The 57,671-nt window shown below is 49.6% G+C and carries 47 protein-coding genes (1 of these 47 only partly in view); 25 read left to right on the top strand and 22 right to left on the bottom strand.

What is annotated here, in order from left to right:
• Positions 1 to 71: 71 nt before the first annotated feature.
• Entirely contained in the window at positions 72 to 776 is a 705-nt protein-coding gene (locus ACAW87_RS11340) for an SDR family NAD(P)-dependent oxidoreductase (RefSeq protein WP_370723510.1), read from the top strand.
• A 91-nt stretch (positions 777 to 867) separates the two neighbouring features.
• Here ACAW87_RS11340 and ACAW87_RS11335 read toward each other — a convergent pair whose 3' ends face one another.
• From ACAW87_RS11335 to ACAW87_RS11300, 8 genes are all read right to left on the bottom strand, one after another.
• Complete coding sequence (locus ACAW87_RS11335; RefSeq protein ID WP_370723509.1) at positions 868 to 5,091, bottom strand: cellulose binding domain-containing protein; 4,224 nt, start codon at positions 5,089 to 5,091, stop codon at positions 868 to 870.
• Between the two features lie 687 nt (positions 5,092 to 5,778).
• Positions 5,779 to 6,453, bottom strand: coding sequence for an SCO family protein (locus ACAW87_RS11330; RefSeq protein ID WP_370723508.1), 675 nt, complete (start codon positions 6,451 to 6,453; stop codon positions 5,779 to 5,781).
• Positions 6,422 to 7,021, bottom strand: coding sequence for a toxin-antitoxin system YwqK family antitoxin (locus ACAW87_RS11325; protein WP_370723507.1), 600 nt, complete (start codon positions 7,019 to 7,021; stop codon positions 6,422 to 6,424). Before ACAW87_RS11325 ends, ACAW87_RS11330 begins: the two co-directional genes overlap by 32 nt.
• On the bottom strand, positions 6,993 to 7,790 hold the full coding sequence (locus tag ACAW87_RS11320; protein WP_370723506.1) for a YHYH protein: 798 nt from the start codon (positions 7,788 to 7,790) through the stop codon (positions 6,993 to 6,995). The genes ACAW87_RS11325 and ACAW87_RS11320 overlap by 29 nt, the downstream gene beginning before the upstream one ends.
• Positions 7,791 to 7,833: 43 nt before the next feature.
• Positions 7,834 to 8,391, bottom strand: coding sequence for a periplasmic heavy metal sensor (locus ACAW87_RS11315; RefSeq protein ID WP_370723505.1), 558 nt, complete (start codon positions 8,389 to 8,391; stop codon positions 7,834 to 7,836).
• Positions 8,370 to 8,693 (bottom strand): hypothetical protein, encoded by a 324-nt coding sequence (locus ACAW87_RS11310; RefSeq protein ID WP_370723504.1) that lies wholly within the window; start codon positions 8,691 to 8,693, stop codon positions 8,370 to 8,372. The genes ACAW87_RS11315 and ACAW87_RS11310 overlap by 22 nt, the downstream gene beginning before the upstream one ends.
• A 30-nt stretch (positions 8,694 to 8,723) precedes the next feature.
• Entirely contained in the window at positions 8,724 to 9,308 is a 585-nt protein-coding gene (locus ACAW87_RS11305) for an RNA polymerase sigma factor (protein ID WP_370723503.1), read from the bottom strand.
• 141 nt (positions 9,309 to 9,449) lie between these two features.
• Positions 9,450 to 10,397 (bottom strand): threonine ammonia-lyase, encoded by a 948-nt coding sequence (locus ACAW87_RS11300; RefSeq protein ID WP_370723502.1) that lies wholly within the window; start codon positions 10,395 to 10,397, stop codon positions 9,450 to 9,452.
• Between the two features lie 110 nt (positions 10,398 to 10,507).
• Here ACAW87_RS11300 and zwf point away from each other — a divergent pair, with 110 nt between their 5' ends.
• Positions 10,508 to 12,016 carry a glucose-6-phosphate dehydrogenase gene (gene zwf, locus ACAW87_RS11295; RefSeq protein ID WP_370723501.1) on the top strand — a complete coding sequence of 503 codons (1,509 nt, stop codon included), beginning with the start codon at positions 10,508 to 10,510 and terminating at the stop codon, positions 12,014 to 12,016.
• 59 nt (positions 12,017 to 12,075) lie between these two features.
• On the top strand, positions 12,076 to 12,795 hold the full coding sequence (pgl, locus tag ACAW87_RS11290; RefSeq protein ID WP_370723500.1) for a 6-phosphogluconolactonase: 720 nt from the start codon (positions 12,076 to 12,078) through the stop codon (positions 12,793 to 12,795).
• A 166-nt stretch (positions 12,796 to 12,961) separates the two neighbouring features.
• Here the strand turns inward: pgl and ACAW87_RS11285 are convergent, their stop codons facing one another.
• The 6 genes from ACAW87_RS11285 to ACAW87_RS11260 all read right to left on the bottom strand — a co-directional run bounded on the left by ACAW87_RS11285 (position 12,962) and on the right by ACAW87_RS11260 (position 23,832).
• Positions 12,962 to 14,575 (bottom strand): family 16 glycosylhydrolase, encoded by a 1,614-nt coding sequence (locus ACAW87_RS11285; protein WP_370723499.1) that lies wholly within the window; start codon positions 14,573 to 14,575, stop codon positions 12,962 to 12,964.
• A 17-nt stretch (positions 14,576 to 14,592) separates the two neighbouring features.
• Entirely contained in the window at positions 14,593 to 16,662 is a 2,070-nt protein-coding gene (locus tag ACAW87_RS11280) for a hypothetical protein (protein ID WP_370723498.1), read from the bottom strand.
• Positions 16,663 to 16,687: 25 nt separating this feature from the next.
• The gene (locus tag ACAW87_RS11275) at positions 16,688 to 18,187 is read right to left on the bottom strand and encodes a RagB/SusD family nutrient uptake outer membrane protein (protein ID WP_370723497.1); all 1,500 of its coding nucleotides are present in this window, start codon (positions 18,185 to 18,187) and stop codon (positions 16,688 to 16,690) included.
• 30 nt (positions 18,188 to 18,217) lie between these two features.
• On the bottom strand, positions 18,218 to 21,607 hold the full coding sequence (locus tag ACAW87_RS11270) for a SusC/RagA family TonB-linked outer membrane protein (protein WP_370723496.1): 3,390 nt from the start codon (positions 21,605 to 21,607) through the stop codon (positions 18,218 to 18,220).
• A gap of 94 nt (positions 21,608 to 21,701) precedes the next feature.
• Positions 21,702 to 22,808 (bottom strand): FecR family protein, encoded by a 1,107-nt coding sequence (locus tag ACAW87_RS11265; protein ID WP_370723495.1) that lies wholly within the window; start codon positions 22,806 to 22,808, stop codon positions 21,702 to 21,704.
• A gap of 355 nt (positions 22,809 to 23,163) precedes the next feature.
• A complete protein-coding gene (locus ACAW87_RS11260; protein ID WP_370723494.1) occupies positions 23,164 to 23,832 on the bottom strand; it encodes an RNA polymerase sigma factor in 669 nt (222 codons plus the stop codon).
• Between the two features lie 129 nt (positions 23,833 to 23,961).
• Here ACAW87_RS11260 and ACAW87_RS11255 point away from each other — a divergent pair, with 129 nt between their 5' ends.
• The 3 genes from ACAW87_RS11255 to ACAW87_RS11245 all read left to right on the top strand — a co-directional run bounded on the left by ACAW87_RS11255 (position 23,962) and on the right by ACAW87_RS11245 (position 26,019).
• Positions 23,962 to 25,326, top strand: a complete 1,365-nt coding sequence (locus ACAW87_RS11255) for a M24 family metallopeptidase (RefSeq protein ID WP_370723493.1) — start codon at positions 23,962 to 23,964, stop codon at positions 25,324 to 25,326.
• Between the two features lie 62 nt (positions 25,327 to 25,388).
• Positions 25,389 to 25,616 carry a hypothetical protein gene (locus ACAW87_RS11250; RefSeq protein WP_370723492.1) on the top strand — a complete coding sequence of 76 codons (228 nt, stop codon included), beginning with the start codon at positions 25,389 to 25,391 and terminating at the stop codon, positions 25,614 to 25,616.
• The gene (locus tag ACAW87_RS11245) at positions 25,594 to 26,019 is read left to right on the top strand and encodes a putative toxin-antitoxin system toxin component, PIN family (RefSeq protein ID WP_370723491.1); all 426 of its coding nucleotides are present in this window, start codon (positions 25,594 to 25,596) and stop codon (positions 26,017 to 26,019) included. The genes ACAW87_RS11250 and ACAW87_RS11245 overlap by 23 nt, the downstream gene beginning before the upstream one ends.
• 53 nt (positions 26,020 to 26,072) lie before the next feature.
• On the opposite strand, the gene ACAW87_RS11240 is transcribed toward ACAW87_RS11245, so the two are convergent.
• Positions 26,073 to 26,420 carry an antitoxin Xre/MbcA/ParS toxin-binding domain-containing protein gene (locus ACAW87_RS11240; RefSeq protein ID WP_370723490.1) on the bottom strand — a complete coding sequence of 116 codons (348 nt, stop codon included), beginning with the start codon at positions 26,418 to 26,420 and terminating at the stop codon, positions 26,073 to 26,075.
• 21 nt (positions 26,421 to 26,441) lie between these two features.
• Between ACAW87_RS11240 and fumC the strand changes: the two genes are divergently transcribed.
• Both fumC and ACAW87_RS11230 read left to right on the top strand, forming a co-directional pair.
• Positions 26,442 to 27,842, top strand: coding sequence for a class II fumarate hydratase (fumC, locus tag ACAW87_RS11235; protein ID WP_370723489.1), 1,401 nt, complete (start codon positions 26,442 to 26,444; stop codon positions 27,840 to 27,842).
• A gap of 74 nt (positions 27,843 to 27,916) precedes the next feature.
• The gene (locus ACAW87_RS11230; protein ID WP_370723907.1) at positions 27,917 to 28,000 is read left to right on the top strand and encodes a hypothetical protein; all 84 of its coding nucleotides are present in this window, start codon (positions 27,917 to 27,919) and stop codon (positions 27,998 to 28,000) included.
• Positions 28,001 to 28,735: 735 nt separating this feature from the next.
• On the opposite strand, the gene ACAW87_RS11225 is transcribed toward ACAW87_RS11230, so the two are convergent.
• From ACAW87_RS11225 to ACAW87_RS11205, 5 genes are all read right to left on the bottom strand, one after another.
• Positions 28,736 to 29,236 carry a hypothetical protein gene (locus tag ACAW87_RS11225; protein ID WP_370723488.1) on the bottom strand — a complete coding sequence of 167 codons (501 nt, stop codon included), beginning with the start codon at positions 29,234 to 29,236 and terminating at the stop codon, positions 28,736 to 28,738.
• 86 nt (positions 29,237 to 29,322) lie between these two features.
• Positions 29,323 to 31,713 (bottom strand): hypothetical protein, encoded by a 2,391-nt coding sequence (locus ACAW87_RS11220; protein ID WP_370723487.1) that lies wholly within the window; start codon positions 31,711 to 31,713, stop codon positions 29,323 to 29,325.
• 2 nt (positions 31,714 to 31,715) lie between these two features.
• On the bottom strand, positions 31,716 to 32,873 hold the full coding sequence (locus ACAW87_RS11215) for a DUF4249 domain-containing protein (RefSeq protein WP_370723486.1): 1,158 nt from the start codon (positions 32,871 to 32,873) through the stop codon (positions 31,716 to 31,718).
• A 4-nt stretch (positions 32,874 to 32,877) separates the two neighbouring features.
• Complete coding sequence (locus ACAW87_RS11210; protein ID WP_370723485.1) at positions 32,878 to 35,643, bottom strand: TonB-dependent receptor; 2,766 nt, start codon at positions 35,641 to 35,643, stop codon at positions 32,878 to 32,880.
• Between the two features lie 165 nt (positions 35,644 to 35,808).
• The gene (locus tag ACAW87_RS11205) at positions 35,809 to 36,543 is read right to left on the bottom strand and encodes a hypothetical protein (protein ID WP_370723484.1); all 735 of its coding nucleotides are present in this window, start codon (positions 36,541 to 36,543) and stop codon (positions 35,809 to 35,811) included.
• A gap of 181 nt (positions 36,544 to 36,724) precedes the next feature.
• Between ACAW87_RS11205 and ACAW87_RS11200 the strand changes: the two genes are divergently transcribed.
• Together ACAW87_RS11200 and ACAW87_RS11195 are read left to right on the top strand one after the other, a co-directional pair.
• The gene (locus tag ACAW87_RS11200; RefSeq protein ID WP_370723483.1) at positions 36,725 to 36,862 is read left to right on the top strand and encodes a hypothetical protein; all 138 of its coding nucleotides are present in this window, start codon (positions 36,725 to 36,727) and stop codon (positions 36,860 to 36,862) included.
• Between the two features lie 68 nt (positions 36,863 to 36,930).
• The gene (locus tag ACAW87_RS11195; protein ID WP_370723482.1) at positions 36,931 to 38,106 is read left to right on the top strand and encodes a helix-turn-helix domain-containing protein; all 1,176 of its coding nucleotides are present in this window, start codon (positions 36,931 to 36,933) and stop codon (positions 38,104 to 38,106) included.
• 203 nt (positions 38,107 to 38,309) lie between these two features.
• On the opposite strand, the gene ACAW87_RS11190 is transcribed toward ACAW87_RS11195, so the two are convergent.
• Positions 38,310 to 38,930 carry a DJ-1/PfpI family protein gene (locus ACAW87_RS11190; RefSeq protein ID WP_370723481.1) on the bottom strand — a complete coding sequence of 207 codons (621 nt, stop codon included), beginning with the start codon at positions 38,928 to 38,930 and terminating at the stop codon, positions 38,310 to 38,312.
• Positions 38,931 to 38,935: 5 nt separating this feature from the next.
• On the opposite strand from ACAW87_RS11190, the gene ACAW87_RS11185 reads away from it, so the two are divergent.
• Positions 38,936 to 39,079, top strand: a complete 144-nt coding sequence (locus tag ACAW87_RS11185) for a hypothetical protein (protein WP_370723480.1) — start codon at positions 38,936 to 38,938, stop codon at positions 39,077 to 39,079.
• Positions 39,080 to 39,245: 166 nt separating this feature from the next.
• On the opposite strand, the gene ACAW87_RS11180 is transcribed toward ACAW87_RS11185, so the two are convergent.
• Positions 39,246 to 39,908 carry a thiamine diphosphokinase gene (locus tag ACAW87_RS11180; protein ID WP_370723479.1) on the bottom strand — a complete coding sequence of 221 codons (663 nt, stop codon included), beginning with the start codon at positions 39,906 to 39,908 and terminating at the stop codon, positions 39,246 to 39,248.
• Between the two features lie 288 nt (positions 39,909 to 40,196).
• On the opposite strand from ACAW87_RS11180, the gene ACAW87_RS11175 reads away from it, so the two are divergent.
• From ACAW87_RS11175 to ACAW87_RS11110, 14 genes are all read left to right on the top strand, one after another.
• Positions 40,197 to 40,664 carry an FKBP-type peptidyl-prolyl cis-trans isomerase gene (locus ACAW87_RS11175; RefSeq protein WP_370723478.1) on the top strand — a complete coding sequence of 156 codons (468 nt, stop codon included), beginning with the start codon at positions 40,197 to 40,199 and terminating at the stop codon, positions 40,662 to 40,664.
• A 1,156-nt stretch (positions 40,665 to 41,820) separates the two neighbouring features.
• Positions 41,821 to 42,876, top strand: coding sequence for a hypothetical protein (locus tag ACAW87_RS11170; protein ID WP_370723477.1), 1,056 nt, complete (start codon positions 41,821 to 41,823; stop codon positions 42,874 to 42,876).
• A 54-nt stretch (positions 42,877 to 42,930) separates the two neighbouring features.
• On the top strand, positions 42,931 to 43,650 hold the full coding sequence (locus ACAW87_RS11165) for a hypothetical protein (protein WP_370723476.1): 720 nt from the start codon (positions 42,931 to 42,933) through the stop codon (positions 43,648 to 43,650).
• Between the two features lie 94 nt (positions 43,651 to 43,744).
• Positions 43,745 to 45,649, top strand: coding sequence for a YjbH domain-containing protein (locus ACAW87_RS11160; RefSeq protein WP_370723475.1), 1,905 nt, complete (start codon positions 43,745 to 43,747; stop codon positions 45,647 to 45,649).
• A 17-nt stretch (positions 45,650 to 45,666) separates the two neighbouring features.
• Positions 45,667 to 46,467, top strand: a complete 801-nt coding sequence (locus ACAW87_RS11155) for a polysaccharide biosynthesis/export family protein (RefSeq protein ID WP_370723474.1) — start codon at positions 45,667 to 45,669, stop codon at positions 46,465 to 46,467.
• Between the two features lie 12 nt (positions 46,468 to 46,479).
• Positions 46,480 to 48,813 carry a GumC family protein gene (locus tag ACAW87_RS11150; RefSeq protein WP_370723473.1) on the top strand — a complete coding sequence of 778 codons (2,334 nt, stop codon included), beginning with the start codon at positions 46,480 to 46,482 and terminating at the stop codon, positions 48,811 to 48,813.
• Between the two features lie 65 nt (positions 48,814 to 48,878).
• Positions 48,879 to 49,550, top strand: a complete 672-nt coding sequence (locus ACAW87_RS11145) for a sugar transferase (protein ID WP_370723472.1) — start codon at positions 48,879 to 48,881, stop codon at positions 49,548 to 49,550.
• Positions 49,551 to 49,591: 41 nt separating this feature from the next.
• Positions 49,592 to 50,482, top strand: a complete 891-nt coding sequence (locus ACAW87_RS11140; protein ID WP_370723471.1) for a glycosyltransferase family protein — start codon at positions 49,592 to 49,594, stop codon at positions 50,480 to 50,482.
• Positions 50,483 to 50,552: 70 nt separating this feature from the next.
• Positions 50,553 to 51,827: a glycosyltransferase family 4 protein gene (locus ACAW87_RS11135; RefSeq protein ID WP_370723470.1), complete on the top strand. Its 1,275-nt coding sequence runs from the start codon at positions 50,553 to 50,555 to the stop codon at positions 51,825 to 51,827.
• Positions 51,828 to 51,830: 3 nt separating this feature from the next.
• Complete coding sequence (locus ACAW87_RS11130; RefSeq protein WP_370723922.1) at positions 51,831 to 53,378, top strand: MATE family efflux transporter; 1,548 nt, start codon at positions 51,831 to 51,833, stop codon at positions 53,376 to 53,378.
• Between the two features lie 29 nt (positions 53,379 to 53,407).
• Positions 53,408 to 55,072 (top strand): hypothetical protein, encoded by a 1,665-nt coding sequence (locus ACAW87_RS11125; protein ID WP_370723469.1) that lies wholly within the window; start codon positions 53,408 to 53,410, stop codon positions 55,070 to 55,072.
• 18 nt (positions 55,073 to 55,090) lie between these two features.
• Entirely contained in the window at positions 55,091 to 56,131 is a 1,041-nt protein-coding gene (locus ACAW87_RS11120) for a CgeB family protein (protein WP_370723468.1), read from the top strand.
• 134 nt (positions 56,132 to 56,265) lie between these two features.
• Positions 56,266 to 57,405 (top strand): glycosyltransferase, encoded by a 1,140-nt coding sequence (locus tag ACAW87_RS11115; protein WP_370723467.1) that lies wholly within the window; start codon positions 56,266 to 56,268, stop codon positions 57,403 to 57,405.
• Between the two features lie 49 nt (positions 57,406 to 57,454).
• A protein-coding gene (locus tag ACAW87_RS11110) for an XrtY-associated glycosyltransferase XYAG1 (protein WP_370723466.1) crosses the window boundary here: on the top strand, positions 57,455 to 57,671 show its 5' portion. It continues 923 nt past the right edge of the window; only the first 217 of its 1,140 coding nucleotides appear in the window; the start codon lies at positions 57,455 to 57,457; its stop codon lies off the right edge, out of view.

Below are 57,671 nucleotides of genomic sequence, written 5' to 3'. Positions count from 1 at the left end.
CCACTGGTTTGGTGGGCAGCGCCACATTGGACCTTAGACATTGAACCTTGAACCTAACAAAAACGCACTTTATGCAAGGCAAGAATATTTTGATCATCGGAGCCAGTTCGGGCATAGGCCATGCACTGGCTCTTTCATTACAGGCTCAGGGAGCCACGCTGTTTACGGCTGGCCGTCGGCAACCCGAAGGCATCACCTGTACGCACATGGAGTGGGATGTAAACAACCCTGCTGCCGATGCACTCAACCAATTACCCGAAGAGTTACACGGGCTGGTTTATGCGCCCGGCACCATCAATCTGAAGCCGTTTCAGCGATTACAGCCTGCTGACTATCAGGCTGATTTGCAAGTGAACGTGCTGGGTGCTATCTCGGCAATTCATGCCACCCTGGCTTCGCTCAAAAAGTCGAAAGGGGCCAGTATCGTGCTGTTTAGTACGGTAGCTGCCAAACTGGGCATGGGTTTGCATTCATCAGTTTCGGTGGCTAAATCAGCCGTAGAGGGATTGACTAAATCACTGGCAGCTGAGTTTGCCCCGTTTAACATTCGGGTCAACGCCGTGGCACCTTCGCTGACCGATACACCGCTGGCCGAATCGAAAGGGTTGCTGGGTACGCCCGAAAAACGCGAAGCAGCTGATAAGCGTCACCCTCTTAACCGGGTAGGTACACCGGAAGATATTGCCGGTATGGCAGCGTACCTGCTGGGCGATCAGGCATCGTGGATCACCGGTCAGATTATTGGTATCGACGGTGGTATGGGTAGCTTGAAATAGTTTCTTCGGGAAGCTTCACACGTCAAGTCAAGTCACACAAAAAAGGGGCAACCGGATATCCGGTTGCCCCTTTTTTGTACGTGTTGATTAATTAAGGCCGAACCACTTTTACGGTTTTGACCTGCGTTGGCGTGCTCACGCGAAGCAGTAATACACCGGCTGGCTGACCGCTCAACGAGAATGTTTGCCGATCTGTAGCCGTCGCCTGGTCAATCTGGCGATTTGTAATTACGCGGCCATTCAGATCGGTCAAGACATACCGGAGGGGTTGACCCAGTGCACCGGTTACCTCTACCTGGGCGTCGCCTTGAACGGGGTTACCCAGCAGTTGAACCGTCAGTTCAGGCATTGGCTCGGCCTCAACCGCGCGGCGGGCAGCACCGGTTGCCGGCTCTGTACCCCAAACTCGCTCGTTGCCTACATACACGACTACCCGACCGTTTTCGCTTAAGCTTTCCGGGCGTTCCTGATAAGAATGATCATTGGTTTGGTTGAAACGACCGCCATTTGGTTTGGTGATGCGATATCTGATGAGCCCCGTGTTGCTCAGCGGCGATAGTTGACCCAGGTTGGTAAAGCTCAATTCCAGGTACGTATCGGCATTGACAAGCGGATTAGGCAGACTAACCAATTGAGCCTTTACATTGCCCGCACCCAACGTGGTGAAGTCCAGCTCAAATTTCAGGGGCTGTGGACCGTCGGCAGTGAAATAGTAGCGGATTTTTACGTCGCTGTAGTTCACTGGCAGGTTCCCCTCGTTGCGTACGGTCAGGTATGTGCTGATCTGGGTTGCCGATGGGCCGTTCTTACTCTCGGTAAGTGCCCGTAGCTGACGTACCGGCGTTACCAGTGCTGGCTCCTGACCGGCGATTAGCACACCGTCATAGTAGGCCGTGATGCGTGGATTGGCTACCAGTCGGTCGCGTACGGTGGCGTACGAGTAATCGTCGAGTTCGTTGAGGCCGGAGTAGTCTGCCTTGGCAATGTAACTCTGAATGGCACCTGTGTTAGCACCCGGAGCCAGACTGCCTGCGGCGGGCGTAAAGCTGTACTCAACGTACCCAAACGCACCCTGGCGAGGTTGTTCCAGTGGAACATAAAGCAGTCTGACGTTAGACGCACCTAACTGCGCATAGCGTACCGAGAGATTAGTCAGGGGAGAGGCGTCTTCCACCGTCAGGTAATAACGCAATGTTAGCGGAGCCAGCGGAATGGCTTCTGTGCCTTGGTTAACGAGTTGCAACACAGGCTGTATGGCGTTGTTGTTGGCGTAATTGTCAACATCACGGTGTAGCACTTGTAGCTGAAGAGCGGTTACTGTAACACTCACGGTCGTTGAGGTGGTCTGGCTGCGTGGTGCTGTTGCATCACCCGCGATAACGGTAAACGTTTGCACACCGGCCGGTATCCCTGAAACCGTAGCTGTGTTGCCGTTGGGCGTAATGGTACCCGGTCCAACAAAGGTGAAGCTGTACGGCGTGGTACCTCCCGATACCGTCGCCGATAACGTGGTTGTACCCGTTGTAAGTAGCTGCGAAGGCGTGGCTGTGGCCGAGAGTACGATGGGTGTAGCGATATTGAAGCGGGCTACGCTTGGATCGTGATCGCTGTCTGGATCGATGAACTCGGCGTTGATATGCACCACGTCGTACTGATCCAGCTTGCTCAGCAGGTTGTTGCTCACCAGAATGTGGTCGATGGCCTGTGAGTTGCCTTCAAAAATATATGTGTAACGTTCATTGGCGGGCAACGTTTCGATCAACACATTCAGCGGAGCTGCCTTCAGAATGTTCAGCGGACCCGAAAACTCAAAGTCATTTAAGTCGCCCAGTACGATCACGTTGGCGTTGGCATCAACGGCCAGAATGCTCTGTACAAAGTTGCGGACAACCGTGGCCTGCTCGCGGCGTTGTGGCTCGCTTAGCAGTCGGGCGGGTTGGTTAACACCGAACAACTCTTCGTCAGGAATTTTCGAGCTAAAGTGATTGCCAATGATGAATACCGGCTGACCGTTGAACATGAACTCAGCTACCAGTGGTTTGCGGCTGTTACTGGCCGGGCCTGAACCATCATTATTGATGAAGGCAGGGTTGGTTGGATCAACGCGGCCGGGGTTGAGGGATAGTTGCGGAACACCATTTACGTTGTTAACCGTGGTAGCGGCCGTTGCTGTACCACCCGGACGATCGACAAACGATACCCGGTTAGCATTGAACAGGAAGCCCACGCGGATATTACCTCCAGCCTGACCGCCATCCTGGTTATTTTCCGGGTCGATCTGGCGGAACTGGTAGGTTGGCCCACCGGCATTGGTGATGGCTGAGATCAGCAGGTTGTAGGTCGTGGTGGCATCTACCACGCCGTTATTCGTTGCGCCGTTGTTGTCCTGAATTTCTTCCAGCAACAGAATATCGGGCGCTTTCAGGTTGGTGACGATCCGGCTGGCCAGGTTGTTAAACTTGGTCGCGTTGTCATTTGGCGACAGGTTCTCCACGTTAAATGTCGATACCGTCAACTGACTGGCGGTTCCTGCCAGCGTAGTAATTTCTTTGGTAAGACCGTTTGAAATAACCGTTGGAGCTGAGGTAACCAGTACTTCGTAGTTACCGGCCACCCAGTTTACAATACCCGTGATCGTGCTCAGTTGCGCACCCGTGTTGACGGTTGGCGTTGAATAGCCACCGCTTGGAGGATTCAGCATCGTATCATCGATCTGGATGCGTTCGGGGTTGTAGTCATTGGCGCTTATGATGACGCCGCCACGTGCAGACTTGATGGTTGCGTTGGCACCGTTGTCGGCAACTACCCAGATTTCACCGGCACCAGCGCCCGATCGTACGGTTGGGCTTGTAGCCACGGGATTATTAACCTGCACCAGCATGGCTTCCAGGCTTTCGTAGAAATCGATACCGTCGGTTGCCGGATCAAATGCCAGGTTACCCGTCTCCACGTTGCCCGTCTCATCTTCGATGATTGTGTTCGGAATCGTGCGACCGCCATTGCCGAGTACTGTGGCGGCGGGCAGTGCATTGCCGGTTGATACGGTGACTACGGTTGGCGTCTGAATCTGGGTAATTGTCAGGTTGTTGGTGCCAGCGTTACCTCCCGTGCGAAATTCAGCGATTGAACCACTTACCAGTACTGACGTACCCACCGCCACGGCAGGGGCAGAGCTGGTGAAGACGAAGATGCCTTCTGAGGTGCGGTCATCGTTGTCGGGGTTCGGATCCTGCATGTAGAATCCGTTGGTGCGTAATCCCGTAACAATGCCAGGTACGTTGTTCACTACCTGTCCAAGTAAAGGCGAAATGTGGGCTGCTCCCTGAATATCGTGAATGCGTTGACTGGGCGTGATCTCGTCGTCGGCGATGATAGCCGTGGCCGTTGCTGAACCGATGGTATAGGCTGCGTCGGTCGAAACGGTCAGACTAATCGTTTCGTTGGCATCAATAACCGCATCATCTACCGGTGTGAGGGTAAGCGTAACCGACGATTGACCGATCGGAATGATAGCCACGCCGCTCAGGGCGGGGGTGTAGTCGGTGCCATTGGTGGCTGTGCCGCCTACGGCATAGTTCACGGTAAGGGCTGCGTCGGTACTGCCACTGCGTGAGAGGGTGAACACGATGGGGTCCGTGCCCGCTTCAGCGCCATTGGCATCCGTAGCCACGATAGACACAGAGGGGAGCGTTGGTGTGCCACCCCCGCCACAAGAGATTGTGTGGCTGCCAAACCCGTCGAATGTATTCACCGCGAAACCATCCCATTCTATAGCCGGGTCAAAGGCATCAGCCGGGTTGATGTCGCCCGAGCAGAAGGCAGCTTTTCGGCGAAGCGTGTTATCAGAGGTCGATGTTAGGCCCGTTCCCCATTCGCTACCAGGATCGACGCCAATCTGACCGATAGCGTCGATGATAGTGCCCGACGTGCCGCCTTTTCGCAGAATAATCGCATCGTCGCCGTTGAAGTTAATAACATTGCTATTAAGCTGATTAGCTACAGCCGTAATGCTTACCGCCGCCGACGGATGGGCAACCACATAGGTGCCTCCTGAGGCAATGGTGCCTGTCAGGCTAAGTGACGAACTAGTCAAAGCACCGTTGAAATAGGTCTGAATCACATACTGACCGGTGCTTAGATCAATAGCGGAGCCGGTGCCATTGTAGATTTCAAGGGCTTTATTGAAGCTGGTTCCCTCAGTGTATTCGGAGAAAAACAGATCGGTTGGGGACTGTGCCCGTACCCAGTTCGGCGTCATGCAAAGCATGAGTAGCCCGAGCCAGGCGTAAAAAACGCGCTGTAGAGATGAAGTCATGAAAATGTTGGTATAAGTTTTACAGCAGCAAAGCTACTACGTCTATTAGATACATAGTGTTAGTTGATTGTTAACTTATGCCTTTCGACTTCTTTATGGTAAAAGATTGGTTGTATGAACAGACCGAGGTGTTTAGCCGGTAGACCTTTCACAGAGAAAAGTCGGTAGTTATGGCAAGCGATGATTTCAACAGCAGTCCGACGTTTTGAATTTGTCTTTGTGTGGGTTTTAATCCTTCCCATAACGCATGCTTCGCCCCGCTGGGGCTCGTGTTCTCTTTGCGCATATTGGGTACTACCGATGCTTCGCCCCGCTGGGGCTGCTCGTTATTTCTGCAATGGCATCTGCTACCGATGCTTCGCCCCGCTGGAGCTGCTCTTTATTTCTGCAATGGCATTTGCGACCGACGCACGTCCCGCTAGGGCTACTAGTTGTTTCTGCAATGACGTCTTGCTACTAATGCTTCGCCCTGCTGAGGCTGCTCGTTATTTCTGAATGGCGTTTGCTAACGATGTGCGCTCCGCTGGGGTTGCAAACTCAACCGTAGACAAAGCGGGTGACGCTCACTTATCAGGCCCAGCGGGCCGAAGCATCGGTAGCACCAAGATGCTACGTCCGCCGAGTTAGCCCCAGAGGGGCGTAGCATGCGTTTTGTGGCGGCTCCCGATGCGGTCACTGTTAATCCTGTCAAGAACCAGTACCCAGCAAAGCGCGGATGTCAACGATCAGTTTGTCGATCTCCAGCGGTTGGGTGCCGTTGTATACGCCGCGAATCCGGCGATTCTGGTCGACGAGGATGAGGTGTTCGGTATGAAGAAACTCGGTTGAGTCGCGGGTAAAGCCGATGGCTTCTTCGGCGAAATACGACTTACGCGCCAGGTCATAAATCTGTCCGCGTGGCCCGGTCAGCAGATGCCATTTACCCGGAATGACGCCTTTTGTGGCGGCATACCGGGCAAGGCGGGGAACCGAATCGAGCCAGGGAGTAACGCTAAAAGACAAGAGCGCTACGTCGCGGTTGGTCTGGAACGTGTCCTGCACGGTTTTGAGCAGGTTCGTCATTTTCGGACAAACTGTTGGGCACGATGTAAAGAAGAAATTAGCGACGTAGACTTTACCCGCTACTGTTTTGGGCGAAATCAGTTCGTTGACCTGATTTCGAAATGAAAAATCGGCGATCCGGTGTGTGATCTGCTTGTCAATTTCGGTTGCACTGTTGAGCCAAACCGGCGTAAAGTCGGGTGTGTTGTAATACGGAACCGACTCAGCGGCTGACGTACCCGGTTTTTCCTGACAGGCATTTAGCACGGCCAGTGAGGCAATGAGCAGACTATAGCGCAACAGTGACTGAATCCCAGACATTGACGCAGTTTTTAACTCCGGTGAATCCATACGTGCGACCCTCGCGAACGGTGTAATTGGCTTTCAACGTGCCATCGTCAAACCATTGTTTCTGTGGTCCGTTTTCGTGGCCATCGTGGTAGGTTCCATCCAGGGCAGACTGTCCGTTGGCGTACCATTCTTTCCTACTGCCTTCATAGACGTCGTTCTGGAAGTGGGTAACAAACAAAGGCTTACCCGATTCATGCCAGCCGCGTTGTTCACCTTCCTGCCAACCGTTTCGGTAATGCCTGACCTCTTTCAATTGCCTGTTTGGGTACCAATGCTGATGAATCCCTTCGGCCTTTCCGGTCAGGTACGAACCAGTGAAAAGGGTATCGCCTGAGCGGCTGCATTGATACTGCCACCCACTGAACGGTTCGTTGTTCAACCACAGCTTTCCCTCGCGCTGTTGCCAGCCGGGGCTATCTGCCGAGACGTGCCTGTTGGGAATAGCTGACCCTGATTCTGGCCTAGACTGGCAGCAGAACAGGACCAGCATAAGCCCAAACAAACCCCATTTACTGCGTAACTGTACCCGATTTGCCATAAAAGCCACTGCCATTAATGTACGGATCTTCGGCCGTGATGTGGTAATGATAAATCCCGTTCGGATAATCGGCCGTTGCGCCGGTATGTCCGTGATACTTGTCGAGGTCGGCGTTGGTGATGGTTTTACCATTTTCCTTGGGGCCGTATACCGGGAAACCATCAAGGAGGAAGCCGAGCAGGGCCTCTTTCCCTTTGGCGGCCGTCAGGTACGTTGGTTCGACGTGGTAGTGGTATTGTCCCTGCTGCTGAGGATGGCCCTCATACTGATCAAATCCATTGATTTCGTTGGTGAGGGGTGCTCCCATAGCCGCGTATTGGTTATAGAAGGCAACGCCATTTAGCGACACGCCAATGGCCCCCATCGGCGTGGCCGAATGAGCCGCATCGACAGCCGGGTTCATGGGAATTTTAAACGTCAGGTTCACTTCTTTAATCCGGTTCGGGTTAACCGAGAACCGGGTGTTACTGCCGTCATAGGCGGCGTACAGGGTGCTTTCCCACTGCGTTCCCTGGTAATACGGACTCTTATGATCGGGCCGGCCTTTGGTTTTAATGACAATGTTGGCTCCTTCCACGTAAATTTCGGTGGCTCCGTATAGCTTTTTGTACACATCGGGAACGCCCGTGCCAATCGTCGTGGTCGTGCTCGTTGTACCCGACGTATCGGGGGTGACAGTGTCTGTTGTGGTTTTGCAGGCAACAAAAGTCAGGAACCCGGCAACGAGTGTTAGGCCGCTGACGGCAGATATCATCTGGAAGTGCTTCATCGGATTGGTAGTTTCTTACTTAGACGATAGTGCCCGCGAATTCCTACGGGTGTGCTGGCAAATTTTTAGGCACGTTACCTAAATCATGATTGGGCGGTCCTTCAGGAGGGCCATCATGTGGTGGGTGGTGCGGTCGTTGCTGCTTGCCAAAAAGTTGACTCAGTTCGCTGACCAGTTTCCTGAAATTAGCCTGTTGTTCGGGGCGGCAAAGCGCTTTTATGTCGTCGAAATGACTGAAATTCAGCTGCGCCTGTGCCTGCTGATTTTGCCCAATCTGCCGGCTTAACGAAGTGGCCTGTTCACTGTCGGGCTTTTCTGCGTCAAGCAGACTGTAGTAGGCCTGATGAAGCAAAATCGACTGTTGTGTCAGTACACGTGTTTGTTGCTGATGTGCCCTGATGAGGTGTCGGTATTGCTCCTGTTGACCGGCATCGAATTGGAGTCGCTCGATGATGATACGGGATGGGCCCTCACCCGGGCGAGAGTCACCCAGACCATCACGACGCAGTATGCCGGGCCGAAATACCAGAAACCCGATGGTGATCAGGTTTAATAACAACAAGCCAATGACGGCGATCGTCAGTAATTTTGTTCGTTCCATACGTCATACAATTGGTTGCCTGCCGGATATAATTGCATCTCGGAAATGACGGTATTTAACTCGCCGTTGGTCGTATTGCGCTGCCCGGAAAAACCGGTAATGAGTTGCCAGTTCAGTAAAGCCAGTACGGCAAACGAAGCGGTCACCACCCAAACAAGCCGGGTGGGTACGTAGGCCGGGGAAGGTTCGACAGTTAATCGACTACGAATTTTGGCGAACAAAAAAGGGTTCGGTTCTGTCCTGTTCAGTCCGTCGAGACTACTCATTACATCATTGATCCAGTTATCTTTTTCAGATTCCATAATAGATTAGACGATAGTTCGGTTGTGTTCCTACGGCCGGGCAGATTTATACCAGCCAGCCAGTTGTTTTTTTAGATTTTCGGTAGCCCGTTGTAGCAACGATTCAACAGCCCCAACGCTTACTTCCATAACGGCGGCGGCTTCTACGTTGCTCAATCCTTCAATTCGGGTCAGGATGTAGGCAGTTTTTTGCTTGTCGGCGAGTTTATCGATCGCCTTGAAAAGAATAGCTGCGTTCTCCTGTTGTTCAAGTAACACACCGGGATGCACACTAGTGGCCGGTTCGTAGTCAACCGCGCCCGTTTCCCCATTGAACAGACTTGTCAGGAAAGCGAATCGTTTCTGGCGCTGCCGGTGTTTCAGAAAGTCGAGCGATTTGTTGACCGTGATTCGGTACAGCCAGGTAGTGACACTTGCTTCCCGACCGAACGTACCCAGCGACCGAAAGGCTTCGACATACACATCCTGCGTAATTTCTTCGGCCTCTTCCCGATTCCGAACGTACCCAAGTGCCGTATTGTACACCCGCCCTTTTGTTAAGTCATACAGCTGCCTGAACGCGACGTCATCGCCCTGCCCAATAGCATCCAGTAAGCTCAACAAGTCAGGCGGCATAGGGAAGGCAGTTATCAGTAATCAGTGAACAGTTATCAGCGCTGCTTATCAATACACGTCTATGTTTGTCAGCACATGGTTCCTCAGCGGAGCCACTGATAACTGATAACTGATAACTGATAACTGATAACTGATAACTGATCATTGAAAATACTTGCCCAAATCTACGTTGCCGCCTGTTAGAATAATACTGATCACTTGATTTTGAAAATCTGATTTATACTTAAGTACTACGGCGAGCGGTACGGCACAGGATGGTTCGATGATGATCTTCATCCGTTCCCAGACCAATCGTTGCGCCGCCCGGATTTCGGTATCATTCACTAAACGAATGTCGCTGACGTGCTGACGAATAATAGCCAGAGTGCGTTCGCTAAGGTTGGTGAGCAGACCGTCGGCAATGGTGTTGATGTAGGGAGCCTGTTCAACGTGGCCGCTTTTGAACGACAGAACGGCGTCGGCAGCTCCTTCGGGTTCACCGGCGACAACGCGGGTTTCGGGCGACAGATAGTGAACGGCCACCGCCGTGCCGCTGAGCAGTCCGCCACCGCCCACGGGGGCCAACACCACATCGAACGGTTTGCCGGTGGGGTTATCTTCCAGTAGTTCAATAGCGGCGGTGCCTTGGCCGGCAATAACCCGATCATCGTCGAAGGGGTGGATGAGCGTAGCCTGGGTACGTTGCATCACCTCGATTACGCCGGTTTCGCGGGCGGCTAGTGTTGGTTCGCACTCAATGACTTCGGCTCCGTATCCGCGAACCGCGTCTTTTTTCACTTGAGGGGCTGTTCGCGGCATCACAATGTAGGCGGGCATGTTTAACTGACGGGCGGCATAGGCCAATGCCTGCGCGTGATTGCCCGACGAGTGAGTAGTTACGCCATAATTGCGTTCCTCGGCCGTGAGTTGTAGGGCCGCATTGAGGCCGCCACGGGCTTTAAAAGCCCCTATTTTCTGAAAATTCTCGCATTTAAATACGATCGTTGCCCCCGCCATCTGATCGATGGTTTGGTTGGTCAAACAGGGTGTACGGTGAATGTAGGGACGGATGCGATCGTGGGCATCGAGCAGGGTTTGCAGACTCAGCATGGGGCAGTAGGTTGTGTTTCCGGCCCAAATCTAACAAATTGCCCCCCCGTTCGCGTTTTAGCTTAATAACTGTCTTCCGGGAAAAGGGCTTGCCCCCATTCGATACAACCATGACATCTAGTGTAACACCCACGCAGCTACCTGCCACCTTATTATTCATCTTCGGCGGCAGCGGCGACCTCAACTACCGCAAGCTTACGCCTGCCCTTTATAACCTGTTTCTCGATGGTTACACTCCCGACAAGTTCGAGGTAGTTGGCATTGGTCGCAGTGCCTACACCGACGAAGCGTTCAGAGAGCGTCTGCTGGAAGGTGTTCAGGAGTTTTCGAGACGCAAAAACGGTCCCGACGACCTTTGGGCTACCTTCTCGCCACGCCTGAGTTATTTCAAACTCGACGGCGGCGATGCGTCGGCTTACCATCTCATCGGTGATCGGGTGCGTGAGCGCGAAGCTGAATGGGGCGTACAGGCCAACATCATTTTCTATATGTCGGTAGCCCCCCAACTGGTGCCGGGTATCGCTACGAACCTGAGTCAGCTGGATTTTTGCGGTGATAAGAGTCGGGTACGCATCGTGGTGGAAAAGCCATTCGGTCATGATCTCGACAGTGCCCGCGAACTGAACGCGCTGTTGCTGAGTCACTTTGCCGAAGAACAGATTTACCGGATCGACCATTACCTGGGTAAAGAAACGGTACAGAACCTGTTGGCCCTGCGGTTTGCCAACACCCTGTTCGAACCGCTCTGGAACCATAACTATGTTGAGTATATCCAGCTTACCGCCGCCGAAACGGTTGGTCTGGAAGGGCGTGGTGGCTACTACGAAAGCTCGGGTGCCCTGCGCGACATGATTCAGAATCACCTGTTGCAACTGCTGTGCATGGTGGCCATGGAACCACCCACGTCGTTTAAAGCCGACGAAATCAGGAACAAAAAAGTAGATGTGCTGCGGGCAATGCGCCGTATTTCACCCGATCAGGTAGATCAGGTAGCCGTTCGTGCACAGTATGGGGCGGGTGAAAAAGACGGTGAAAAAACGCCTTCATACAGGGAGGAGGAAGGTGTGAAGCCCGAATCGATGACCGAAACCTACGCCGCCGTCACGTTTTTCTGCGACAACTGGCGGTGGGAGGGAACCCCCTTCTATGTGCGGACGGGTAAACACCTCGCCGAAAAATCATCGGTCATTACGGTGCAGTTTCGCCCCGCTCCACATTACGCGTTTCCGGCCGAAGCGACCAAAGAGTGGCAACACAACTGCCTCATCATCAGCATTCAGCCGGACATGAATATCCGATTGAGGTTCCAGGCAAAGCGGCCTGGTCAGCAGTTGTCGATCGATCCGGTGGAGATGGAGTTCAATTACAACACGTCGTTTACCGAGCAACAGCCCGAAGCGTACGAAACCCTGCTGCTCGACGTGATGGCCGGCGACACCACCCTGTTTATGCGCGCCGATCAGGTCGACGAAGCCTGGCAGATCGTGATGCCTATCCTCGACAAATGGGCGGCTGACTCTAACCAGGCCACCATGCCAACTTACGCGCCCGGCTCGTGGGGCCCCGACGAAGCCACTGCCATGATCGAAAAAGCTGGCTTTAGCTGGTTGAATGAATAGACTAAGTCTTGAGAGTCATTATTGAAAAGTAGTCCTGAGTCTCAAGACTACAAGACCTTATGAAAATCACCATCACCGAAAACCCCGCCAACCTGGCGCAACAGGCTGCGGAGTGGATTGCCGATTACGCCGAATCCGTTTTGCAGCAACGCGAGCGGTTTACCATTGCCCTGTCGGGTGGCAGTACGCCAAAGGCGTTACATGAATTGCTGGCCAAGCCTCCGCTCCGCGATCGAATTGATTGGTCGCGGGTGCATGTGTTCTGGGGCGATGAGCGGTTTGTGCCGTTGACCGACGAGAAAAACAACGCTCGTATGGCCTTTGATACACTGCTCGATCACGTACCTGTACCCAAATCGCAGATTCACGTGATGCAGACCGATCTACAGCCCGAGGCATCAATGACTGCGTACGAAGAGGTTCTGCATACGTATTTCGATAACCATGCCCACACGTTTGATCTGGTGTTGCTTGGCATGGGCGACGATGGGCATACCCTTTCGCTCTTTCCCGGAACGGAGGTAGTGAACGAGGAACGTACCTGGACAAAAGCTTTTTTCCTGACACAACAGGATATGTACCGGCTTACGCTGACCGCCCCCGTGGTGAACAAGGCGGCGGCGGTATTATTTCTGGTGGCTGGAGCCAACAAAGCTGATGCCCTATACGAAGTGCTACACGGCACCTATCAGCCTGACAAATACCCCTCACAGCGCATAAAACCCGACACCAATGAGTTTGTGTGGTTTGTAGACAAGGCCGCAGCGGCGAAGTTGTAAAAAGAAGTTGCACAAAAGGTTTCAACACAGAGCCACGGAGGCCACAGAGTTTTGACAAATGAAACTCTGTGGCCTCCGTGGCTCTGTGTTGAAACCTTTTGTAAGTAGGTACCCAAGTCGTTTCCCCAATACTCCTTACATGGGCTTCATAGGTAGACTAGCAGGCTTACTGATAAACCCTGATGTAGTCGACATCCATGCTCGATGATACGAAACCAGGGTCTATGGTTCCGCCAAAGGTGCCGCCCATGGCCACGTTCAGGATCAGGAAGAAATCTTTGTTGAAGGGCAATGTGCTGTTATTAGGAAACGTCTGAAAGAGATTTCCGTCTATGTACATTTTGATGGATGTAGCCGACCAGTCGACTGAATAAATATGAAACTCAGTCGATGCATTGCTAATCGTGGTTGAACCTGTGTCGGCATTGCCCCCCGAACGGCCGGGGTAATGTAATGTGCCGTGGATTTTGTTCGGCTCGTTCCCTTTTGCTTCCATCATGTCGATTTCCCCACAGGCAGGCCATCCTGCTGTAGCAAAATTGCTTCCCAGCATCCAAAGGGCTGGCCACGTACCACCACCGGTTGGCAGCTTGGCCCGGATATCGACGCGGCCGTAGGTGAAGGCAAATTTATTGGCCGTTTGTAGCCGGGCCGACGTATAACCAAAGCCGTTTAACGTTTCTTTTTTGGCCGTAATTGTCAAGATGCCGTCTTTAACGACTACATTATCAGGGCGATTTGTGTAGTATTGTTTTTCGGCATTTCCCCATCCGTTGTCGCCATTGCCCAGGTCATAGCCCCAAACGGCGGTGTTGGGTGCGCCATCCTTATCAAATTCCTCTGACCAGATCAGTTTTCGTTCTGGCTGCTGACCGGTGGCTCCCTTAGGCTTCAGTTTCGTGTACCAGGCATTACCATCGGCGCCGATGCTACGTAAACTGATGCTGCTGGCCGAAAGAGCCAGAATTTCGTACGTATTGCCCCCCGTGCCGAAGTTTACGATGCCATTGCCCGGTACTGTAAACTGAATTCTGGTTGAATTGCTGGTGGTCGATGCCGAGGTTGCGCCCATGAACGTAATGGGTTTGGCACCTCCGGTGGCCAGCGCATAGCAATTGTCACCGCCGTTGAGGCCGTAATAGGCTGTTGCTGCCCCGATCAGAGATGATTGCCCCTTATTGTCAACGGTGAGCGTAACTGAATTGCCGGCCGCTTTGGTAAAGGTGATCTCGTCGTCATACAGGCAGGCGGGCCGGGTGTTGGGCTCGGCAGAATACCAGATTGGTGAAAAACTGTCTGTTGGTCCAACACCTACGTGGCCCGGCGCGTCTTTGTCGGAAACCCACACCTGCGACGAATTATTGGTCAACAAGGCCAGAATGTCGGATGGTACTTCAAAAGCCACGAACACCTTTACCTTTTTACTCATCGTCGACATGGCACCGCCTGTGCCAATTGCGCTGACGGTGATGGTGTAATCCATTGTGCCGGGGTTGGCGTATCGGTACGTGATTTTGCCTGACGGAACAACCTGTGGTGTGTTGCCATCGCCAAAATCGATCTTGTAGGTGAGTGCATTATTGGCGGTGGTATTGATGATAACGCTACCCGTACCGTTGCCATTCGGATTCTGGGCATCGACACCTACTACCGATGTCGTCAGACTGAGATTCATCGGGGCTTCAATAGCACCGAAATTGTATTCAGGTTGCTTACACCCACTGAACGTGAGCAGTCCAACCAGAAGAAGGCGGGGAAAAACGCTTATATACTTAATCATGAGTGTCGGTATTTAGATCAATTCAGTGTGATATCGTCGAAATAGAACGTGAAATTCGCCGAGCCATTTCCGGGCGTACCATTGTCGAAGATCAGGACTATTTTTTGGTACGATTTAGTCTTGTCGATAGCACTATAATCAACACTTAGCTCTTCCCAGGCATTGGCTTTTGTGGTGACCACTTCTTTCTCGAAACTGACTCCCCCGTCGGTGGCATTCTCTACTTTAACCAATACTTTGGCCCCTACTCTGGGTGAAAACACTTTCAGCGAAACCGTTTTTTTGCCGGTAAAATCAATGGGTTTGTCCAGCGCAATAAAGCTGCCACCCCAGGGCTGACCCGCATTTTTGACCATTTTCGCCACCGTCGCCGACGTGTTGATGCCACCCGACTGCGGATTCGGAACCACCGTCACGGTGCCGCCATCGAAGTTGGTGAAATTGTATTTCAGGGTCGTGGATTCAAAACCCAGGGGTAACGCAAGGGTCGTATTTACCACGGGTGCCGCCAGTTTGACATCGTCCCAATAGAATACCTTGCCCGTACCCGCGGTACCGAAATCAAAGAATATAGACGCTTTATCGTAGGTAGTAGCCGAATTTAGAGCCGGTGTGCCTGCTGCAGGTTTGCTAAAATCGAAGATCAACTCTTCCCATCCTTTGGCTACCGTGGTCGTGGCTTCTGTTTCTACCGATTTGCTTCCGTTGGTGTGGTCTTCCAGCTTCAGACGTACCTGGATACCCGCTGCCGGGGCATACACCCGCACCGACATTCGGGGCGACGAGGCCACTAAGTTGATGGGCGACGCAAAGCCGTTGGCGAGTCCAATAGTGGTACCGGCCCAGGTTTCGGCTCCAGTGGGTTTGGTCGTGATCTTTACTTTGTTGGCGCTGTTGGTGGGGTCAACACCATCTACCGTGTTGTTGTTACCAAAATCAGTTACGCTATAATCCACGCCGGCTTCGTCGAACGTAACAGGTAGGTTAATGGGCTTCACGGCGCTGACCAGCTTGATATCATCGAAGTAGAACGTGAAGTTAGCCGAGCCATTTCCGGGCGTCCCATTGTCAAAAATCAAGACAATATTCTGGTACGTTTTTGTCGTGTTAATGGCGCTGTAATCGAACAGCAATTCTTCCCATGCATTCGCCTTCGTCGTGACTACTTCCTTCTCGAAATTGACACTTCCGTCGCCTTTGTTTTCTACTTTCAACAACACTTTGGCACCCACTCTTGGCGAAAATACCTTCATCGAGACTGTTTTGTTGGTCGAAAAGTCGATCGAGCCACCCAGGGTAATCAGGCTTCCGCCCCAGGGCTGACCAGCCCCTTTGATCATTCTGCCTACTTTGGCAGAGGTATTAATTCCCCCACTTTTCGGGTTGTCGATCACGCTTGTGTTACCGCCGTCGAAGTTGGCGAAGGTGTAAGTTTGTCCAGGGGTTTCAAAATCAAGGGGCAGCAGAACCGGGTTTACGATACTGACCGTTTTCGAGACTTCGGTGGTTGCTTTTCCACCGCTCAGGGCCACCACTTTTACCGCGTAGTCGCCAACTTTGGTGTAGGTGTGGCTGACGGTTTCCCCTTCCAGAAAGCTTTGCGGAACTTCATTGGGTACGTCGCCAAAGTAGACTTTAAACAAGGTTTCGTAAGTGCCTTTCGCTGTCACATTCACCTTGAACACGTTGGCCGGGTCAATGGTGGCAGTCATTTCTACGTTTTCAGGCGCTTTGAACGAGACCGTCAGGGGATGGGTGCTTTCCGTCTTTTTCCCAGTCACGCTGATGCCGGTGATCTTGACGTTGTAGGTCCCTTCGGCGTATTTGTGGCGCGCGTTTCCGCCGGCAATCACCGTGGGAGGATTGGCGGTACCGTCGCCATAGTCGACCACAAAAGAGGCCGCTCCTTCCCCATTGGGCGTAATAGTTACCATGCCGGTATTGTCCTGCGTGATGTCGAACAGGGCAGCTAATTTATCCGGGGGGGCAGCATTGCCGATAAACGACGTATCGGTGAAGAGTTCATCCCGGCAGGCAGTCACCGTTACCAATGCAACGATGAGCAGTATATAACTTACAAATTTCATATAAACCAAGGTTAGCGGTGAGTGATTAATAACCAGTGTTTTGCACCAAGCCAGAAACGTCTATTTCGGCTTGCGGAATAGGGAAGACCTCGTTTTTGCCAGCAACAAATCCTTTGAGTTTTGTGGCGGCCTGCCCTGTTCTGACCAGATCAAAAAAGCGGTCACCTTCCATACCTAATTCCAGGCGGCGTTCGGCCCAAATGGCTTCTTTCAGGGTATTGCCTGTAGCCGTGATGCCGTGGTTGTTATCGCCGAAGGCACGGGCACGTACTCGGTTGAGGTACAGTTGGGCCGTGACATCATCAGGGCTGCTTTTGCGATTGTTCGCTTCGGCATACATCAGATACACATCGGCCAAGCGGATGATCCGCTGATTATTCAGGTAGTTCAGCTCGATCTGTCCGCTGGTCTCACCTTTGCGGGGCAGGTATTTCTGGTTGTACAGGCCCGTGTTTTTGTAGGGCGCTACCTGATAGGTAATTCGCAGAGCGGGATTGGCTGTTTTATAGGCTTCGATATCCAGGCAGGTTACGTCTCGGCGGGTATCGCCGGTTTGGTAGGCTTTGGCCAGGTCCTGCGTGGGCAGGTTGGTGCTCCAGCCGGCCGCGTACGGGCTGTCGCCGGTAAGTCCCCGGATACCATTCTGCTGCACCGAAAAATTCCCCTGTCCACGGGTGGTTCCGCCCCAGTTGTAATAGGGAGTCGTGTTTGAGTACTGAACCTCGAAGACTGATTCCGGCCCGTTTTCGCCCGTCTGCAAAAAGATGCTCCCGAAATTGGGTACCAGGCTGTACGGGCCATCAAGCACACTTTTGAGCACGGTGGCGGCCGCGTCGAACTTGTTCTGATAGAGATACACTTTCCCCAGCAGCGCCTGGGCTGCAAATTTGGTGACGCGGCCGGTTTTAGGGTCCGTAGCGGGCAGTGCAGCAATGGCGCTGGTCAGGTCTTTCTCAATCTGTGCGTACACCTCTGTTTTGGGCGATTGTTTCAGCGTTCTCGAATCGGCAATACCCAATCGCCGATCGGTGAACAGGGGTACGTTGCCAAACATCCTAACCAGCGTGAAATAGTAGTACGCTCGTAAAAAGGCTACCTCACCGTACATACTTTCTTTCTCGGCAAAAGTGACTACCTCGCCCGCCGGGTTTTTGTCCTTAAACTGGTATAAGTAGTTGGCGCGGTTGATGCCCTCGTAGCTTGCTTTCCAGATTTCGACCAGCGTACCATTCTGGGCGTTGAGCGTGAAATCATCCATATTCTGTAAATCCAGCACATCTGACGCATTTTCGCCACCCGCCACTGAATTGTCCGACGCAATGTCGCCAACGGGCACGACCTGGTTGAGCCACTGCATGGGGGTATACACGCTGGTGCCCATGCTCTGGTAATCGGAAGCTGATTTCAGGAAATCCTGATCGGTCACGCGGTAGTCGTCTTTCGGACTGTAATCGACCCATTCGGTACAACTGCTTGTCACAAGGGCAAGCAGGATAGCGCCAATAAAGTAGCTTATGTTTTTCATGGTATTCTTTAAGACTAAGAGATGAAGCGATTAAAATTTCAGGTCAACACCAGCCGACCATGTTCTGGCCTGTGGGTACGCCCCCCGATCGACGCCGGTGTCTAGCACGCCGCCCGAAATCTCAGGATCGAAGCCCGTGTATTTAGTGAAGGTGAAGGCGTTTTTCACCTGGGCGTAGATACGTACCCGGCTGAACACGCCCGATTTTGGCAGCGTATAACCTAGCTGTACGTTTTTGATCTTCACGAAAGAACCATCCTCAACGTACCTGTCCGACACCCGGATGTTACTGTTGGCGTCGACGAAGCTGAACCGGGGATTGTTGGCGTTGTTGGTCGTACCCTCGCCGGTCCATCTGCCCAATACCGATCTGAATTTGTTCGAGTAGATGGCATTTCGCTCGTAAGCCCTGTAAATATCGTTACCTACCGAAGCGTAAGTAAACATATTGAAATCGAAGCTTTTGAGCGTCAGCCCCAGATTCCAGCCCATCGTGAAGTCGGGGAACGGATCACCAATGGCGGTTTTGTCCAGATCAGAGATCAGGCCATCGCCATTGACGTCCACAAAGCGGATATCGCCCGGAACGGCTCCCGTTTGGGTGGGTGCTCCGGCAATTTGCTCCACGTTCTGGAATAAGCCCGCCGTTTGGAAACCGTAGAAATAACCCGGCGAGAAGCCCTGCTGGAACCGCGTGGCACTCTGCGACTGCCCGTTGAAGTAGTAACCACCCGGAATGATGGCCGTACCGTCGGAGTTGGTGGCCGTTACCAGGTTTTTAGCCGTTGTGAACGTGACGTTGGTGTTAAGTTTCAGGTCCCGGCCAATGGTACTGTTGTAGCCAAGATTCAAATCCACTCCGCTGCTTTTCGTAGAACCGATATTGGCCGTTGGGGCACCGGCTGCGCCCAGATATAGGGAAATAGACGGCGTAAACAAAAGCCCGTCGACCGCTTTATTGAAGTAATCGGCCGATAAAGTCCATTTGTTCTGGCCGAAACGCACATCGAAACCGACGTTGCTTTGCAGTTGCTTTTCCCAGCGCAGGGTGGTGTTGGCATACGAACTAACCGTTGAACCCGAAACGAAGCTGTTACCAAACGTGTAGCCGTTGCTGTTGGCATCACCCGCATAACTTGGACCACCGGTGATGATACTGACATACTGAGGGCTTACGTTTTCGTTACCGATCGAGCCGTAACTCCCCCTGATTTTCAGGTAATCGACGATACCCGTGGGGAAGAATTTTGCGTTTGAAATAACCCAACCCAGTGATCCCGCGTAGAAATTGGCGAATTTATTATCGGCACCAAACGCATACGATCCGTCGCGTCGGGCCGAGAACGAAACCAGGTACGTATCCTGGTAATCATAGTTGATCCGACCGAAATACGACTGGTTTTTCCGAAAATACTGGCCGTTGCCCAACCCGATCGCATTGGTGTTGGTGGCCGTATTATTGCCCGTAGCGCTGGTCAGGTCGGCAAATTCCCACGAGTTAAACGGCACATCCTGCCGGGAACCGTTGATTTCGTCGCCGGAAATTTTGGCCAGTGAGAAGCCCAGTACGGTCTCAAAATGATGGTCGGCGTTGATGTTGAAGTTATACGTGCCAAAGGTTTCAAACGTGTACGTATTGTCCGTCCGTTTCGACTCATACACGCTGTTGTGTCTGCCTGCCACGGTTGATCCGTCGGCATTCATCGTATTTTCTACGTTCGACGGGCCGTAAAAAACCAGCGGCGTAAACGATTTAAACGTGTTGTTGTAATTGGTATAGCCATACCGGGAAGCTAGCGTCAACCCTTTGATGACTTCATACTGTAGTTCCAGTTTTCCGTACAGCTTGTTGCCATTGCTCTCGTTGTAATTGTTATCGAGTTTGGTGAGCGGGTTGAAAATCTCGGATAACAACAGATTACTGAAGCCATATTTGCCAACGGTGTTCTCCACCGTGTTCAGGACCGGAACAGTTGGATCGAAATTCAGGGCGCTGCCGATAACCGAGTTGAACGAATTTTCCTGAACGCCTACGCTTTTGATGTTGGCGTAACTGGTGTTGGCCAGGAACTTTACTTTGGGCGAAATCTGAAAAGTCAGGTTGGCCGTGCCGTTTAACCGGTTAAAGTTGGAGTAATCGCCACCGCCTACAATGCCGTCCTGCCCCGTATATGCGCCCGACAGAAAGTACTGCACCTTATCGCTACCACCCCTGACCGACAAATTATGCGATTGCAGCGGAGCCCTTTTAAAGATCTCATTTTGCCAGTTGGTACCCACGCCCAGCGTAGATAAATCCTTGAAAATGAGTCCACCACCCGCTACAGTGCTGCCTTCGTTCAGGATCGCGCCGTATTCGCTGGCATTCAGCACGCCAATGGTATTGATCACTTCCTGCACACCATAATTGCTGCCCAGTGCTATTTCTGCTTTCTGGTTTCTACTGCCGCTTTTCGTGGTAACCACAATCACACCGTTGCCGCCTTTCACCCCATAAATAGCGGTAGTAGCGGCATCCTTCAGCACGTTCATCGATTCAATATCGGAGGCGTTGATGGCGTTGAAATCGTTGAGCGTTTGCGGCACACCATCGATGATCACCACCGGGTCGGTACCAGAAAAAGACGGAATACCCCGAATCAGCACGGTTGGTTTAGAACCCGGCGATCCATTGGCAATAACGGTCACGCCCGACGCTCTGCCCTGAAGCGCATCTTCTGGCCGTACCGGCTTAAGGCGTTCGATGTCGGCTCCTTTTACGGTAGAGATCGCCCCGGAAACGTTGGTAATCTTTTGGGTACCATACCCTACTACCACTACTTCGCCCAGGTTCTTGGTGTCGGGGTCGAGGCCGATGTTGACCGTAAACCGATTGCCCACGGTTACTTCAGCCCGGGTGTATCCTACAGAAGTGATCACCAATATAGCCTTTTCGTCGGGTACAGCCAGGGTGTAATTTCCACTTCCGTCTGATACCGTTCCTTTCAGCGTTCCCTTAATTACGATACTTGCTCCGGGAATGGCTTCACCGCTTTCTGCATCGGTAATTTTTCCCGTAATGGTTTGTTCAACAGCCTGAGCACTTCCCCCAGAGGTAGTTGTTGCTCTATTAAGTAAAATCTTGTTGTCAATAACTTCATAATTGATCTTAAGTGGCCGAAGAAGCTCGTCTAACAAGGATGAAAGCTTCTCTTTTTTGACGGAAATGCTTGTTTTTCTGGTGGCCAGAATTAATTGAGGGCTGTACATGAACTTAACATCCGCTGTACGCTCAATTTGATCGAGAATCTGTTCAATATTTTGATTCGTAATGGTCAGGCTTATTTTGCGATCAAGAATTTCCTGAGCGTTGACATGCGCTGCATTGGCAAACGAAATGCACAAAATGTAAAGGAGTATTTGTGCTAGTGAGATTCGCATAACCGTAATTGGAATCCTGGTGAAGTGTCGGGGGTTTGACATAATTCTGAATTGTTAGTAATAAACTGGCAAAAAATACTGGCTAACGGTTTACTTAATTACACCCTTTACCGAGAATGGTGATTATATCGCCGTTAATTTCGTAATCCGCTTCGATTACTTTACAGATAAGGGCTATCTTTTCGGCGAGCGGTTCGTCTCCCAGCGTGGCGGTTAATTCGCACGATGCCATTCGTGATGCATCGTAACTGATTTTAATCGGATAGGAGCGTTCGAGGGTGCTGAATACCTCAGCCATAGAGGTACGTTTAAACACAAAAGACTGAGCTTGAATGGCCGGTAATTGATTCAGCTCAGCATCGATCACCGGTACTTTAGTAAACTGATTGTTGAGGCGAAGGAAGGTTAACTGCTGACGGGGTAATACCAGTAAGCCTGAGCGAGTCTCTGCGTCATTTTCCTGCTTTAGTTGGGGCTCTTTCTGACTAAATACCGCTACTTTTCCTGATTTGACAAACACTTGCACATGTTTGTCTCTGGCAAAAGCTTTGATCGTGAAACTCGTGCCCACAACTTTGGCAACCATCTCGTTTGCATAGACAAAGAAGGGTTTTTGCGCGTTTTTGGCTACTTCAAAAAACGCCTCTCCCGATAAAAAAACGCTCCGTTTGCTGGCCGGAAACTGACGGGGATAACTTAGTCGGCTATTGGGTCGAAGAATAACACTGGATCCGTCGGGCAAGGTGACCAACCGGGTCTGACTGTTATTTGTAACAACCTCATTGATAGTTGTTTGCTGCTTCAGTTGTGCTACACGGTCTTTATACAGTTGGGTAGGGGCATTGGTGAGTGTAGTATAGGTCAGCCAGCCTAAAAAAGCGACTAGCAAGAGCGAAGCCGCTACCCCGACCCGTGCCCATGGGCGACTAAAAAACGGAATAACTCTTGGCTTACGTTGTTCGGCGGTTGTGACCAACTTTGTCACAGCGACCTCTATTTCCTCTTCACTGATTTCTTCCTGCGCGTTCCGCAGGGATAAAACAATGCGACGGGCCAATTCAATTGTCTCTCTTTTTTCCGGGTGTTCGGTTACCCACGCTTCCCAAAAGGCAGCACTTTGGGCATCCTTCCGGAGTATCCATTGCCTAAAGCTTTGCTCAAGCGCAAATTCATTGGCCGTGTACTTCGTGTAATCTAACATAGAATAATTGGTATTATTTTACCCACTGTATGAAATAGCTGCCCTTGATTGCCGGATACTCACTTGACACTATATTTATTTTGGTGGGCAACTTATGAAGCTAAACGCAGGATGTTCGGGAATAACAAACAGCAGAAAATCAACGAGTTAGTATCAGTATGGTTGACTGTATAATTTCATGCTTCAGTGCAAATTGTACGGCATAGCGAATGACGCTCACCTTAGTGGCCGGTGACTTACCGATAGTTGGCGTATGCGTGGAGGGAGCAGGAACGTATTCCTGATGCAATTGGGCGCGTGGGCAACGGCCAACTGAATGGGGCGGGCGGCTACCCGAACAACACAGAGCGGTTAATCAACTTCTGTGGAGACTATACATAAAATAAAAAAGATGATATGATAAAAACCAGTTTTGCTTTAGGTTACTGATGGCCCGCTGCAATAAATTCGACACCGATTGCCGGTTCATATCCATAATATCGGCAATCTCTTCAATGCCTAATCCCTCATAAAATTTTAAGAATATAACTTCCTGTTGTCTTTTAGGTAAAGAGGATAAGATGTTTTTTATTTTAAGTTCATTTTCTTCAAATAGTTCTAACTCAATAATATTCGACTCAATCGTAATTCCCTCTGAAACTGGTAGGTCGTTATCAAATTCGTCGGCAATGATTTTTCTTTCCTGATTTATTTTTTTGAAAAGATTATTGCGTAATGACTTTAACAAGTAAATGGTTACGAACGGAGACGTCTGTAAATTTTCGCGGTGATCCCATAAGTATAAAAAAAGGTCCTGAATGCAATCTTTAATAAGCTCTCTGTCTTTCGTGAATTTGGTTGCGTAATTAAATAGAACCCGATAATGATTTTTTGCAAGTTCGCCAAGTGCCTGGCTATCGCCCTCTTTAAATTGTTGCCATAAAGTTGTATTGAGTGTATTGAGATGCATTTTACGGGCGTGATGCTTATCAGAAATATCACGATTAGCCAATACTGAAAGCACGACAAAGGTAAAACAACCCATTGTCAAACAGTTTTGTTGTTGCCAAAGATGAGGATTTTATAGGTAACTCCTTCAACCCGGTTTGTACGGTCAACGCTTGGTGATCACTCAGGGCGGGCTTATCTTGCCCTCATCTACTCATTCTTCACTATGCGCCCACTTCTATTGCTGCTTTGCAGCCTGTTCAGCCTATCTGGTGTTTATGCTCAATCACTGACCACGTCGACGCCTTCACTGATTCTTACTGAGCGCGACCGCGCCCGAATGGTCGATGAGGTGCTGGAAGACCGGTTTACTAATCTCCTGCCCCAACTCATGCGCCGCGAGGGTATCGACATGTGGATTATCATCTCGCGTGAATACAACGAAGATCCCGTGCTGAAAACGATGCTGCCTTCGACCTGGCTCTCAGCCCGTCGGCGAACGATCATGGTTTTTTTTGATCGAGGTGAAAAAGAAGGCGTGGAGAAACTGGCCATTGCCCGCTACGATGTAGGTACGTTGCTCAAAGGTGCGTGGGACATCGACGTGCGCCCAAATCAGTGGGACGCCCTGTCGGCCATTATTGCCGAGCGGAAACCGAAAAAAATTGGCCTGAATAAGTCAGCCAACTACGCCCACGCCGATGGGCTAACCGCTACCGAGCAGGGCGAATTTTTGGAAAAGTTGCCCGCCGAGTACCAGAAACGCATTGTATCGGCTGAGAAACTGGCCGTTGGCTGGCTGGAGACACGTACCCAGAAAGAGATGGCCGTGTACCCGATGATCTGCCGATTGTCGCATCAAATCATTCAGGAAGGACTTTCTGAGCAGGTCATTCAACCCGGCGTCACAACCACGGATGATGTGGTGTGGTGGTTCCGTCAGCGCATTACCAACTTGGGCCTCGATACCTGGTTTCACCCGACAGTGGACGTGCAACGCGCCGACTCGAATGACTTCAGCCACCTACGCACGTTCTCGAAACGGCCCGACAAAGAGATTATTCAGGCGGGTGATCTGCTCCACGTCGACTTCGGGATAACGTACCTGCGGCTCAACACCGATCAGCAGCAGCACGCCTATGTATTGCGCCCCGGCGAGACGAGTGTACCTGAAAGCATCAGAAATGCGTTCAAGAAAGGAAATCGACTACAGGATATTCTGACCGAGCAGTTCGTCGCGGGTAAATCGGGCAACCAACTCTTGCTCTCGGCGTTGGCTCAGGCGGAAAAAGAGGGTATCAAAGGCACTATTTATTCGCACCCGATTGGCGTTCACGGCCACGCCGCCGGCCCAACCATCGGCCTGTGGGATCAGCAGAAAGGGGTTCCCGGCTCGGGCGATTACCCGTTGCAGGCCAATACCGCCTATTCCATCGAGCTAAATGCCGCCGTTGAGATTCCTGAATGGAAGAAAATGGTGCGGATTATGCTGGAAGAAGACGGCTTTTTCGACGGTACGCAGTTCCGCTACATCGACGGCCGCCAAACCGAAATTTACACCATCCCTCGCACGCTTGGGTACGTTCGGTAGCTGTCTGAAAAAAGAGGAGAAACTAAAACAGGTGTACAGGTAGTTTTTATCAGAAAGAGGTTATGAGCACAATGACAGTTACGCTCACCGAGGAGCAAGTCAATCGATACGACTTAAACGTCGATTCGTTGACACTCGATAAGCTGGTTGAAAAGATAAAATTGGAACTGACGCGTGACGCGCTCCGAAAATGTCAGGCTGCCGCAAGCGAAGGTGGGCTTGACCTGTTGACGATGGACGATATTAACGCTGAAATCCGGGCTGTTCGTGAAGCAAAAAATCGTCGTTGATACTAACGTACTCGTCTCATCGCTGATAGCCAAAAGTTACCCGGCATTTATCATTGATGAATTTGTGATCAGTCGTAAAGTGACTTTGCTGTTAACTGATGACATATGGAATGAATACATCGACGTGCTTAACCGGCCAAAGTTTGCTCGTTTTGCTAATTTTAAAATCAACGCCGATCTGGTTCTACTTCGATTTGATGAGATTGCCGAGAAACTACTGGTTACTGAGCGGCTGGCAGTACTTGCAGACGAGGCAGATAATCGTTTTTTGGAAGCAGCCCTAGCTGGCTCTGCCGACTATGTCATAACAGGCAATACCACAGATTTCACGATGCCTGTTCTTGGAAACACCAGGATTGTTACTCCCGCTACTTATTGGGAGGATTGCCGACCTGTTGATTAATCGCTAAACCGAAATCTACACCATCTTCAGTACGCTTAGGTACATACGGTAGCTTACAGATAGATACCGTGCAGAATTGCCATCAGAACATTATAACACTGCCGCCTTCCTGCTTCAGTATGAACCAGACTTGCTGGCTTTCCACCGCCCAGGCTAGGTATCCGGCTGTTTAGCCAGTCCTCGTAGTCTTTAAATTCCTGAAATACCTCAATTCCGGTTTGGGGTAGAATGGCGGGCGTGATTTCTTCCGGTGGTCCAATCATCACTTGGTTAGTTAGTTCGGTAAAGCTGTTAAAAGGCATGGCTAAATACAAGCCCGGCTCTACCTTTGCGCCGTAAAAAGCGGGAGAGATCGACCGGGAACCAGTACGCTGATACTGCCTCGTCACTCTTTCACGCATTCACTCTTTTACCCTTTATAAATGGAGTTCCGGATCGAAAAAGACACGATGGGCCAGGTACAGGTACCGGCCAATGTGTATTGGGGCGCACAAACGCAGCGTTCAATTGAAAACTTCAAAATTGCGCAGGACATCAACCGCATGCCGCGCGAAATTATCCGGGCGTTCGCCGTGCTGAAAAAAGCCGCCGCCCTCACCAACCTCGACGCAGGCGTACTGACGCAGGAAAAAAGTGACCTCATCGGCCGCGTATGCGACGAGATTTTGGCGGGTGAACTGGCCGATCAGTTTCCACTCGTGGTGTGGCAAACTGGCTCGGGCACGCAGAGTAACATGAACGTCAACGAAGTGGTGGCCTACCGGGCGCACGTGCTCAACGGCGGTTCACTAATGGACGAAAAGAAGGTAATACACCCGAATGACGACGTTAACAAGTCGCAGAGCAGCAACGATACCTTCCCGACGGCCATGCACATTGCGGCTTATCAGGCGCTGGTGGAGGTGACGATTCCGGGTATCAAAAAACTACGCGATACGCTCGACGCCAAGGCGAAGGAGTTCATGCACGTGGTGAAAATCGGACGTACCCACTTCATGGACGCCACCCCGCTGACGGTAGGGCAGGAGTTTTCCGGGTACGTGTCGCAGCTCGATCACGGGCTTCGGGCTATCAACAATTCACTGGCGCACCTGACCGAACTGGCTCTGGGCGGTACGGCCGTGGGGACCGGCATCAACACGCCACCGAACTACTCGGAAAACGTGGCCAAGCACATTGCCGACCTGACAGGCCTTCCCTTCGTTACGGCCGAAAACAAGTTTGAAGCCCTGGCCGCGCATGATGCCATTGTGGAGGCGCACGGCGCGTTGAAAACCGTCGCCGCCAGCCTGATGAAGATTGGTAACGACGTGCGTATGCTGTCGAGCGGACCACGGGCGGGTATTGGTGAATTGTTTATTCCCGACAACGAACCGGGCAGCAGCATCATGCCAGGTAAGGTAAACCCAACGCAGTGCGAAGCCATGACGATGGTGGCGGCGCAGGTGATGGGTAACGACGTGGCGATTAACATTGGCGGTATGAACGGCCACTTCGAGCTGAACGTGTTCAAGCCGGTGATGATCTACAATTTCCTGCACTCGGCCCGCCTCATCGGTGATGTATGCGTGTCGTTCAACGACAAGTGCGCTGAAGGTATTCGTCCAATCGAAGCAAATATCGAGAAGCACGTGCAGAATTCGCTGATGCTGGTTACGGCCCTGAACACCAAAATCGGTTACTATAAAGCCGCCGAGATTGCCCAGACCGCCCATAAAAACGGCTCCACCCTGAAAGAAACGGCGGTTTCCCTCGGCTACCTGACCCCCGACGAATTCGACCAGTGGGTGATCCCCGGTGATATGGTGGGTGAGGTGAAGTAAGTTACCGTTTGTTCTTATTTTGCATAAAAATCGGATGGCGATTGCGTCATCCGATTTTTTGTTGAAGGAGTTTCATCACCACATCCAGCTTTACCAGAGAGGCGTCGGAATACGTACCGAGAAATGAGACTAAGATTGTGCTGATCGATGGCGAATAACTAGCTCAGTTGATGATCGACTATAATCTCGGTGTAACCGTGCAGCAGACCTACGAAATCAAACATTCGAATAAAAATGAATATTTATTCGAATGTTTGATTTGATGTTATTTATTGATTAGCTATTTGTATATCAAGTAGTTATAATGCTGTCAATTAAATAAAATAGGTAACTGTTTAGGTAGGGTGTGTCGTTAGATCCCCGACCTGACGATTTTTTGGGTTCCCAACCCGATCAGAGGCTACTCAACGCTCGAAGAGCAAGCAAGTAGTGATCCACCTGCGGTGGTTGAGTTTACTGTAGCGGGGCCGGGGACCCCTATAACTGTCAGGTCGGGGACCTGACAACACATTACCTAAACAGTTACTAAAATAGCTGGTGTAACGCATGCTTCGCCCCGCTGGGGCTACATTTGGGTGGGGTGGGTAGGCGTCCTACCGATGCTTCGCCCCGCTGGGCCTGTGTTTAGGTGGGGCATGTTTTGGTAAGCTACCGATGCTGCGGCCCGCTGGGCCTGAGTGTTCTCCGTGTGGTTTCAGTGTCCATCATCAACTGTCTTGGGTTGCGCAACAGGCCCAGCGGGCCGCAGCATCGGTAGGACGCCTACCCACCCCACCCAAATGTAGCCCCAGCGGGGCGGAGCATGCGTTGCACAATAACGTATCATACCTAAACTCAGCCCCAGCGGGCCGTAGCATCGATAGATCAATACGCTCCTCCCTGATTATCATTCACTACTTCCACGTTAATCCCGCTGCGTTGAAGTGGATCTCGTTTAGCTTTTGGCCAGGTACGTTTAGCTGGATGGCCATGGCTTTGGCTGTTCGTAGCTGACGGATGAGCCGTTGCGTGTCGTCGAAAAAGAGCAGGTTGCCCCGGCCATTTGCCGCGGCGGTCATCGTGAACGTGACAGGCTTGGCCGAACCGAACCGGATAAGGGCTTTACCCCCCTGATAACTGGGTGCCAGCAGCCCTTTCACCACCGATAAATACGCATTAGTAGTCCCGCCCTGATTGCGAAGGGTTAGCGTGACTACCGAGCCACCACCGTAGGGATAAGGTAACTCAATCAGATCTGTCGCGTCCAACGTGGCTTTTTTTGTCGTACCACCCGATGGCCCATCACTTTGCGGGTATTGCCAGCCAACAACCGGCGGGGCTGGTTTCTGCATCACCATCGGGTCAACGTTTTTTGGTGCGAAAAAGAAGGGAAGTAGATAGAGGAGGGAAAGCATGATTGAGGTCTAAGGTCTAAAGTTCAAGGTCTAAAGTCTAAGGTCTAACGTCTAATGTCCAAAATCCAGCGTCTAACGTCCAACGTCTACTTGATGGGGCTTTCTATGGTGATGAGTTGCCGGGTGGTGCTGGCCTGACCGGTGGGGGTGAGGGCGTGGACTTCGATAAGGTAACGACCTTCCTGATCGGATGTGTAAAAACTGAGGTTCGTTTTACCCTGCGGGCCGGTAGTAACGGATGGGTTCCAGTAGAGCAGGTTCCTGAAATCGGGGCGGCGGCTGGCGGCCAGGATAGGCGTGGTGTAACTGGGCGCGTAAAATTCACGGCGTGCCTGTAGTCCGTCGTAGTCCATGACCACCGCGCGGGGGTCGAGCTGAAAACCGGCCAGATCCCCTTTGTACGTTTTGAAACTGATGATGCCCGGTATGCTTGCATAGCCCAGCAGGTAACGCCGCGTGACCACATCCAGCGATTTGATCTTCAAGGGACTAAACGCCATCAGCCGGTCGACGTCGTAGACCGGTACACCGTCGAGCAAAATCAGCGGTTGCTCGTCAAACGGTTGGCGGTAGGGCAGGTTACCGACCCGCAACGTAAAGTGACTGCCCGATCGGCGTACCAGCACACCGGGTACGTATTCACTCAGTACCTCTTCCAGCACCGTAAACCGCGTATAGGTGTCCAGCAGATACCGTTCGTCGGGCTTGCCGTAGAAGGTGGTGCTGTCGGTGTTGGGCGGCCGGGGCGGGTTGGCATAGGCGTTGGCATAGCTGTTCTGCACCTGCATGGCCAGGCTCCGTTGTTGCACCGATTCGCCCGGCATATTGGGCAGATCCAGCACCGGTAACCGACTGGTGGCGGCGGTTTCGGTGTAGGGGTTCACAATGTCGACACGGAGCAGGCTGTCTCCGTTGGCGGTTTGCAGCACCAGGTCGTTGGTGCCGTAAAAAGTGGGCAGTTCAAACCGAACGCGGCCCTGCCGGTCGCTCCGGGAGCTGAACAACTGGATGGATTTTCCGGGAATACTCAGGTACGTGAACACATTAGGGGCGGGTGCCCCGGTACGCGCGTCGGTAACCCGACCATGCACCACCTGCCCCCGGTGTTCGGGAGCCTGCATCTTATCAACGGGTTTGGGACGTAGCACCGTTTCCCAACTAAACCGACGCCAGCCGTGGGTCAGTAGTAGATTGTCCAGCGCTGCGTCGGCTTCCGGTCCGGTCTGCGTCAGGTAATAATCGGGCGACTCTACCGTACCCCGCAGGTCAGACGTGAGCCACAGGTAGTCGGGTAACGACACCTCATTTCCGGAGAATAACGAATCGATTTTGTAGACCGATACCGACGCGTCGGCGGATAGGGGTGAGCCGGTGGGGCTGCTGGCCGTGAGATCGAGCGTTACTTTGTCGCGGGTGGTGTATTGGGCTTTTTCGGGTGTAAGCCGGAGCGAGAGGGTAGCTTGGGGCCGTTTGCCGTACAGCCGTTCGCAGAGGGGCTGGCCTTCCGCATCGAAAAGGGTCAGGTGCGAGATGCCTTCTCCCAGGCTGCTTTTACGCACCAGAAACTGCGCCTTGTTGCCCAGGATCGGTTGCCCGTCCGATACCTTCACCAACTGCCGCGTGTGCCCGATCAGGTATACGGCCGAGGCGCCGGGGACGTTCGTGGCCACATTGATCCGCAGAAAACCGTCGCCTGTATCGGTGGTTTGCATGGTGTAGCCTGTTGGGGCAGCGGCGGGTAACGGGCGGGTGATGGTTCGACCGGCGGGGTCGGTAAGAAGAACCCGGTAAGGTGTGTTGCCGGTTGGTGTGAACGTGAACGTACCTATCCCGAATTTGAGCGTGGTAAACCGAGCCAGCGTATCATTGGCCGGACCAAGCAACGTACCCCGGCAATCGACGCCGCGCCCCGTTTTTCGATTCACTACGCTGAAAGCCACCTTAGCGGGCAACCCCGTTACGAGATGGCCGCCTTCGGGGAAAAATTGCGCCTCGTAGGCCAGTGAATCGGAGGGGAGGGGCAGGCCCAGCCGCCGGAATGGATTGATGAGCGTGATTGTCTTTTCGAACAAAAATTCGGGGCTGGTGATCTTCATCCACTGTGTGTAGGCCCGAAGCGTGTAATGGCCGGACAATAAGCTCGTGGGCAGAAAAACAGAGCCCATACCCCGGCTGCTGTCGAGCGTCACTTTGGTCTGTACCACGGCCTTCTGGTCTTTGTCCAGCAGTTCCAGATACGCCACCCGGCTCACGTCGAGCGGGCGATGCAGACTGCCGTCGACGTAGAACAGCCGGAACCACAGCCGCTCGCCCGAGATATAGACCGACTGATCGGTGTGCACAAACAGCTTTTCCTGTAGCGCCTGCGTGGTATGCGTCTTGAATTGATGGTGCAATTGCTCCAGCATCGGTTGTTGGGCCATTGCCCATTGGGCCGTCAGCACGAGGAGCCAACCCCAGCGTAGCGTGTTTTTCATGATTACTGAGGCCAGTAAGAGGGTCTTGTGATGGTGCCAATATCCCGGCAATCGGCGCAGCGGGTGCGAGTGGCCAGGTAAGACGAACTTTCGGGGATCTGTTCAATGGCAATGTAGCCGCCACCCGGTCCTAACGTAGACGCAAGTGGCAGTACCGGACGGCCGGGAAACGGAATAGTATCCAGCACACAGTCTTCGTAGCCCGTACGCAGCAGGTTGAACGACAGCGTGAGCGGGCGGTCGATAAAGACGCGAAGTTGTTCCACGGTGTGGCCATCCACAAAGCCCAGCACGGGTTCAGCGGGGTTGGTCAGGCTGCGCATGTTCCCCAGCATTTCCGACGGGAGCGGATCGAACAGGCCACCCAGCTGCTCGTTCGTTTTTTGCAAGTTTTCCCAGTACGCATAGGCCTCGGGCGACTGAGCGTACTGTTTGGCCAGCAGGCTATACTTGATCCAGAGCTTGGGTGAACTGCCGGGAATATACAGTAGCGGCGCCTGTTTCAGCACATCCTGCGTCAGCCGGGCCGACGTACCCAGCAAAATAGCCGTCGAGTTCTGCGTACGCCAGCACTGACTCACCCTCGGGCTGGTGCGATTTACTACCCGGCCATTGACAAAATCGAAGGGGGACGAGTAGGGCGTTCTGATCTCATACGTGTCTTCAAATTCCCAGCGGTAGTAGCGCGTTTTGTTGGCATCGTCGTGGGTATTCACGTACACCTGCACCCCGTCGTTTTTTACCTCCCACGTCAGGCTGTCTATTTTGGGCGTTTGCTTGATGGTGATTGGATCAGACAGGTATTCGCCACCGGTGGTCGTTTTGATGCGTACCTGATAGGTTCGGCCAATGGGTAGCGTGGTTGACGCCAGCGTGTACGTACCCGCCGCACTTTCCACAAACGAATAGGCTTCCCCCGCGTTGCCCTCTACCCGAATGCTGGCCCGTGTCTCTACGACCGGTCGGGTGGTACTGGTGAGGTTTTGGGTACGCGACAGTTTGATCGTGCTGTTGCCGGTTCCTCCGTTCAAAAAGCCATCGACCACCAGATATTGGTTAGGGGCTTCAATTTGCGGCGGGCGGTACGGGTCAACGCAACCGATGGCCAGTAGCAGCAGGGCTACGCCTAGATATCGAAGCTTGAAAGAAAAAAAGGTCATAGCGTTAGAATCGGAAATTATAGGTTAGCGTTGGAATGGGCTGCCCGAAAATAGACAGCTGGTAGCCGCGAATGCCGCCATTGGTCGAATTGAAGTACACCGAATACGGATTCCGGCGTCCGGTCAGGTTATAGATCCCGATGGTCCAGGAGCTGTGCGCCAGTTTTCTGACCTTGTGATTGCCTTCGATGTTGAGCGAGAGGTCAGTACGGAAATAATCGGGGATGCGGTATTGGTTTCGTTCCGAGTAATAGACCCGCTCGGCCCCGCTCAGCACATATTTGGCCAGGGGCAGGGTAATGGGTCGGCCGGTGCTGTAGGTGGCGTTGAACGAGATGCTGAACCGGCGATTGACTTTGTAGTTGCCAATCAGCGTGACATCGTGCGGTTTGTCGTAGCTGCTGGGGTAGAACTCACCGTTGTTGATCACGTCGGCGGCGAAGGAGTCGGTGGTGCGCAGGAGGGAGCGGGCGTAGGTGTAGCTCACCCAGCCGTTGAGTTTGCCGGTCAGCTTTTTCACCATCAGCTCCACGCCATAAGCCACGCCTTCGGCCTGCACCACGTCGGTTTCCAGGTGTTGGTTCAGCAGCAGGGTAGCGCCGCTTTTGTAGTCGAGCTGGTTGGTCAGGGTGCGGTAATAGCCCTCCACCGACAGTTCGATGGTGTTGGCGCGCAGGTTCTTGTAGAGACCCACCGAAAACTGATCACCAACCTGCGGCTGAATGTAGGAATCGCTCAGCTTGTAAATATCCAGGGGCGACACGGCTACCGTATTCGACAGCATGTTGAGGTACTGCCGCATGCGGTTATAACTCGCCTTCACCGAAAAATCGTCGGAAATGGCGTAGCGTAACCCAACGCGGTATTCCGGGCCCTGATACGTTTTCACTACGCTGCCCGCTCCGTAGGAAACGGTATCGCGGATGGTGGCCAACGTGCGCGATACGCCGGGTACGTACCCATACACCTGACCGGGGCCGAGGTTCATGAAGTGCGAATAGCGAAGCCCCACGTTCAGCGATAGCCGGTCAGAGATATCGAACCGGTCGCCGATGTACAGGGCCGTTTCCAGCCCCTGTTCGTGGGGAACGAGCACCGGATTGATCAGCGATTCGGCGCCGCTGGCTTCCAGGTTGCCGGGCTGGAGTTTATAGAGGGTCGTGCTAAGACCGAAATCGACGGTGTGTTTGGCGTTGGGGTAGAAGTTGAAGTCGACCTTGGCGGTGCTTTGCCGGATGTCGAAGCCGAATTTGAAGGCCTCGGTAGGGTTATCGTTGCTGGCCACACCATACTGGTAGCGGCTGTAGGTACCGGTTAGCACGCCGTAGAGTTTACTGTTGAACACGTGTTTCCATTTCAGCGCCCCCACCTGATTCTGGTAGGTAAACAGGCTGTCGCTGTTGAGCTGAAACTGATCGCGGCTGGTGTAGGCGGTGAGGTAAAACGTGTTTTTGTCGTTGGCCTCGTGGGTGAGGTGCAGGTTCAGGTCGTAGAACGAAGCCTTGCTGTTCTGGTAGGCGGCGTTGGCCAGTTGTTTCAGCAGCCAGTCGGAATAGGTGGAACGTACCCCGATCAGGAACGAGGTTTTCTCCGACAGCAGCGGACCTTCCAGCGTCAGCCGACCGGTGAGTGGGCCGATGCCGCCCGAGCCGACGAGTTTTTTCTTGTTGCCATCGCGCGTGGTCACATCGAGAACCGACGACAATCGACCACCAAAACGGGCCGGAATGGCACTTTTGTAGAGCTCCACCGATTTGATCACGTCGGGGTTGAAGGCCGAGAAGAATCCGAACAGGTGCGACGGGTTGTAGATGACCGCATCGTTGAACAGAATCAGATTTTGCCCCGCCGAGCCACCCCGCACGTTGAAGCCGACCGTGCCTTCACCGACCGACTTCACGCCGGGTAAGGTGAGCACCACGCGAATCAGATCAGCCTCGCCCAGCACCGTAGGCACTTGCTTGATGGTCCGAATATCGAGTCGTTCGCTGCCCATTTGCAGGCCCGCCACGTTGATGTCTTTCTTGGCCCCCACAATCAGTTCGCGGAGGGGGACTATCTCTTCGTCCATCTCAATATCCAGCTTTCCATCGCCATACAGCATGATTTGCCGTTTGGTGTCTTTCATGCCGATACTCTTGATCTGGAGCTCGTGTCGGCCACGCGGGAGCGAGATGGAGTAGGAGCCATACTGATCGGTGAGTACGCCAATGCGGGGTTTGTCGATCAGCACGTACACGCCAATGGCGGGTTCGCCGGTCAGTGTGCTTCGGATGCGTCCCGCCACGGTGGCATTGCCCGTTCGGCTGCTGCTTCCCCGCGACCCGATCTCAAACAGCTTGGTTTCGAGCGACAGGCGGGTTTGCTCCCGCACGGCCCCGTAGTCGACCGTAAGTGTATCGTCGGTGGGTACGTCGGCCCCCCGGTCGAAAAAGCCGGGTGGCAACGTGAGGCGGATGGCCTGGTTGGCGGTGATGAAGACCCGGTTCCGGCTGTCGATGGCGAAGCGGAGTGGCGTTCCCTCAAAAACGCGGGTGAGCAGGTGTTCCAGCGGTTTGTCGGTTACCTGAAGCTGCACCAACACACTGTCAACATCGGTGGGGCTGTAGTAGAACCGGTAGTCGGTGCGGGCTTCGAGGGCCTCAACGAACTGAGCGAACGACAGGCCGTTGAACTGCCCCGAGATGGATTTGTTCCGGTTTGTCTGACCCAGACAGAGTTGGGCAGCACCGCAGTAGAGAAGCAGAAAGAGACAGTAGTGTTTTATCATACCGTGAGTGACAAGTAATACGATGTGTACATGGCTGGTAATTTTTGGGAGTTGTGTTGCCGATGTGTGGTAAGTTGCTTTCGCGGTCGAAGGGCAAGGCGAAAGCAACTTACCATGCAAAAACGTACCTGTTTAGGTACGCAAAAGCAACAATATATCATGTTATCATAACGCCTTGGTCAGTTGATCGTAGTGTTGAGTCAGTTTCAGGAAAGCAGCTTCGGGTGATGGTTTAAAGCGTATCTGTTGCTGACGGGCGTAGGCCATCAGCTCTTTCCGACGGTCGGCAAAGAGGGTGTATAATGCCCGTTTGTTTTTTACCTGAACATACGTTCCGTTTCGTCGGATAAAATAGGTCGTTTTGGGGTCGAACGAACCAAACATTCCTGCATTCCAGGGACTCGTTGTTGAAGGAGCGGCCACGATGAGTTTGACGCGCCGCACTAATACCTGGCTCGGACCATCATACACCAGGTTGTAGAAGCCCGACGGCATGTTTTGTTGCAGACTGTCGAGGCGAATAAACGGCTGTTTATCGATCGTGAAGCGCTGAATGCGGTTGCTGTGCAGGGCCATGCGATAGCCGGTAGGATGCACGACCACCAACAGATCTTTAACAATATCAAACAGCATGGGCACCGTAAACTCACCACCCTGATACGTGACCCGTCCCGACAGCAGGCTATCGGTCTGAAAAAAGGCGTGCCCTTCCATCTGCCGGTCATAGCCAATGTATTCGGGGCCATTGTAGAGCTGTTCCAGCGTATGGCTCACCTGTTCATACCGAACCACAGCCTGCCGGGTAGTGCTGGCCAATACCGCGCTGTCGCTACCCACCGATTGACCAACGGCCTGATGCGCTAATAAACCTAAGAGGAAAAGTTTACTGATGAAATGCATGGGTGAGGGGTGAAGGGGTGAGGGGTGAGGGGTGAAGGGGTGAGGGGTGAGGGGTGAGGGGTGAGGGGTGAGGGGTGAGGGGTGAGGGGTGAATTGGTGAGGGGTGAAGGGGTGAGGGGCGATGTGGTGAGGGGGTGAAGGGGTGATGTGGTGCAATCTAGTAAAGGGAATACATAAATGAATGAACATTTATGGGGTGGTAGGGGTGAAGAGTGAGGGGCAAGACATTTTGTCGTATTGCTTCGCGTTGGTTGGCTTCGCCACCTCACCCCTCGCCCCTCACCCTTCACCCTTCACCCCCTCACCCGAAGTAATGTAGCGTGTGTTACGTGCGGAATCAAAAAAAAACGTTCTTTACTAAAAATTTTACCAAAACCCGATCCGTCCATGACGCTCGTCAGCAACAACATCAAATACTTACGAAAGTTGAATGGCTTAACGCAGGAGCAGTTTTCGCAGCGCATCGGCATCAAGCGGTCGTTGTTGGGTGCTTATGAAGAGGGGCGTGCCAACCCAAACTGGAACACGCTCATCACGATTGCTAAACTTTTTAATACGTCGGTCGATCAGCTGCTGAAACAGGATTTGCGCAAAATTCGCGAGACGCCCGATCTGAGCCTGCCGATTGGTACGCACAGCAGCACCCGTGCCGCCTCGCCACCCCCGATTTTCAGCGAAACCGATGAAGACGATGATTTTATTTCGTCGCCGCCGCAGATCAGCGATCCCCGGCTTCCGCCGGTTACCCGTGAATTTACGGGGGCCGAGCCGCAACCGCTGGTCAACGTACTCGAAAAATATTACAAAGCACCGTCCGACCGTTCCGCCGATCGGGAGCAGGCCGCGCCGCCACGTCCTACCCCTGTAGAGCGGTCAGAGCCCGACCGGTCGGTGCCGCAGTCGGGGCAGTTGTATGAGGAAATGCGCGCCCGGTCGGGTCAGCCGGTGCAGACGCCGCCGTTTACCGTCAGCCGGGCGGCCGAGGGATTTGGTACGGGTGGAGAGCCCTTGCCCGCCTTCAACAATCACTTCGAGAAAGCACCATCGCCCGCTGCGCCTATGCCCGACCGGCAACCCGGCCCCGATCAGTCGGCGCAAACGATTCATTACGTGCATCAGGGGCAGTTTAGCGACTATCAGCACCATTTCCAGCAGCCTGATTACCTGAGTCGCCTGCCGACCATGCGGCTTCCCATGCTGCCGATGGGGCAGTACCGCGCGTTTGAAGCCGACGGTGATTTTACCTTCCCCGGGGCCTGGCTCATCGGGCAGTTTGTGCGCAACTGGTTCGAGATCACCGACGGTCAGTTTTATGTGCTGCTCGTTCAGCACCAGGGTATTCTGGCGCGGCGGGTATTCAGCAAGGTCAAAGACAAAGGCACGCTGCTGCTCACCGCCGACAAACCCAACGTACCCAACCGCGAAGTAGCGCTGAAAGATGTGCTGGAAGTATGGGACGTGAGAGCCTTCTTCAGTCAGCAACTCCCACCCCCCGCCCCCAGTTACGACCGCATCCGCCAACTAGCTGATGAATTACGGTATGAGGTGGAGAGATTGAAGTGATTTAGGATATTGGATTGGCGCTGGCTGGCTTCGCGCTGGTGTGCTTCGCGCTTGTGGCCCTTCGACAGGCTCAGGGTGACAGGAACCACAAGAATGGTAGCCTAAACATGGTGATGATTGATGTCACCCTGAGCCTGTCGAAGGGCCTAGCTCGCGAAGCCAATCCCAAATCCGACATCCAACATCCGATATCCATCATCCTTTCATTTCCAGTGATCGTACTGCATGTACGACGCTGTTTCGCGGGCTTCGTCTGGGCCGAAGAGCTTCCCGATGACATAGAGCGACATATCGATGCCGGCAGAAATGCCTGCCGATGTGATCACCTTGCCATTGTCGACCCAGCGCTCTGCTGGTTTCATAGTGACGTCGGGAAACAGATCGCGCATCGATTGCACGGCTCCTGTATGGGTCGTTGCTACTAAGCCGCTGAGTAGACCTGCTTTGCCCAGGATGAGTGAACCCGTACAGACTGATAGCACCAGCTCAGCGGCGGGCGCGTGGCGACGTACCCAGTTCAGTACGGCCGGATTATCCATTTCGCGGCGGGCACCAGCGGGTGTGCCATCTGCCAGATAGCTACCTCCGCCAGGAACGATCAGGATATCCGGTTTCGGATGGTCGTTCAGCAGGTACGTTGGGTTGATAGACAACCCATTACGGGCATATACTGGTCCGCGCTCGGCTACGGTAAATACCTGAAATGGCGGCGCCGAAAACCGCGTTTGACCCGACTGTCGACCGGTTACGCCAAATACTTCAAATGGCCCGGCAAAGTCGAGTACTTCTATTTCATTGAACAGGAGAATAGCTACGTAACGCATGAAGGATGTTGGATTTTGGATATCGGATGTTGGATTTTGGATATCGGATGTTGGATATCGGATTGGCGCTGGATGGCTTGGCAATGGATGGATTGGCGCTGTGTGGCTTCGCGCCGGATGGCTTCGCGCTGGATGGCTTCGCGCGCTAGGCCCTTCGACAGGCTCAGGGTGACATCAATCATCACCATGTTCGGGCTACCATTCTTGTGTTTCCTGTCACCCTGAGCCTGTCGAAGGGCCTAGAGCGCGAAGCCAAACCAGCGCCAAGCCATCCAGCGCGAAGCCAATCCGACATCCGAAATTCATCGTCTTACTCTAATCTCTACACTCCATCATCAAGAGATCGCCGGATTCGGTGGTGATGCGGACGAAACCGTCTTCGGCGGCTTCGTTGCTGCTGCCGGTGCGGTAACCGATCGTCAGTGATTCGTTGTGCAGGTTGTACAGTAAACCCTCGGTGACGATGCCCGTTACCGTGCCGACGGGGATCAGCGAGATCGGCGTGCCTTTGGCGTACCACTTCTCAAAACGCCCCACGAGCGGGTACACCACCGAATAGTCATCGATCAGCGTGACCTTAATCGTCGACTTGAACCGGACAAGGTTGGTCAGGTTCGTGATCGTGTGATCCATCCGGCGACCGGTGGCCCATACGATGTTGACGGCCGGAAAACCGCGCTCGATCAGGAAATCGATGCCTTTCTCGAGGTCGGTCTTGTTCTGATCGGGCGTTGGCACAATCTCAATCGGGTATTGGGCCGTGCGGATGGCGTCGAGGTCGATGTCGCGGTCGAAATCGCCGAGGAGGACGTCGGCTTTCAAGCCCATCTCCATCACGCGGTAGATCGCCTGATCGAGCACCACCACGTAGGGCGACCATTCCAGCAACTGACCCAGCAATTCGGCGTCGCAGGATTCACCGTTGGCAATAAGCAGCGCCGGCTCCTGCTTCTCCCGGACAATATGATGTGAGGACATGGGATGAAATTAAGTTTCAAGTTTCAAACGGTCCGCCGCTGCGGTGCGCTGCCAATCAACCGGATCGTAAGTTAGCAGCGCTTTTGTCATCCCGACGTTAGGAGGGATCTTGGCGTTCCTTTTAATAGTGCCTGGCTCTTTTTAAAGTAACGCCAAGATCCCTCCTAGCGTCGGGATGACAAAAGCGCTGCTAACTTACGATCCGGTTGATAAGCGGAGCACCTGAAACTTGAAACCTGAAACTAGTTCTAATAGTTACCTACCCATACCAAACGCATTGATTGACGTATGCATATTACAAAACATAAGGTAGCTGCTATTCGGTACACCCTGCGCAATGACGCGGGTGTAGTGCTCGATTCGAGTGAAGGCGGTGAGCCATTATATTACCTGCACGGTGAAAACAACCTGATTCCGGGTATGGAAGAAGGCCTCGAAGGTCGGCAGGCGGGGGATAAACTGAACCTGGTTATTCCACCGGAAAAAGGATACGGGATTCTCGATCCAAAAAATATTCATCAGGTACCCGCCTCGGCGTTTGGCGGTTCGCCCGTCGAAGTAGGCATGCAGTTCCAGGCCGATGATGGCATGGTGGTGACCGTGAAAGAAGTGGGACCAACGTCGGTTACGATCGATGCCAACCACGAATTGGCGGGCGAAACCCTGCATTTCGATATCGAAGTAGTGGAAGTGCGCAACGCGTCGGATGATGAATTGTCGCACGGTCACGCGCATGGTCCCGGCGGTCATCATTAATCGGCTGTAGGTCCGTCAGCTGAAGCAGACGGCAACTAGCCGCAAGTCCCTTTGGGACTAACCAGGTTGACAGTCCCAAAGGGACTTTTGTTTTGTTGCCGTCTGCTTTAGCAGACGGACGGATACTGAAACGTTCCGCAGTAACGACTGATCTGTGTTGTTGACACGATGGGCCGTTGCTGCGGAACGCTTTGTTTTTGGAAAACAAGATGACCATCGACAGCACCAACACGGCCGACGCAGAGGTAGGAACGGGGGCGCAATAATCAGGCCAGTCTATTGAGTCTATAGATTTTATTTATTTTGTGACGAACAAACCAATCGTAAGATTAAAGCCAGATTAAATAGACTTCTAAATGTCACCGTTTTTAATTTCAAGCGGGGGATAACAGACCGAGACGCTATTATATGCAGAAAGTGACATTAAAATACGGTTAAAATTAGTAAAACCATCGTATACCTATATATATAAAAGAAGCGCCAACGCACCAGTATACCAACAAATGATAGTTTTTTCACATAAAATATATAACATATTTAATATTCTTTCTATATGAGTATTTATTTACAGTAAAGTCAGTATTAGGAATTATTAGAAAATACGTAGTATACTTGCTACCGGTTATGACAACAATAGTCAACGCCGACAACACACCACTCCATGACTTTATATACTTTCTCACGAGATCAAAGGTTCGTTGCGCCCAGGAGCCAACAGCAGCCACAATTCTCCCCCGATCTACTTATTTCGAGTAGTTCCCAAATCAATCAACAGCATGTACGCATAAAGACGCTGTTTGGATTCAGTACTATCAAATTTATTTTTCATTCCTTTAAATAGGTCATAATTCACTGATAGTCAGATTGAAAAGCGGTTTAGATTGATGGAGACATTGTTGTTTCTCCCCCAAATCAGTGTGTCTTCACCACTGGCTAAAGCCGATAAACCGCTTAATCAATATGCACTTCGCTTTTTTAAATCAATCAAATCGATAGGCTAGAACTGGTACGGTTGTTGTTACTGATTCTGGTATTGAGAAAACAAAAAGCTTATTATTTATAAAAACGGTAACCACGGTCCGCCTTCTCTTACTTAGTCATACTACTCTCGCCAATTGCCCATTTCCCTTCTTACTAATTTGTAAAGAAACATTACATGAAAACTGCCAAGCTGAGTATCCGATTTCTCGCGTATGGGTTATGTCTGATGACAACCCTGTACAACTGTAAACCGAAGGATGTTGCGTCGGTCACACCATTCACCTACACCTTCAAAGGATTTGAGGGTGTCACCCTGCCACCGGTAACGCCTACACAACCCGCAGCTGTCTCGGTAACGGCATCGTCGGTAACCTCGTCAACGGCGGCAGCCGCCGTTAGCTCAGGCTTGTCGAGCATGTCGGCAACCGGTGTAGTGCCCGCCGCGGTGCAACAGGCCAGTAACGCCGTTGCCTCAGCCGTGTCACCAACGAAAGCCGCCGAATTGGCCGCCAGTTTCTCGCCTACCGTGATGGCTAACCTGACCGCTACAGGTACGTTGCCCGACAACCTGAAAGCTGAAGCCGCTGCCCTGGCCGCCAACCCGGCCCTGAAAGCCTACCTTCCCACCTTCACCCTACCAACCGTAAACGGCCGACCAGTAGGTGGCCGGACAACATCGGGTAGCGAAACCGGACTGATCGAGAAAATGGCGCCGACCGAGGCCCGCGCCGATGACGACGCCTGTAAGGCCGCCGCTACTGAAATGTACAACGCAGCCGTAGCGACGCTGAATACAGGGAAAGCCACGCAGGACGCCGCGGTGAACGCCACCTTTGCTACCGCTCAGGCTGCTATTACGGCCCAGGCAACAACCTGCGTAGGTGCGGTGACCACCAACTTCGCGCCGCTCCGCGCTGCCGCTGCAAAGGATTATAACGATGGCATTGCTGGCCTGAACGCCAATAAGGCTGTGCTCGGCGCTTATTACGACATGCTTGTTGTGTTGTATGCGGTGGCTTATGTGGATGCACTCACGATTTATAACACTCTGCAGGCCGCTGAAAACACCGCCTGTACTACGGCTTCTACTGCCAGAACAGCCTCTGCCACCGCCGCCAGGAACGCTGACCTGAACAAGATTACGACCAATTACAACGCCCAACTGGCGACGCTCAATGCTTCTCGCGACCGGGCTATTGCCAGCTGCCACAACCAGGGTAACGGCGGATGATCAGTGTGCTGATCCCTGTTATCTGATTCATAACCACTCATTCAATTTAAGCTCATGAGCAAGAAATTTAGCGTATCAACACTCGTTGCGATGGCCGGTCTGCTATTGACCTTCACGGCACAGGCGCAGGTGAACCTGAAGAGTATCAGCGTGGGAGCCAGCTACTGGCAACCAAAGCTCGACTACTGGAACGACCGCTCGTTCCTGGTCGATTACAACGATGGTGCGGGTGCCACCCTGGGTGGACAAATCATGCCGACTGCCGCCCTGGAAGTAGGCCTTACCAAAAACCTGTCGATTGGCGGGCGCGTGGGCTTCTGGAAGAGCTCGGCCTCGAGCAGCCTGAACATTGGCGGTACCACCCGGACGGAAGATTTCTCGCTGTCGATCATTCCGGCCGCCCTTGATCTGAAGTATACGTTCGCCAAGCCGGTATCGACCACCGCAGGTACGTCGACAGACACGAAGGCTCCTTTCCTTACGCCTTACATCGGGGTGAGCGTAGCGCGCTACTTCATCAGCAATGAACTGGACCGCGTGGTGACGGACAATCCGGGTACGTTGAACGAGACCCAAACGGGCAACTCGTATGGGGTGCAGGTCTTCGCCGGTGCCGAGAAGCAACTGGTGAAAAAACTGTACCTCGGCCTCGATGTGCGCTACCACCTGGGTAACTACAATCAATCGGTAACGAGCGAAGCTGTAACGACCACCGAGAAAGTAAGCCTCTCCGGTCTGGAAGCTGGTTTGTCATTACGCTTCAAATTCAACTAGTCAGCGGGCGATCCGGTAACCGCCGGCTAATCATGTTACTAGTGGTAACAGAAGGTGTTACGTATATAGGATACCGTTAGTCAATTGAGTGCAGATGAAGACCGTAAAAAAGGAATTGTTCAGGCTGTTGCTGGCGGCGGCTATCGGGTTTCCGATGGCGACGCAGGCACAGCTGAACATCTCCGGCAAACCCGGTCTCATCTACATTCCTTCGGCGGAACAAACGGAAGACGGCACGTTCTCGATTGGCTATAAGTACAACCCAAGAGACTACGCGTTTAAATTCAATAGAACGAATTCGGAAAGTATCACGCATATCAATTTGACCGTGCTGCCGCGACTAGACATCAACATCAATCTGCTGAACCCGAATGGAGGCATTGCCTTCAAACGGCGAGGTATTGGTGACCGGCAGGTTGATTTGAAATATGTGATGCTGACCGAAACAGAGAAACGCCCTTCGGTAGCTGTGATTCTATCGGCTCCATTCGGGGTTGATAACTCAATGCTGACGCATGCAATAGTCGCCACCAAGCATACTGCCCTGTCGAAAACGATTGATGCGGCGTTTACGGTTGGGTATGGTAGCCCCTACACAGTTGGACGGCGTGTTAACCTGAACAATATTCTCGCTGATTTTAGAGTACTGGATAAGCGTGATTTGGCATACACGTACCTGGTTGGTCCTTTCGGCGGGGCAAAACTTAGCCTGGCCAACAAAGGTGGGGTAATGGTTGAGTGGGATTCAAAGCATTTGAATGTGGGTGGGTACGTTACCCTGTTTAAGCACCTGACTGTACAGGCGGGGTTGCTGAATGGAGAGCAACTCACGGTGGGTACGTCGTATACCACCAACCTGCTTCGGACGAAGTACCGGGGCTACCGCCCGAATACGGCGGCTTCTAACGAGGCAACCATTCGGAAGACAGCTACGGAGCGGGCGGATTCCGGTAACGCACGGAATGACATTGAAAACGTATCGATCGATCGGGTGGCTGGGCAGGTGAGCTACGAACAGCGGTTGTACCGGAACCCATTTGCGGGGATGGTGAATCTGTCGAAAGCACTGGCCGGAGCAGGACCGGAAGAGGTGACTGAGTTTATGCCGCTTTTTCAGGGTGTGCCGATGGCGCGCTACCGGATGGGCGAAACGCTGACCACCCAAACGCTGTCGCGCCGGGAACGGGCCGACTGGGCCAACGCGCATCCGTTCGATAGCCGGGCCTATAAGCTGGACTTTCGCTTACAGCCTGAATTTGTTGCCCAATTCGGGTTTCGGGAGCAACTGGTCGAGAGTAAAACCAACCTGCTGTTGCAGAGTCAGTTGTACTTGAGCCGGGGACTGGTGCTGAACTGGGGGGTATTGTTTCCGATCGTGAATACGCTGGATAATCAGGCGCTGAACGTGCGGCCCGCGCCCACGTTTGTCAATCAGTTTCTGGCGCTCGACCGGGCCAACTTCCTGAGCCTGTCGGCGGGGTTATTCTACAATGATCAGTATGGGGTGAACGCGCAGTTTCGCCATGCTGATCTAACCAAAAACTGGTCGGTAGGCCTTGAATCCAGCCTGACGGGATTTTACTTCTTCCCCGAAAACGGATTCTACCACGAGTCGCCGAAACAGCTATTGCTGCTGGCCGATGCAGCCTACCGCTTCCCGAAGCAAGACATCACGGTCAAAGTGTCAGGTGGTCAGTATCTGTATCAGGACCGGGGCGCGCGGATTGATCTGATTCGCCAATTGGGTAACGTGGAGGTCGGCGTTTTTGCTACCAAAACCGGCAACGGTACTACGGGCGGTTTCAACTTCGCCATCCCACTATGGCCGGGGCGCATTGCCCAAAGCCAACGGGTACGTCTGCGCAGCAGTGAAGAGTTTCGTTGGGAATATGCCTATACCCGAGGATACAATATTGCCACTCGGTATAGAGTGGGATATCAGTTGGATGCGCTGTTGCGGCAGTACCATAGTAGTTATTTACAAAATCAGTATCGATAGTGTTTGACGTAGCCTGTATGACTGTTCGTTTTATTCGTGCCCGGTTGGGCGTTTGGTTGGTTTGTCTGTGTGCCGGTTTGTCGAGCTGTATCTCCAGCAAAGAACTGGTGTTGTATCAGGCAAGCGAATCAGGTAAAGATACCCTGGCTGTAGGCCCACGTTACATACCCACCATCAAAGCGGGCGATGTGCTTTCTGTGCAGGTTGGGAGCCTGAGCCCGGAAGCAACCGCATTCTTCAATCCGTACACGGCCATGTCAATGGCTGATCGATCAGGAACCGCGTCATCGCCAACTAGTCCAGTACCTTATACGCCTGGCTATTTGGTGAACGATGAGGGACAAATCTCGTTACCGCTGATCGGATCACAGTCGGTGCAGGGGTTAACCAATACACAGGCAGCGGCATTGCTTCGGACCAAGCTACTTGATTACCTGAAAGAGCCAACCGTAAACGTGAGAAACCAAAATTTTCAGATTTCGGTCACAGGCGAAGTGGCCCGGCCTTCTCTATTCTCGATCCCAAATGAGCAGATTACGTTGCCCGCCGCTCTGGGGCTGGCTGGCGACATCACCATCTTTGGCCGGCGCGACAACGTGCTGATTATTCGGGAAGAAAACGGAAAGCGCACCTTTAACCGGGTTGATCTGACTAAACGTGATCTGTTTCAATCTCCCTTCTATTACCTGCGCCCCAACGACGTGGTGTATGTGGAACCCGGTCAGGCTCGAGTCGCTAATGCTGACCGCACTTATCAGTTATTGCCTATTATCATCAGTGCTTTGTCATTTATAGCGATCATCGTTAGCCGTATTTAATTGAATATCCGCATGAACACGAACACCAACTCATATACGCCCTATCAGGCCTACGAAATAGAACCTCAGGTTAATCTGCGCGCCATCTTAATGCGGTATGTGCGTAACTGGCCCTGGTTCATTGCCTCGCTCGTGGTCACGGTGGCAGCAGCCTACGTGTACATGCTGTATCAGCAACCCGTCTATAAAGTACAGGCGAGCATGCTGGTAAAAGATGAAAAGAAAGGCACGGCAGGCGAGAGCATGATGAAAGAGCTCGATATTTTCACCAGTAGCAAAGTGGTGGAGAACGAGGTGGAAATTCTGAAATCATTTACCCTCATGGATCGCGTCGTGGACAAGTTGGGGCTGGATGTTCGTTACTTCGAGCCAACTAGCACCATCAATAAAGAAGTCTATGATGAGTCGCCAATTCGGCTATTGATTGAAAAGCCAACACCTGAACTATACAAAGAAGAACTTGAAATTTCGTTTGTGGATGCTGGCAAAGTGCAGCTAAACGGACAGACATACCCGGTTGATCAAAGCATTAAAACGCCTTACGGTCAACTACGTATATTTGCTCGTAAACCATTGATTAATACCCTATCCAAGATTATTACTACGGTGTCAAGTCGGCAACAAACAGTCGAAGGCTACCTAAATCGTTTAAAAGTAGAACCTACGGCGAAACAGTCGACCGTATTGGCGTTGAGCCTGGAAGAAGCCGTACCTGACAAGGGTGAAGCTATACTGAATCAGTTGATTCAGGAATATAACCGGGAAGCTATTGTTGACAAGAACAAGGAAGCGAACAATACCTTAAACTTCATTGAAGAACGACTTGCCCTGATTTCTGGTGAACTATCGACGGTAGAGAAAGAGGTAGAATTTTATAAGTCAACGCAAGGGATTACTGATCTAAGCGCACAGGCACAGACGTTTTTGCTGACGGTGAAAGAGAACGACGCCCAACTGAATGAAGTGAACGTTCGGCTGAGTGCGCTGGAAGATGTGGATCGTTACGTAAAAAATAAAACGGGCGATAAAGGTGTGGCACCAGCCACACTGGGATTCAGTGACCCAATTTTGACTGGTCTGCTGACGAAAGCCTCTGAACTGGAACTGAAACGAGAGGAATTGTCGAGAACGATGTCGGGCAACAGCCCCCTGTTGCAGTCGTTGGAAAGTCAGCTGAAAAATCTGAAAGGTAGCATTGGTGAAAACATTCAAACCATGCGGCAGCAATTGACTAGCAATCGGAGTCAGCTTGTATCGAATAACCGACGCATAGAAGGCATGATCCGTACCGTGCCCGGTAAGGAGCGGGCATTGCTGAACATTACCCGGCAACAGGCGATCAAAAACGGTCTATATACGTACTTGTTGCAGAAGCGGGAAGAAACCGCCCTGTCGGCTGCCTCTACCGTTTCAGATAGTCGTACTGTCGATGTTGCCCGTACTGGAAGTAAACCTTTGAGACCCGTTAAGACCACGATTTTTGGGTTATTTGTTATTATTGGTCTACTTGTCCCGATCATATCCATATCTGCCAAGGATGCGATGAACAACCGGGTGCTTAGGCGGTCGGATGTAGAAGATGTAACCAAAACACCTATTCTGGGTGAAGTAGTGAAGAGCCGTCAGGCCAGTACTGATAACCTGGTCTTCAAACCCCGGATGCAATCTGTTATTGGTGAGCAGATACGGGCAATACGAACGAACTTACAGTTCATGAGGAGCGAATCTCAAAAAGCACAGGTGCTGCTATTTACCTCAAGTATTAGTGGTGAAGGGAAATCGTTTATCTCACTGAATCTGGGGGCTAGTCTCGCGTTGGTTGGCCGTAAGACGGTTATTCTGGAAATGGATATGCGGAAACCCAAGCTGCACAAGAGCTTGCATATGGAAAACCGAGCCGGTCTTAGCAACTACCTGATTGGCGACGCTACAATTGATGAATTGTTGCGCCCTATTATGGGCTATGATAATTATTACATCATTACAGCAGGGCCATTACCGCCAAACCCATCGGAGTTGCTGAGTTCGCCCCGGTTGGCGCAACTGTTCGAGGAATTGAAAGAACGCTTCGAATATGTACTAGTCGATTCCCCGCCAGTTGGTCTGGTTACCGATTCGCAGCTGATTGCCCCATTCGCTGATGCCACTATGTTCTTGGTGCGTCATGACCATACGCCAAAAAACTACCTTAAAATGGTAGATACGCTGTACAAAGAACAGCGATTCCAGAAGCTGAGCATCATATTGAATGGTGTCGGCGAAGGCGAATCGTATTACTATAATTATGGATACGGCGACTATTACAGCGGATCGGACAATAAGAACAAACTGAATCAGGGCGAATAGCCTGACGTTACCTGCATTGCCAGTACATAAGACTTTCCACCACTCTCAATGTAACTAGAAAAACCATGCTTAGTCTTGATTCCCACTACAAAGCACTCTACGTATATGCTGAGCCACGTACCCAAAGCCGCGACTTCGGCATTCGGTTTCCGGGAAAACGAGTGTTTGATGTCTGTTTTTCGCTAGTAATTACAATTCTAGTGCTATCATGGCTGATCCCCATTTTGGGAATTCTTATCAAAATGTGTTCTCCCGGCCCGATTTTGTTCATTCAGAAGCGTACGGGATACAGAGGTGTTCCGTTCAACTGTTTAAAGTTTAGAACGATGTCTCATAAAGTAGGAGATGGGATGTTTAAGCAGACGTCAAAAAATGATTGCCGAGTTACACCAATAGGCAAGTTTTTGCGCAGGACGAATCTTGACGAAATGCCTCAGTTTTTGAACGTATTGAAGGGTGACATGAGTGTTGTGGGACCACGCCCTCACGCATTACCTCATAGTGCGCAGTTCTGGAACACAATGCCAAATTATAGAAAACGGTATAGAGTTAAACCAGGAATTACAGGACTAGCCCAGGTGCGTGGTTGTAGAGGTGAGACTGATCAGGAAATCAAGATGCACCATAGAGTCAAATATGACCGTTTCTATAATAGAAAAAAATCTCCATCACTTGATCTTTGGATTTGTTGGCTCACAATCTCCTCGATGATTAGAGGAAATATAAATGCTTGGTAAAGAAAATCAATTTTGATTAATTTTCTTAAATTAAAGACTTCATGCAAATTGCTGCCCACGTTTTGGCATACAACGTAAACAGATTCATTGAGCCGGTGATAAGAAACTTAAGCCCTCACGTGGATAAAGTTTATATAGCTCATTCAGATAAACCTTGGGGATATGTTGAATCGTCTAGATTAAATGCAGTTAATCCTACAACCCTTTCAAGTCTTAAAGACATTGCATTAAAAAATTCAAAGGTTGAGATAATTTGTGGTGATTGGGTAACCGAGGAGGATATGCGAAACGATTGCCTTTCTAGAGCAAGAAATGAAGGCTTTGACTGGTTAATTGTGCAAGACGCTGATGAGTTTTATACAGATCAAGCTTGGAATAATATAAAAAAAACCTTACTGAGTAATAAAAGTGACAATAGTTTAAAGACAACTTGGTATAACTTCTGGAAATCGTCTGATTTTGTTTTAGTATATCCAAATGACAGTATCAAGCATACTAATGCTAGCTTTGCTATACGTTGCTCGTCGGACGAACATTTCATGAGAAAAAGACTACCCTTTGGTGATACTAAAGTAATTGACTGTGCATGTTACCACTATGGTTATGTGATGTCAGATGAGGAAATGTTTGATAAAATTTCTACTTGGGGGCATGCAAATGAGTTGTTTTCAAACAAATGGTATGTTCACAAATGGTTAAATTGGAGCGAAAAAACGAAAAATTTACATCCAATACTTCCAGCCTCATGGCAGAAAGCTATACGTTTCCCGTTGGAACAACCTGAGTTTGCTTTGCAATTTTCTGTGCCACTAACAAACGATAAAATACTGAATTTTGGAAACTTGATTGGTAATGAGTACTACGATGCAAAGGTAAATTTAAATAGTGTAAAAAATTACACAAAAAATGTCGTAAAATCAATTTTAAAATGACGTATTAATTTTGCTTGAAATTAAAAATAAATTAATGATGTGTTGTCTAAAAAGTTAATTATTAGTTGATATGAAAGCCGCTTTCTTTTTTGATTCGAGAGTATTAGGTAGAGATTGGGATATAGCTATATCTAAACAAGCTTTATCAGGAACTGATTCTATACTATTGCAGGTTTTTGATGAACTAAGCTCAGATAGTGAAGTAATACTTCTATCAACCAATGCGCCCAATTTAGTAGATAGAAAAGTTCATAACCTTGCTATTGTAGATAATTTAACTAATGCGTATGAATATTGTCTAAATAAAAAAATAAGCTTTTTGATATTTGGAGCAAAAGAAGGTAAAGAGCAGGAATTGTTTTTAACATACGCATCCGATAAAGAGACTCAATTAATATCTTGGGCTCAAAATACTCCTAGTTTTAACTGGTGTACAAACGCGTACAAATGCAAATCATTCTATCGTTTAGTAGCAGTATCAAATATTCAGCGAAGTTCATTGGTACATCATATTATATATGATAAAACTATCGTCATACCTAACTTTGTAGATGAAAGTTTAATTAAAAGTTCTGATAAAACTATTAGCATAGATAATCAAATTATCACATATGTTGGTGCGCTAAAAGATAGTAAAGGATTCCATCACTTAGCAAAAGTTTGGCCTAAAATTCATAGAAGATTTCCCAAAGCTTGTTTAGATGTATGCGGATCTCCAGGCTTGTATAAAAGTGACAGCATGTTAGGCACGGAAGGAATTGCAGAGGAAGGATATGAGAACAAAATATTGTCTTTTTTAGGAGGTACGAAAGTATCAGCCCAAGAATTTGGTGTACACTTTCTCGGTAGCGTTCCTAAAGAAATTTTATACAATAAGATGGCACTAAGTACAATTGTGGTAGTTAATCTTAATACATACAAAGACGGATCAGTCGAAACATTTTGTGTATCGGCAGCTGAGGCTATGGCACTAGAAGTTCCAGTAATAGGAGGGGCCGCAGGTGGCTTGTTAGAAATAGTGGGACACCAGATGGGAGGTATATTAGTTGATAACAGTACCAAATTAGAGCAAGCGATTATAAAATTGTTGAATGACAGAAATTATGCAAACAAACTCTCAAAAATTGGGAATAGTCGAGTTCGAAAATTTTACACAAAAGATAATTCAATAAAAAGGTGGAAAGCATTGTTGAGTAATGAGATAATATCAAATAATACTATGACTGACGTAAATATTTATGATATGAAATATTACAAGAAATATGCTGCAAAATTACTTCTTCCATCTTCTATGTTAAAATGGTTGAGAGAAAAAAGGCGTGATTTTATTTATAGAAAAATGTAAACTATGAAATCTAATTTATTGCAAAGAGTGATCTCTGGATCTGCGGCTGGCTGGCTTCAAATAATAATCAATCTTGTAGCTCAACTGTTAATTACACCCATATTTTTGGGACATTGGAATATAGAAGAATATGGTGTATGGCTAACTTTTTCTTCAATAAGTAGTTTTTTGCAAATATTAGATATAGGACACCAAAACTACGTAGGAAATAGATTCCTAATTCTAGGGAGAGACAATAAAGAAGATATCGAAAAAACTTTATCTTCTGCCTTACCTATATCTTTTCTGAACATAATAATTCAAACTCTTTTAACTCTGGTACTAATCAATACTAGCTGGTTTCATGATGTAACAGTTGGGAATGAAAAGCTGGCTAATCAATTAAAATTTCTTCTACTAGGACAAGTTGTTATATGGTCACTAACTGGTTCATTTGGAGGCCTTCTAACTAGAAGCTTAAGTCCTTTTGGTTACTATAGTAGATTTGCATGGTGGCAAACCTTAACCCAAAGTGTTGTTACACTTTTTCCGTTGTTGACCGTTATAAGAGGAGGTAGTGTACTTGAGGCAGGATCACTAATGTTTGCTGGTAATTTAACAGTTAATTTAGCTATTTTTTATGATGTTAAGCGTATTTTTAAAATCGAAAGTATATTACTACACAGACCATTAGTTAAAACTGGATTATTAAATTATAAAAAATCGTTATTACTCACTTTTAAAGCAGTACTGGAAATGTTTAGACAGCAAGGTATCAGAATGATTCTGTCGCCTATCAGTGGTGTTTCAGGAATGACTGCTTTTGCTACAATGAGGACCGGTGCTAATGTAGCAATGCAAGGATTAGGTACTATTACTAATCCTATTTTGCCAGAATTAGCTCGATTTCTTCGTGAAAGGGATCAGCAAAAAAGTGAATCTGCATTTTCCACTATCTGGGTAGTTCTAATTTTATTGATGGCACCAGCAGTAGTATTACTTCAGGCATTTATATCTCCTTTGTTTCTAATCTGGACAAATGGTCAAGTGGCATTTAATCCTCTGTTGTTTTCAGCTCTATCTATGACAGTTTTGTTATACGCACTTTCGCAACCAGCAATTGCTGTTATAAATTCTAATAATTTATTAAAACCACAGCTTATTGTTTCATTTTCAGCAATGGTGGTTGTGATTATTGGAATGTTCACGTTGGTTCCTTTGATTGGAATAGTTGGGGCCGGATTTTCCTTGTTGCTAGCTGAATTTGTTGCTGCATTATATTATCAATATTTTGCCAAAGCATGGTTAAATAGAAATGGACTATCGTGGCCGAGTATGAGTTATTTTATGGCAATTGTTTCTGTACTTCTGTCATCTTTATTTATGTTAATTTTGGTTTTTAAACCCACACATACTTGGATAATACTTATTAGTTATTTACCGTTTTTATTGATGAATGTTTGGTTTTATCTCAAATCATTACCTTTAGATGTAATTAACAAGATTAAAATCGAGACCACAGGATTTTCGATGAAATTCAGAAATAAATTCATTGTAAAAAGCATTTCATGATTCTCGAATTATTTTTCAAAAATAGACTTATGAAAACTTTATCACATACCGAAATCTTTGTGAATAATATTAAAACGAGTAAACTAGAAAAACAAATGCCGTTTAGTTTACTTAATAAAATTGTGACTTGGTCCTTTTTTATACTTGGTATTTTTTCTATTTTGCAAATTCTGATTTTTCCTTCTTTAAACACTGTTGTTGCTGTTACAGTAGTTGTATTATCACATTTAATTCTTAATACATTTGTATTGAAATCAAACGTATTGCGGTTAAATCCTATATCTTCATTTGTTATAATTGGTTTTTTTGTGACGCAATTATTTTTTCCTCTTGTTTTTTCATTAATAGAATATAAACCAATTACATTTAATTTATTATTGCCAAATGAAGTTTTTGTTCATTCAATACTTATACTATCCACTATTATTTTATCTCATATTATTTACAGAAATGGCTTTAGTAAGTTTTCGATACCAATTCGATTTTTTTTAAAGCGGAAGCATTTCTATTCACCGCCTACGGACTCTCAGTTATGGGTGATGGGATGGATAGGGCTAATTGGTATGTTTTATATCCATTTCTTTACAGATGTTAATGACGAAATGACATCAAATATTTGGTTGAAGTTTATTCAGGGTTTGATCCCGTTTACCTATGCTCCTTACTTTATATTAGTAGGAAATTTATATGGTCGAAAGAACACTAAAATGGAAGGAATATTGTATAAAATATTGACATTTACACTAGTATTGTTTATTGTAAGCATTGGGAGTAATATTCGTTCAGCATTTATGCTAGGATTTACATCTGTTGGATTTTCAATGTTCTTAGGCATGATGTTAGGTGTATTAAGACCTAAAGTGATTACTCCCAGAAATGTATTTTTAGGGGTTTTTGCTTTGTGGTTTTTTACTGGTCCGGTTGCTGATTTGGGTAAAGCTATGGTTGTTGCTAGGGCCAGTAAAAGTTCATTTACATCTAAGTTCGATTTTGTTTATTACACTTACGATATATATGTACGTGATAACTTATACCCAGAAAAATCAAGTAATGTAATAAGTTCGAAGTTTGAATGGGATGAGTATTATATGGATAATATTTTTTTGGCAAAATTTTGTAATTTAAAGTTTAATGATTCAAGTTTACTAGATGCAGAAACTTTGAGTACAGATAATTCCGTAATATATAACTATACTATTGATAGGGCTTTAGCTATTCTTCCAAGTCCTCTTCTCCAAATATTGAGTGTAGACATAGATAAGTCAGCACTTAATATTGGATCGTTTGGGGATTTTATGTATTTTAAATCTGGCAGGGGTAACAGTAACTCAATTGGAGGCAAAAGAACTGGGCATTTAGCTGGTAGCAGTATGGCTGCTTTTGGCTGGTGGTATCTCTTTATATTACTTATTGGCATGATACCTGTATATATACTCCTTGACACATTCATTACTTACCCTAAGCATTATATTTCCCCGGATAAATATATAATTAGCAAGCTTCCTCAGTTTAGCTTATGTATTCTTATAGTAATTACTTCAGTATTTCAATTTCTTCCTGGCGAGAGCATAACACTAATATCGAATTTTTTATTTAGAGGTTGGATACAAACTATTTTTCTTTATTTTGTCATGTATAATGTCTCTTTATTTTTGGTTAGGTTTTTTCCTAAAACTGGTCATATTTCTACGTAATATTTGGTTTACTTTGTCATGAAAAACATCATATATATAGGTAATTCTAATCCCAAGACAAGCTCTTACCAGCGAGCTAAAGCTCTTGAACGACTAGGAAATAATGTCATAATTAAAGATCCTTATGTTATTGTTGAAAAAAAAATGAAGCTTGCATTGTCTAATAAGTTTCATTACTTATCTGGCTACCGTTTTCTACAATCTATTTTAATTGATTGGATTAGAGAAATTAATTTTACTGAAATAAAACCCGATATAGTTTGGGTCAATAGTGGAGAGTTATTAGGGTCTAAATGTATTGCCATACTAAAAATGAACCATTGTCCAGTTATTTTATACAATAATGATGATCCCACTGGTGGTAGAGATGGTGGGCGATTTGGCTCACTATTGAGTGCAATTAAGCTCTATGATCTTTGTGTTGTTATGAGAGAAGTGAACATAAATGAGTTTAAAGCTCTAGGGGCCAAAAACGTATTAAAAGTAACTATGTCATGCGATGAGGTTGCTAATCATCCCTTTGACAAAGCTGAAGATATTCCAAAAAAATTTCATTCTGATGTTGCCTTTATTGGTACTTGGATGCGGCATGAGAATAGAGATGAGTTTTTGCTTGACTTGATTAATCGAGGTGTTCCGCTAAGCATCTGGGGAGATCGGTGGTACAAATCTCCTTTGTGGAACGCGATTAAACCGTTTCACAGAGGTAGTGCTTTAAGTGGTAAGGACTACGTTGCTGCTATTCAAGGTGCAAAAATCTGCCTAGGCTTATTATCTAAAGGTAATAGAGATTTACACACTATGCGTTCTTTCGAGATACCATATATAGGTGGTTTATTGTGTGCTGAACGTACAGTTGAACACGAAAAATTTTATCTCGAGGGGCACGAAGCTGTTTTTTGGAATGACTCTTCAGAGTGCGCCGATGTGTGTTTAAAGCTTCTTAAAGATGACAAACTGCGTAATGATATACGTGAAGCTGGGTTTCGCCGCGTACGCGAGTTAGGTGTTCTTAATGAACCTATATGTCAAAAAATCATTGCCAACTGCTTAGCATAGAATTTACTTATGACATCAGTCTAAGTTTTATTTTCCTCGTTTAATTGCCTTGTTATAAATACCTGCACGATTTCTGATTTGACTTATATAAGAATGATATTATGAATATTATTTTACTATCACATCCTTCTTTTATGAATTCGCTTAGCATGCCCAGATACGTAGTAATGCTATCAAATAAATTAAAGGAACGTGGTTTTAATGTAGAGATTTGGTCTCCTGAAGCTAAGTTTTATAATATATTTAAACATCACTGGTTAAAGAAGTGGATGGGATATATAGATCAATATATTGTTTTTCCTAGTCAAATAAGAAAAAGAGCAAATAGCGTATCAAGTCAATCAATATTTGTATTTACAGATCATGCGCAGGGCCCGTGGGTTACTTTGCTAAATGAGTATCCTCATGTTATTCATTGTCATGATTTTTTGGCCCAGCAATCAGCACTTGGAGAGGTTCTAGAAAATCCTACTAGTTTATCAGGGAGACTATATCAGGCTTACATTAGACGCGGATTTAGGAGAGGTAAAAATTTTATATCTGTTTCAGCAAAAACAAGATCTGATCTACATAGATTCCTGAATTTTACTCCTGATATTTCTGAAATAGTTTATAATAGTGTAAACACTGTATTTGAGCAAAGAGATATTTTATTGTCAAGAGAGACTCTTAGTGTTAAGTTTGATATAGATTTTAGAAAAGGCTATATTTTACATGTAGGTGGAAATCAATGGTATAAAAATAGAAGAGGGGTAATTGAAATCTATAGTTTTTGGAGGGAAAAATATCAAAACGCTCTTCCACTAATTATGATTGGTCAAAAGCCTAATAACGATTTACTGCTTGTTGTTCAGAACTCTGTTTATAAGAAAGATATTTATTTTTTGACCAATCTTGATGACGATCATGTAGTTGATGCATATGCTGGTGCTTCTGTTTTTCTATTTCCCTCACTTGCCGAAGGATTTGGGTGGCCTATCGCCGAAGCAATGACAACAGGTTGCCCTGTGATAACTACAAATGAAGCTCCTATGACTGAAGTTGCTGGTAATGCTGCTTTGCTTATACCTAAGCGACCACATCAAGAAGATCAACTTATGTCTTGGTTATCTATCACATCTGGCGTTCTTAATGATTCTGTCAGTTTTACTTCTGAACAGCGAAAGAAAATAGTTGAGGCTGGAATTGAAAATGCACGTAGATTTAGTTCAGTTGAGAGTATAAGTGAGCTGGTTTCTATATATACTAAAATTTATGCTACTCAATCCAATTAATTGATTGAAGATATTTTGTCATAAAGTTATTTAAGCAATACCCCGTAACATGAAAATACTCCACGTTGTACCATCATACAAACCGGCTTACATTTACGGTGGTCCTATTGAGTCGGTTGCTAGCCTATGCGAAGCATTAATCAGTTCGAATAATGAAGTGTCCGTTTTTACGACGACAGCTAATGGCGACGTAGAGCTTGATGTGAGAGTAGGCGAGCCACTTTTGGTGGATGGAGTGAGCGTTACTTATTTTAACCGCATAACTA

Source organism: Fibrella aquatica (assembly GCF_041321135.1).
GTDB lineage: Bacteria > Bacteroidota > Bacteroidia > Cytophagales > Spirosomataceae > Fibrella > Fibrella aquatica.
Note: the sequence above shows the minus strand (reverse complement) of the source record. Positions and strands in the feature narration are given on the sequence as shown.

What these genes read in the sequence shown, in the direction of transcription:
- ACAW87_RS11200 (WP_370723483.1), top strand. Translation starts at nt 36,725, where the DNA reads ATGAACATTTATGGGGTGGTAGGGGTGAAGAGTGAGGGGCAAGACATT.
- ACAW87_RS11135 (WP_370723470.1), top strand. Translation starts at nt 50,553, where the DNA reads ATGAAAGCCGCTTTCTTTTTTGATTCGAGAGTATTAGGTAGAGATTGG.
- ACAW87_RS11310 (WP_370723504.1), bottom strand. Translation starts at nt 8,693, where the DNA reads ATGGAATCTGAAAAAGATAACTGGATCAATGATGTAATGAGTAGTCTC.
- ACAW87_RS11265 (WP_370723495.1), bottom strand. Translation starts at nt 22,808, where the DNA reads ATGTTAGATTACACGAAGTACACGGCCAATGAATTTGCGCTTGAGCAA.
- ACAW87_RS11240 (WP_370723490.1), bottom strand. Translation starts at nt 26,420, where the DNA reads ATGCGTGAAAGAGTGACGAGGCAGTATCAGCGTACTGGTTCCCGGTCG.
- ACAW87_RS11285 (WP_370723499.1), bottom strand. Translation starts at nt 14,575, where the DNA reads ATGATTAAGTATATAAGCGTTTTTCCCCGCCTTCTTCTGGTTGGACTG.
- zwf (WP_370723501.1), top strand. Translation starts at nt 10,508, where the DNA reads ATGACATCTAGTGTAACACCCACGCAGCTACCTGCCACCTTATTATTC.
- ACAW87_RS11205 (WP_370723484.1), bottom strand. Translation starts at nt 36,543, where the DNA reads ATGCATTTCATCAGTAAACTTTTCCTCTTAGGTTTATTAGCGCATCAG.
- ACAW87_RS11175 (WP_370723478.1), top strand. Translation starts at nt 40,197, where the DNA reads ATGCATATTACAAAACATAAGGTAGCTGCTATTCGGTACACCCTGCGC.
- ACAW87_RS11215 (WP_370723486.1), bottom strand. Translation starts at nt 32,873, where the DNA reads ATGACCTTTTTTTCTTTCAAGCTTCGATATCTAGGCGTAGCCCTGCTG.
- ACAW87_RS11195 (WP_370723482.1), top strand. Translation starts at nt 36,931, where the DNA reads ATGACGCTCGTCAGCAACAACATCAAATACTTACGAAAGTTGAATGGC.
- ACAW87_RS11250 (WP_370723492.1), top strand. Translation starts at nt 25,389, where the DNA reads ATGAGCACAATGACAGTTACGCTCACCGAGGAGCAAGTCAATCGATAC.
- ACAW87_RS11145 (WP_370723472.1), top strand. Translation starts at nt 48,879, where the DNA reads ATGCTTAGTCTTGATTCCCACTACAAAGCACTCTACGTATATGCTGAG.
- ACAW87_RS11130 (WP_370723922.1), top strand. Translation starts at nt 51,831, where the DNA reads ATGAAATCTAATTTATTGCAAAGAGTGATCTCTGGATCTGCGGCTGGC.
- ACAW87_RS11280 (WP_370723498.1), bottom strand. Translation starts at nt 16,662, where the DNA reads ATGAAATTTGTAAGTTATATACTGCTCATCGTTGCATTGGTAACGGTG.
- ACAW87_RS11315 (WP_370723505.1), bottom strand. Translation starts at nt 8,391, where the DNA reads ATGGAACGAACAAAATTACTGACGATCGCCGTCATTGGCTTGTTGTTA.
- ACAW87_RS11340 (WP_370723510.1), top strand. Translation starts at nt 72, where the DNA reads ATGCAAGGCAAGAATATTTTGATCATCGGAGCCAGTTCGGGCATAGGC.
- ACAW87_RS11330 (WP_370723508.1), bottom strand. Translation starts at nt 6,453, where the DNA reads ATGTCTGGGATTCAGTCACTGTTGCGCTATAGTCTGCTCATTGCCTCA.
- ACAW87_RS11325 (WP_370723507.1), bottom strand. Translation starts at nt 7,021, where the DNA reads ATGGCAAATCGGGTACAGTTACGCAGTAAATGGGGTTTGTTTGGGCTT.
- fumC (WP_370723489.1), top strand. Translation starts at nt 26,442, where the DNA reads ATGGAGTTCCGGATCGAAAAAGACACGATGGGCCAGGTACAGGTACCG.
- ACAW87_RS11270 (WP_370723496.1), bottom strand. Translation starts at nt 21,607, where the DNA reads ATGCGAATCTCACTAGCACAAATACTCCTTTACATTTTGTGCATTTCG.
- ACAW87_RS11125 (WP_370723469.1), top strand. Translation starts at nt 53,408, where the DNA reads ATGAAAACTTTATCACATACCGAAATCTTTGTGAATAATATTAAAACG.
- ACAW87_RS11305 (WP_370723503.1), bottom strand. Translation starts at nt 9,308, where the DNA reads ATGCCGCCTGACTTGTTGAGCTTACTGGATGCTATTGGGCAGGGCGAT.
- ACAW87_RS11170 (WP_370723477.1), top strand. Translation starts at nt 41,821, where the DNA reads ATGAAAACTGCCAAGCTGAGTATCCGATTTCTCGCGTATGGGTTATGT.
- ACAW87_RS11140 (WP_370723471.1), top strand. Translation starts at nt 49,592, where the DNA reads ATGCAAATTGCTGCCCACGTTTTGGCATACAACGTAAACAGATTCATT.
- ACAW87_RS11150 (WP_370723473.1), top strand. Translation starts at nt 46,480, where the DNA reads ATGAACACGAACACCAACTCATATACGCCCTATCAGGCCTACGAAATA.
- ACAW87_RS11160 (WP_370723475.1), top strand. Translation starts at nt 43,745, where the DNA reads ATGAAGACCGTAAAAAAGGAATTGTTCAGGCTGTTGCTGGCGGCGGCT.
- ACAW87_RS11180 (WP_370723479.1), bottom strand. Translation starts at nt 39,908, where the DNA reads ATGTCCTCACATCATATTGTCCGGGAGAAGCAGGAGCCGGCGCTGCTT.
- ACAW87_RS11185 (WP_370723480.1), top strand. Translation starts at nt 38,936, where the DNA reads ATGTTGGATTTTGGATATCGGATGTTGGATTTTGGATATCGGATGTTG.
- ACAW87_RS11120 (WP_370723468.1), top strand. Translation starts at nt 55,091, where the DNA reads ATGAAAAACATCATATATATAGGTAATTCTAATCCCAAGACAAGCTCT.
- ACAW87_RS11260 (WP_370723494.1), bottom strand. Translation starts at nt 23,832, where the DNA reads ATGGGTTGTTTTACCTTTGTCGTGCTTTCAGTATTGGCTAATCGTGAT.
- ACAW87_RS11155 (WP_370723474.1), top strand. Translation starts at nt 45,667, where the DNA reads ATGACTGTTCGTTTTATTCGTGCCCGGTTGGGCGTTTGGTTGGTTTGT.
- ACAW87_RS11300 (WP_370723502.1), bottom strand. Translation starts at nt 10,397, where the DNA reads ATGCTGAGTCTGCAAACCCTGCTCGATGCCCACGATCGCATCCGTCCC.
- pgl (WP_370723500.1), top strand. Translation starts at nt 12,076, where the DNA reads ATGAAAATCACCATCACCGAAAACCCCGCCAACCTGGCGCAACAGGCT.
- ACAW87_RS11335 (WP_370723509.1), bottom strand. Translation starts at nt 5,091, where the DNA reads ATGACTTCATCTCTACAGCGCGTTTTTTACGCCTGGCTCGGGCTACTC.
- ACAW87_RS11115 (WP_370723467.1), top strand. Translation starts at nt 56,266, where the DNA reads ATGAATTCGCTTAGCATGCCCAGATACGTAGTAATGCTATCAAATAAA.
- ACAW87_RS11220 (WP_370723487.1), bottom strand. Translation starts at nt 31,713, where the DNA reads ATGAAAAACACGCTACGCTGGGGTTGGCTCCTCGTGCTGACGGCCCAA.
- ACAW87_RS11210 (WP_370723485.1), bottom strand. Translation starts at nt 35,643, where the DNA reads ATGATAAAACACTACTGTCTCTTTCTGCTTCTCTACTGCGGTGCTGCC.
- ACAW87_RS11275 (WP_370723497.1), bottom strand. Translation starts at nt 18,187, where the DNA reads ATGAAAAACATAAGCTACTTTATTGGCGCTATCCTGCTTGCCCTTGTG.
- ACAW87_RS11225 (WP_370723488.1), bottom strand. Translation starts at nt 29,236, where the DNA reads ATGCTTTCCCTCCTCTATCTACTTCCCTTCTTTTTCGCACCAAAAAAC.
- ACAW87_RS11255 (WP_370723493.1), top strand. Translation starts at nt 23,962, where the DNA reads ATGCGCCCACTTCTATTGCTGCTTTGCAGCCTGTTCAGCCTATCTGGT.
- ACAW87_RS11165 (WP_370723476.1), top strand. Translation starts at nt 42,931, where the DNA reads ATGAGCAAGAAATTTAGCGTATCAACACTCGTTGCGATGGCCGGTCTG.
- ACAW87_RS11320 (WP_370723506.1), bottom strand. Translation starts at nt 7,790, where the DNA reads ATGAAGCACTTCCAGATGATATCTGCCGTCAGCGGCCTAACACTCGTT.
- ACAW87_RS11190 (WP_370723481.1), bottom strand. Translation starts at nt 38,930, where the DNA reads ATGCGTTACGTAGCTATTCTCCTGTTCAATGAAATAGAAGTACTCGAC.